The following is a 52,948-nucleotide window of genomic DNA, read 5'->3' on the forward strand; positions in this document are numbered from 1 at the left end:
CGTGTTGGAACGTATTAATCAACTAAAGCAAGAGAAATATACATTGGATGAGATCAAATCCATGATCAGCAAGTGGAACGCAGCCACACCCGAAACCGATGTTTCGGACAGACTGGTCGAGCTTGAGCTTCAAATGCAGCGGCTTGAGCGCGAGGTGAAGGCACTTGAGCCGGTCATTCACGGCCTCAGGCCCCTTCAGGCCAGACGGGCACTGGCTGCGCTGCTTCCGCAGGGAGTTGCCTGCATGGAGGCGATCAAGCTGCTCCTGACGCAGGGACCCCCAATGTAATCACCTTATTAACTACAAGTGGAGGAATGTTATATGATGCCGTTGATGTATCTGCTGGTAATTATCGCTTTTCTATTTTCTTTATGGGCCCAGTTCAGAGTAAAGGGCAACTTCAATAAGTGGGCCAAGGTGGCCAATTCAAGCGGAATGACAGGTTATGATGCCGCCCGGCGCATGCTTGACGCCAACGGCCTCGGCGATGTGCCGATTGAGCCCGTGCGCGGCGCTCTCTCTGACCACTACGACCCTATTCACCGGGTAGTCCGCTTGTCTGAACCTGTATATTATGAGCGTTCGATAGCCGCCATCTCCGTGGCATGCCACGAGGTTGGCCATGCGATTCAGCATAAGGTCCATTATCCAATGCTTGCGCTGCGTCACCGGATGTTCCCCGTGGTCAATATCGCTTCGGGCGTGGCGCCGTTTATGCTGCTGGCTGGCTTTCTGTTCAGCTCCCTTAATCTGATCGGCCTGGGGATCATCTTCTTCTCCGCCGCCGTTGCCTTCCAGCTTGTAACGCTACCCGTAGAATTCAACGCAAGCAACCGGGCGCGCCAGGTTATGGTAGAGCAAGGCTATATCCGCAATGAGGAAGAACGCGGTGTGGCCAAGGTTCTGAATGCAGCCGCCTTGACTTATGTGGCCGCAGCCCTGGTCTCCCTGCTTGAGCTGCTGCGCCTGATTACAATTTTCCTCGGAAACCGTGACTAAGCTCTAAGCTTGCTGAACGGCACACCGTTATTCACAGCAATACCCCGTAGGCTATGAGCCTAACGGGGTATTGCTGTTTCTGTCTTTGAAATAGGTCAGCAGAAAGGTCCGGAAAGACCGGGCCACCAGGGGAAGCTTGCCATCGGCCCGGTGAATGAGCCCGACTGTCCTCGTTATAGAAGGCTCGACGACCCGCACCTGTGCCGGCTGCATCGGATTCGTCTGATAGAGAGCCATCTCCGGCAGCAGGCTTACCCCCATTCCCGCAGCAACCAGCCCGCGTATGGTGTCTGTCTCTCCGCCTTCAAAAGCAATCTGCGGCTTAAAGCCTGCCTGCAGACAGGCCTGCCACACAATGGGCCTTAGCGAATACCCTTGGCTGAACAGGACGAATTTCTCTTCCCGCAGCTGCTCCAGCCGGATAACCTCCTCCCCGGCCAGCGGATGGTTCTGCGGAAGGATGGCGAACAGCTCCTCCGTCATCACAATATCCCCGGCCACATGCTCTGCGTTCTCCGGAAAAGGGGAGATAAATGCCAGATCCACCTCTCCGGAGAGCACATCCTTGATCAAGGAAGGATACGCTCCCTGCTTGAAGCGGAATTTGACATGCGGATAAAACCTGCGGAATTCTGCAACAATCGAAGGGATCAGATGCGTGCCCAGACTGTGCGGGAAGCCGATGCGGATCTCGCCGCGCTCCGGATCAAGAAATTCATGCACCTCTGCCACGGATCGCTCCAGCTCCTTCAGCACGGACTCAACCCTTTTGCAAAAAAGCTGCCCCACAGGCGTCAGCTGCAGATTGCGTCCCTTTTGCATGAACAATTCGACACCAAGCTCCTGCTCCAGCTGATGAATCTGGCGGCTGACTGCGGATTGGGCGACATGCAATTCCTCCGCAGCCCTTGTTACATGTTCCTTTTGGGCAACCTTTAGAAAATATTGCAGCTGTCTGAGCTCCACTTCTACACCCTCTCCTAACGTCGGCTTCTTTTAAAAATGCGAATAATCAGTCCATAGAGGAAAAAACCGGCGACCAGGCCGCTGAGATGAGCCATCCAATTGACATATGGAGTAGCAAAAGACATAATAATCCCCATCGTCAGAAGGCCGTAAAGCGTCTTGCGCGAGCTCTCGTCCATCATTCCCCTCTGAACCAAGGCGATGTACAGGAACGCTCCATAAATGGCGTAGATTGCCCCTGACGCGCCCACAGAGACCGTAGCCACATCCACAACCGAACGGCTGCTGAAGAGAACGGACAGGTAGTTGGCGATGAAGCCGCCAGCCATATAGAGCAGCGCATAGCGCCACCACCCCATCAGCCGCTCAAGCGGGGGAGCAAACACCAGCAGCGCAAAGCAGTTAAAGAATAAATGGGCAAACCCGTTATGCAGAAAGGTTGCCGTCACATAACGCCACATTTCATCCTTTTCCGGACCCGCATTCAGCGTTGCCCCATACTTCAGGAGCGTTTGCAGATTGGTCGAGCCGCCATTGGCAGCCAGCACAATGAACATGAGCAAATTTAACAGAATCAGAATACAGGTCACCGGGTAATAGCGGATATACCCTTTCCATTTTTCATACCTGATGAAAATCATAGCACCATCCCTTATGTATCTTAGTTTTGCCCAGTTGGACATCCAGCTTCTAAAAAGATTATAATTTATTGTGGCAGTAAGAATCCAATCAAGCAATCAAGGAGGAAACAGGAATATGACGCAAGAAAGAACAGGTGTAGCCACATTCAAGGGCAATCCCATTACTCTCATAGGGCCTGAGCTTAAAGCCGGCGACGCCGCCCCTGATTTTGTGGTAAGCAAGAATCTTCTGGAAGAAGCGTCCCTCAGCGATTATGCCGGTAAAATCAAGCTGATCAGCGTTGTGCCTTCTTTGGATACCGGAGTGTGCGATGCGCAGACCCGCCGCTTCAATACGGAAGCTGCAGAACTCGGCGACGAAGTGGTCGTCCTCACCATCAGCACAGACCTGCCGTTCGCCCAAGCCCGCTGGTGCGGCGCTGCCGGCATCGACCGGGTCGTTACGCTGTCCGACCACAAGGAGGCCTCCTTCGGACAAGCCTACGGCGTGCTGATCAAGGAATTCCGCCTGGATATGCGCTCTATCTTCGTCGTGGACAAGAACGATACCCTGGCCTATGTGGAATATCTGGCCGAGATGTCTGAGCATCCGGACTACGAAGCCGCGGTAGCCGCCGTAAAAGAACTTCTGTAGATACTACTGAGGTTAACAAAATCATATACAGCAAGAAGAAACGGGCTTGCCGTGTCCCCTGAAGGAGGAGGCATCCGTTTCGTCCCGCATGATACGCATCATTGGTACTTGAACTTATCTTTTAAAAAAGCGGCAGAAGGTCATCCTTCTCCCGCTTTTTGTTTATTATTATTCGAGATACAGAATATCCGGAACCCCCGAAACCGCATACATTCCCAGAACATAAAAGCTCCGTTTCCGTTATCAGTCAGCCTTATATTTGCCCAGCTTCTTGTCCAGGGACTGGTATAAACGCTGAATGACACGATAATTAGCACCCAGATCGCCAAGCGATCCCCTGGATGCGGAATAGATATCAACGGCGCAGCGCACCGGAGAAGTGTTCAGCACTGACACGGTAATATCGAGCGTGCGGCCGAAGCCGGTTCTTTTTTCCAGTGTAATCTCACCGACCGACTGCACTTCATGAAGCACCTTGAATCCAGGAACCTTCTTCAGCGTTGAGGATACCTCGTCCCACGCCTTGTCTCTTGAAAGATTGTAATAACGAGTCTTTAATGCCGGATCTTTTGCACGGTCGCTTGTCCCGTCATGGCTGCGAAATAAACCGACCAAGGTTCTTTTCAACGACAAAATACTTCCCCCTCTTCAAATCCCAAGTTCATTAATCTAAGTGTAACATTCTTAACCCCGGAACAAAAGGGCATTGCTCACTTTCAGCTGCCCACGCTACACAGAAAAAGGCACCCCGTATCCGCAGCAAAGCGGGAAAACAGGGTACCTTGTCAATAACGGCAGAAAACCCGCCTATGCCGTTCAGCTGCAGTGTCTTCTGAACCTGCTAGAGCAGGTGGGTGACCGCAGAAGACGTTTTTGAATTCCCCAGGTCGTATAGACAGGGCTGTTCAGCTGCGCTTCATGTAGATCTCCCAAGACATTATCATTGGTTCAAAACAACGAGCAACCGTAACGTACATCGCAGGAATTACACTTATTATATTGCGTTTTGACGAAAAAGTAAACCTGTATGCGCTTTAATTAACAATGGAATACCACTTTCCGCCCATAAATCCCGGCTTTTGTGCTTGCTTTTGTTAAATCCGTTTCAAATCTGTATCTGCCTCTTCTTCCTCCGGATCGCCATCCTCCGCTTCTTTCTCTGCAGCTTCCAGGGCGGCCAGTTCCTCCTCCTGCTTCTTCTTCTCCACCTGCTCCTGAAGCTTGTTATAGGTGGCATAAAAGTTAAAAAAGGCCAGCATAGAAACCAGCGTCGGAATACAGAGGGCATAAAGCACCGGATACCGCAGACCTATATAGACAAGAACCGCTGCGCCAATAAGTGTCGAGAACACCCGGATCGGACGCGCGATGGTCAGCAGAATCGAATTGGTCACCACTTCTTTGAAGGTCATTTGGTAATGAACCACAATCGAGAAGAAATTAAACATCGAGACGAACAAAATAATCATCAGCACCAGCATCAGTATACCGACGATTCTGAAGTTGGCCATCTGCGTCATGTATACGGTCACATCCACGTACATAATGACGAACAGCAGGGTGTAGATGATCCCTCCGAGCATGCTCTTCAAGTAATTCTCTTTGTACCCCTGAAAAAAAGTGCGGAACGTGCTGACATCCGTGTTGCCCATAACCCACTTGCGCACTACCGTAAACAGCGCTGCCGTAGCCGGAAATACGGTAAACGGCGCCAAAATACCCAATACCCAGTTGAGTGTGATCTGTTCATTGGGTCCCCCTGCACCTGAACCCAGCATGATCATCTTCGTCACTGCCATGAACAGAAACGGAACCGAACATAACGCCCACAAAATATTGCTGAAGGCGATACGCGATATCCACTCCGTGATGCGGTATAAACCGCCCATTGCTCCCTTAAACTCCAATTCCCTTCCTCCTGTCTGTCTCGCGCATACTGCGTATCTTAACTATACCTTATTTGACCCGGACTTTTCCAGCGCCCAAGTTTACGTTTCTGGGTTAATGTCCATGCAGACTTGGCAAAGTGTCCATATATTAGAAACGTAACCACGGAATCCATCAACTTTTAAAGGAGGTTGACCACATGTCTGCACCTAGCTACTACAACCCTTGGGTTTCTACCGGCACGATTCTCGTACTTTTCATTCTGCTTGTGATCATCACCCGCACCTTTGTCTGATTATTCGTTTCAATGAGAAAAATAAGGCAGATTGGCCCAAGCGGAGCATAGAAATCCTTATATTTGCAAAAAAGAAGACGAGGGCCGCCAAGCGGCTTCTCGTCTTCTTGAGTATCGGCAGATCTGGGTTAAATATCGAAATCCTCGCGCTTAGCGGGACGTGTGCTTGTGCTGCTTGGACGTGCCGATGGTTTGCGGTCTCCGCTGCGTCCAGCACCTGCATCGCGGCCTGCACCGGAATCACGGTTGCCCTTGTAGCCCCCGCCATATCCGCCGCTGCCGCTGCCGCCGTAGCCGCTGCTGTAGCCTCCACGGCTGCTGCTTCCGCCGCTTGCATTGTCGCGGTTACCACGGTATCCGCCGCCGGTTCCGGAGCCTGTGCGGTTTCCGCCATATCCGCTGTTAGGCTTGCGTCCGCTGCGGATATCATTTTTGCCGCCGCGGCGTTTGGCGCGGATCGGATCCTCCGGCGTCAATTCAACCTGGGCATCCTTGTTGTCGCCGGTAAGCAGCTTCATTGCTGCAGACAGGAGCTGTACCGAGTCATATTGCTCAAGCAGTTGAATGGAGATGCCTTTGTATTCGTTCAATTCGGCGCCTTCTTCCACCATAGCCAGCAAACGCTCAGCCGTAATGCGCTGCTTGCCTTCAATGGCCTCAGCCATTGTTGGAAGCGGTTTGCGGGTAATGCGGTGACGGGTAACACGCTCGATCAAATGCAGGTGATCCATCTCGCGCGGCGTTACAAAGGACCAGGCTGTTCCTTCTTTGCCTGCGCGGCCGGTACGGCCGATACGGTGCACATAGCTTTCCGGATCCTGCGGAAGGTCAAAGTTGATTACATGAGTCACGCCGGAAACGTCGAGTCCGCGGGCCGCAACGTCGGTTGCTACCAGCACGTCGATGCTGCCGTCGCGGAATTTGCGCATTACTGCATCGCGCTGGTTCTGGGACAAGTCGCCATGCAGGCCGTCAGCGGAATAACCGCGTTTCTGGAGTCCTTCAGCCAGCTCGTCAACCCGGCGCTTGGTACGGCCGAACACGATTGCCAGATCAGGAGATTCCATATCAATAAGGCGGCTCAGCGCCTCAAATTTCTGGCGTTCAGGAACTTCGATATAAGCTTGGTCGATCAGAGGTGCGCTGATTTGTTTCGGAATAACGGAAACATGCTGCGGGTTCTTCAGGAACTGCTGGGCAAGACGTTGAATGTTAGGAGGCATTGTAGCTGAGAACAGCATCGTTTGACGTTCTTCCGGCACAAGCTTGAGAATGGTCTGGATATCTTCCATGAAGCCCATATCCAGCATTTCATCGGCTTCGTCCAGTACAATCGTCTGTACATCATCAAGGCGGATGGTTTTGCGGTTAATGTGATCCAGGAGACGGCCCGGGGTACCGATGATGATTTGCGGTTTCTTCTTGAGTCCGCGGATTTGGCGGCCGATGTCCTGCCCGCCGTAAATGGCCAGTGAGCGAAGCCCCTTGAAACGGGTCAGTTTGCCGATCTCTTCAGCTACCTGGATAGCAAGCTCACGTGTCGGTGTCATAATGAGCGCAAGAATCTTTTCTTCTTCCCGGGCAATTTTGGAAATGAGGGGAATCCCGAAAGCAGCGGTTTTGCCTGTACCGGTCTGTGCCTGGCCGATAAGGTCTGATCCGGTCAGCGCCAGCGGAATGGCTTGCTCCTGAATGGGTGTGGCTTCCTCAAATCCTAGCTCTGTGATTGCTTGCAGCACTTTTGGCTCCAAGCCGAATTCTGCGAATGTTTTCAAATTATTCATGCTCCTTCTATACAGTGGACATTCCACATGCTTGTCTGTATTCTTAAGTAGCGGTAAACACATTTATAGGCTGTCCAATCATGCCGGATTCTCTGCATGGTTTAGCCCGCATTGGGACCAAAAGCTGTCCTAAGATCAGGCTATTTGAATACGCCTGAACAATTGTATTCCGCACACTAAGCAATGCAAAAATACCATTGTAACGTCCTACTCAAGAATATCCTATACATTATATCACAAACCCAATCAGGAATACCAGTGTATTCCTTTCTTTCATTACTTACATTACGCGTCAGAGGTGAATTTGCTTGTCAAGACTAAAACAAATCGGGAGTTACCTTGCAGTTATCTTCGGTTCAGCGATGATTGCAAGCGGCTTTAACCTGTTTTTAATTCCCCACAGACTGCTGAGCGGCGGGGTTTCCGGGCTCGCCATGCTGGTGGGCTACTTCACGCCGTTCAACATCAGTCTGTTGTATCTGCTGTTCAATGTGCCGTTGCTGGCGGCAGGCTGGTTCCAGCTGGGGCGGCGGTTTATTGTCCTCAGCATTCTGTCGGTAGGGGCGACTACCTGGCTTATGGCGCTGCTTCCCGAAGCGGCAGTCGCATCCGATATGCTGCTGGCGGCTGTTTTCGGGGGAGTGCTTGTCGGCGTCGGCGCCGGAATATCCTTTCGGGTTGGCGGCTCCTCCGGGGGCTTCGATATCCTGGGCTCGATCATCATCCGCTACCGTGATTTCCCTATCGGCAATGTGCTGGTCGGACTGAACGGGCTCGTGATTTTGGCCGCAGCCTATTTTGACAACAACTGGAACCTGGCGCTCGCTTCCATGGTTTCCATTTATGTCTCCGGCAAGGTGGTGGATTTGATCCACGTCAGCCATATTAAGGTTACTGTATATATAGTAACGACGCGGACAGACGAGCTGCTGCAGCAGCTTTTGGGGCTCCAGCGCGGGGTCACCAAGATAAAAACGGAGGGCGCTTATTCTCATGTGGAACGGGACATGCTAATGACAGTGACAACACGTTACGAGCTCGCGGAGCTGAAACGGATCATCAAAACCAGTGATCCGCAGGCATTTGTGAACATCGTTGAAACGGTCGGGGTCATGGGTTCATTCCGCAAAAGGTGAATCCGAAAAAAATGCGCATACTTTAAAATTATGATATATTAGAACCACGCAGGACCTTACAAATTTCATGAAGATTGTGATTTACCCTCTTTTTTCCTGGCACTTCGTTTTCCGATGAAACCTGAATTTCAATTCAGCACTATTCGAAAAAGGAAAGGGTGATTGTTGTGGAAATGGAAACGGTAAAACTGTCAGCAATCGTCATGAGATGGTATCCGGATATGATACCTTTTCTGAAGCAGGATGAATTGAATTCTGTAATCGTTCTGCGTGACGGTCTGAGTATTCTGGAACCGGAAGATGCTATGGATATTATCCATTACAGCATCTGTGAGCATCAGAATCCTGCGTATCTTCAATGAGTCAGGCGCTTGGAACCAGTTTTGATCTTGCCGCTTTGGATTTTGGCCACATGCCGAAATCCTGGCGGCATTTACTTTTTAAAATAGGGAATTTTACTGGCAGCGGAGTCGTTTTTTGCTTGATGCAAAGTTTAAAATCCGTACATCCCGTTTATAAACAACAAGAGCGGTTTTAATGCGGCCAAAGTTACGGGGATTATTACAAGTCTGTTCTTTTTGGGCGCTGCCGTTCCTTTATACTTTAAGGGGAATGTACATAAAGGGAGAGAATAACAAATGAATATCACCTGGGCTCTACTGATGATGGCTTTGGGAAGCGTTGGCGTTCAACATCATGCGAGCGAAGCCGATGTGGCCGCCGCCTTGCAGTCAGCCATGAATCCGCCAATCGCCGCACAGCACTCAGCAAATCCTGACGCTTCACAGAACACTGCGGGAGGGAGTGCAGCAACGCCTTCTCCGGGCGCCGCGCCGGACACCGGGGCTTCACCGGGCGCAAGTGCCGGAGCTGCAGACACTGCCATTCATACCGATCCGCAGCCGGATGCCCCCAAGGTCAAAGGCATTTACGTAACAGCCTACAGCGCCGGCGGGGCACGGATGGAGACCCTGCTCGACCTGCTGGACAAAACCGAGCTGAATTCCATGGTTATTGATATTAAGGATGATGCCGGATACATCACATACAAAACGGATAATGCGGAGCTTCAGCAAATGGGCCATCCTCAGCCGTTCATCGGGGACATCAACAAATTGATGACCCGCCTGAAGGAGCATGAGGTATATCCGATTGCACGGATTGTTGTCTTTAAGGACTCGGTGCTCGCCAAAAAAAATCCGCAGCTTTCCTTCGTGAATACGGACGGATCTGTCTGGACGAACAAGGGCGGAGACAGCTTCGTTAATCCTTATAATCAGGATGTATGGAAATACAATGTGGATATCGCCAAAGAAGCCGCCAAGCTGGGCTTTAAAGAAATCCAGTTCGATTATGTCCGTTTTCCCGAAGGCTTCGAAAAACGTGCGGATACGCTCAAATACACAAAAAGCGACCGGCCCCGCGTAGAGATCATTTCCGATTTTGTTAAATATGCCAAATCGGAGCTGGGTCCGCTCGGTGTCCGTGTGTCCGTGGATATATTCGGCTATGCCGCCTCTGTCCCTGCTGCGGAAGGAATCGGCCAGGATTTTGTAAAGATCTCGAAGAATGTGGATGTCATCAGCCCAATGGTCTATCCAAGCCATTATTCAACCGGTTGGTTTGATGTGAAGGATCCCGACAAGGACCCATACGCCACCATCAAGGGCTCCATGGTGGATACGCACAAGAAGCTTGATCCTTTGGGCAGCTACAAGCCGGTTATCCGGCCGTGGATTCAGGATTTCACTGCAAGCTGGCTCGGAAGCGGACATTATGTCAAATACGGCAAGCAGCAGGTGGAAGACCAAATCCGCGCCCTAAAAGAAGAGAATGTCGATGAATTCCTGCTCTGGAACGCCAACAACCGCTATACTTCAGATGTGGATTACGAAAAATAAGCAAATATGCTTCCAGCAATTATCCGGTTAACAATTCAATAAGCATTGCAAATATGACCCCACTCTGTGGGGTCGTTTTACTGGGGATATGCCCAGGTATTGAAAATAAGAATGATGAGGCTTAATACAATGATACCCACTACTTCCATGAAGCAAAAAGCAGGACAATTCCTGCATATTTTATTCCCCATCCTCATTACGCAGATTGCCTTATCCGCTATTACCTTCTTCGACACCAATATGTCAGGCAAATTCGGAACTGGCGATCTGGCCGGTGTAGCCATTGGAACCAGCCTGTGGATTCCGATTCAAACCGGCCTTAGCGGTATACTGATGGGCATTACTCCCATCGTCTCCCATCTTATGGGCAGCAAAAAAGAAAAGGATGTGGCTTATCAGGTCACTCAGGGCATGTGGCTGTCCCTGCTCATTTCACTGGCGGTCCTGGCATCCGGTACCTTTGCTCTTTCACCCGTCCTTGATTTCATGAATCTGGAGCCGCAGGTGCGTGATATCGCCTTCCGTTTCCTGTGCGCGATCTCGGCCGGAATTATCCCGCTGTTCGGCTATACGGTTGTCCGCAGCTGCATTGATGCGCTGGGGCAGACACGGGTGTCCATGTTCATTACACTTATTGCACTGCCGGTCAATGTGGGGCTCAACTATCTGCTGATTTTTGGCAACTCCGGCTTTCCACGCCTTGGCGGCGTTGGTGCGGGAGTGGCATCGGCCATTACATATTGGGTAATCTTCGCCATCTCGCTGCTCTTCATCTGCCGCTCGGAGCCATTCCGAAGCCTCCGGTTGTTCCGCAGCTTCTACTCCATGTCTCTGCGGAGCTTCAAGGAGCTGCTGAAAATCGGCGTACCCATCGGCTTCTCCATCTTCTTCGAGACGGCGGTCTTCTCGGCAGTGACCCTCCTGATGAGCCGTTTCGATACTGTGACGATTGCAGCCCATCAAGCGGCGATTAATTTCGCTTCCACTCTGTATATGATTCCGCTCAGCATCTGTATGAGCCTTACGATCCTCGTCGGCTTCGAGAGCGGGTCCGGCAGACTGAAGGATGCCCGGCAGTATGGAATGATGGGCATCGGGACAGCTGCGGTCCTCTCTCTGGCTACGGCCTTCGTGCTGCTGTTCGCAGGCACCCATGTTGCCGGCCTGTACTCGGATGAGCCGGAGGTCATTGCACTCATCCAGCACTTTCTGATCTACGCAATTTTCTTCCAGATCTCCGATGCCATTGCAACCCCGACACAGGGAGTGCTGCGGGGCTACAAGGATGTGAATCCGGCATTCATAATCTGCTTTGTCGCCTATTGGGCAATCGGCCTCCCTACAGGCTATCTGCTTGCAACCTATACCGGATTGGGCGCTTACGGCTATTGGGTCGGTCTGATTACAGGTCTGGCCATAGGAGCCATCCTGTTGCTGTACCGCCTTGTCAAAGTGCAACATTCATATGATAGCAGGAACAGCGCTTCTGCTTGATCATAGTCAAGCCGAAAAGACCGCCTAATGCCAGGCGGTCTTTTGACAGCAATCTGTATTTTATTGAGAAAGACGGGAAGCCAGCTCGTAAAGCTCGGTGTCAAAGTCTTTTTTGGTATTTACCACAAGATCGATATCGGTCAGCGTAAGCTCGCCTTTGATAAGGCCGCAAGCTTTGTCGGAATAACCTTCAATCAGGGAACGCACAGCAAAGTCTCCCAAACGGCTGGCCAGGTTGCGGTCTCCGGGAGTTGGGGTTCCGCCCCGCTGAATATGTCCAAGCACTGTGACCCGCGCGTCCAGGGAGGCGTGACGGTCCTTCAGCGCTTGTGCCACATCTTCACCCTTGCCCACGCCTTCAGCGACAATCACAATACTGTGGCGTTTGCCTCTCGCAAAGTTGTCGCGCATCCGGTCGGCTACCTCGTTCAGATCATAAGGCATTTCCGGCACCAGAATCGTTTCGGCTCCGGAAGCAAGACCGGCGTGCAATGCGATGTCTCCGCAGTGGCGGCCCATAACTTCTACGATGGATGAACGCTCATGCGAGGACATGGTATCACGGAGCTTATTGATGGCATCAACTACAACACCTACCGCAGTATCAAAGCCAATGGTGTAGTCGGTAAAGGAAATATCATTATCGATGGTACCCGGCAAAGCCATGGTATTGATGCCCAGCTTGCTGAGTTTGTTGGCTCCCTTGTAAGAACCGTCTCCGCCGACAACTACCAATCCGTCAATCCCCATCTCGTTCAGGATATCCGCACCCTTTTGCTGACCTTCGGGTGTCAGGAACTCCAGACAGCGGGCAGATTGCAGAATGGTGCCTCCGCGCTGGATGATATCACCTACACTGCGCAGATCCATCGGGAAAATGTCGCGGTTCAGCAGTCCCTGGTATCCGCGCTGGATACCAAACACTTCAATGCCAAAATAGATTGCGCTGCGCACAACTGCGCGAACCGCGGCATTCATGCCCTGCGAATCTCCTCCACTGGTTAATACTGCGATTTTTTTTACGTTTGCCATCCTGTTAGTTCCTCCTTAAAATTGTGCGGAGCCCGTTCTTAATCAGATAAATGCCCCACAGCATCTAATACATATGCCTGCGTATCCAGCGGCTGTTCACGAAGAAGAACAATCTTGTCAGTGGACTTCTTCTCATCAGGCGTCTGGATACTGAGCGAACCTCCCGCTGTTCGCTGACTTTCGGATCGGATAAATAAAGTGCCAGCAAGCCCTCGATGACCATACGATGCATTGAGGTCTCGGGAAGGTTCCGGACATCCCTGCGGGCCCACTCCACAATGGAGGCGATCCGGTTCAGCATGGTATCGCTATTGTCATAATAATTGCAGAAATTGAGATCACCGCCGGCCCGGTCTTCATCCTGGTCAATCAGGTAATCCAGCATAATGTGCAACCCGCATAGATGCGGAAAGTACGCCGCCCGGATTGCAGCGGCTGCCGATGTGCTCAGCTTAGGGTCGCATGAAGCCAGAAACAGCATAAACACCCCCAGGGTAGAGCCCGTTGCGGCCGCAAACTCGTTCCACTGCAAATGCGGGGCCCGTTTGCCTTCCACCTCCCACCATTCCTTCAGGGCAGACTCCCTGAGTTCAGGGCGGATGTGCTTGTAAACCTGAAGATCCGTATACAGTACGGCCAGACCATGCACTTCTTCAGCCGCCGCGGCATAACCGGGTAGAAGCGCAGTCATCTCCTGGCATTTGCGGACAAGCCTCTGCAGATATCCGCCGTCGTTCTGCTCACTGCGGAGCGCGTAATAGTTGACAAGCTCGGCCTTGGGATTGATAGCATCCAGCATGGATTGATGCAGCAGCCTGAAATCGTCAGGATCAAGAGAAGTGCTGCGGTCACATAGGTTGTCCAGATAATCACTGATCGTTTGATAGGCAACAATAAGCGGAATCAGTATATGTCGCATCGACAAATTGCCGGCGGCATATATTCCGCCGCCCTGGCAATGAAACTCCTTGGTCTCAATGCTGGCAAGCGCTTGCTTCCGCAGCTCGGGATCGGGAATCCCTTCCGCATCCTGGCGCCAGAAATGGAGACATTCCCGCACTTCCGGCAGCACGTACTTGTAGACCCTGCTCATCAGCCCGATCGGGCCGCGAGGGCTAAGGTAACGGCCTTGCTCAAATTCATTCAATGACAGTGCCTCCACATTGTTGTCTCCTTATCCAAATCATCATTATTATAATATGCAGAGCGTATTTGTACAAACAACAAAATCACTTTCGCAAATCTGTGAAAGGTTCAGAAAACTCCTAAATTCTCCGGACATGCCATCCGGTCTTTATGCTATACTAGAACGCGTTCAATATTAAGTATGGATTACGAAGCCGTATTTCATATCCGGAGGAGTGCAACTTCATGACATCAGGACGGACCGGCGGCCAGTACAGCGATCAAAACTGGCTGCGATCCTTTATGTTTACGCTTTACGGCACCAGTGTGCTGGTTGTCTCTTATTTTCCTTTATTCTACACTTACCTGGGCTTCAGCAGCCCGCAGATCGGACTCCTGTATTCCATCGGACCGCTGATTTCCATTCTGTCCAATCTGTTCTGGAGCGCCGTCAGCGACCGTCTGGGCACCGTCAAAAAAATTATGGCCATTCTCCTGGCAGGACAATTGCTTACCGCTCTCATGCTGGCAAGAGCCACGGATTTCGGGGCGGTTATGCTTATTTTGTCCCTTTTCTATTTCTTCTATTACCCGCTCTTCCCGCTTGCGGACACGATGGCAATCAAGATTGCCCAGCGCCACGGGCGCAACTTCATTACCATCCGTGTGTTCGGCTCCCTTGGATACTCCTTCTTCGCGCTTACGATCGGATATGTGCTGCGGGCTTTGGGCTCCTCCTCCAGTATCGCCGTCTGTATTGTAATCGTAGTAATCGCGCTTGTGATCACCTTCGGACTGAAGGATGTCAAGCGGACGGAAGAGGGCAGGGCAGCCGCTACCGATCCTGCCGGAGTGCCGCTCAGGGAAGCGGGACTGAAACAGATTCTGCTGCAAAAGGAAGTGCTGTGGTTCTTCAGCAGTGTCTTCGTGCTCGCAATCGGCTATCGAATGAATGAAGCCTTCCTTACCCTCAGCCTCAAAGCCATGAATGCAGGGGATGAGATTATCGGCTGGTCGCTGCTCGCCTCGGCCCTGAGCGAAATTCCGATTTTTTTCATCCTCAGCAAATATGGCGACAAGTTCAAGGAGCTGCCGCTGCTCGCTTTTGCCAGCCTCATGTTTGCCGCGCGCTTCCTGTTCATGTCCCTGGCCCGGGAGCCAGGCACCGTAATTGCCATTCAGGCCATGCACAGCATTTCATTCGGCATTTATTACGTGACGGCTGTCCGTTATATCACACGGATTGTTCCCGATCATCTCCGCGCAACCGGCATGGCGATCTTTACCGTTGTGTGGTCCAGTGCAGCAGGCTTGCTCAGCGGCACCTTCGGCGGGCTTATTTATGAAAATGCCGGACGCACTGTATTCTATGTGGTAGCCATGGGCTTCTCCCTGCTGGCCTTCGCCGGCTTTCTGTCCAAGCATCTCATGGATACGGGATTCGGCACCGGACGTTATCCCCGCAGAAAAAGCAACTAGTACTCTGACCGCGTCAAATCTGAGGACTGAAGTTCTATTGGACGGAGTAATGGAGCGTTTGGGGATCATGTAAAACGTTAGAGAACTTCGGTCAAGGTATTAGCGGGAATTAGTACCACTAATCTGCTCAATTTCATGTTACTGCGAGGCTTAGTGGGATTTTGTTTTGTACACTTAATTTGACAAAAAACACCCCATTCAGCTCAAATTGAACGGATTAGTTCTACTTTTTCCCACTAGAGAACAGCTGTCAGCCCAAGACCACAGATTAGTTTTACTTTTTCCACTTCGCTTTGGAGCTTAGCTATGTGCGGCAAGTAAGCTCTACGGGGGAAGCCGGCATACGACTTAGGCAGGAGTAACCGGAATGGGGCGTATTTGAACAATCGATATATCGCACAAGCTGGCATACGCTAGTATCCGGTATCCGGCATCCAGTACCTCGGCCGCGTCAAATCTGTGATGCTGTATGGAGAGAGCAATAAGCGTTTTTAAATCGTGTGAAACCTTAGACTAACTCGGTCAAGGTGCCAGAATAAACAAACGGCTGCCCTCCTGAGACAGGAGCGGCCGTTGCTGCTTGTACCGGGTTAAAATAAAAAAACACAGTTCCCGGGAGAACTGTGTGCTTTGCAGTTGCTGGTTACCACTCTTGCAAGTGTTGCCATTCAAAAATATATGTTGTGACTGACAGATGAACTGTCCAGCCTTTTCTTATAATTTAACTACGTTAGCTGCCTGAGGACCGCGGTTACCGTCAGTGATATCGAATTCTACCGCCTGGCCTTCGTCCAAAGTCTTGAAACCGTCGCCTTGAATCGCTGAGAAGTGAACGAATACATCTTCGCCGCCTTCTACTTGAAGAAAACCGTAACCTTTTTCTGCGTTAAACCATTTTACTGTACCTTTCAAATGAACAACCTCCTAAAAATACCGCCATATATGACGTATGCTTACATTATACCCCAACTATACCTGCAAAGCAATCCATCATTTCCCTCCGGCAGTGATAATATTTGCTTTTCACTTCCCCCGTGCGTTATCATTGAGCCAAAAGCCAAAAATCGCCAGGGTGGTATTGAAAATGATCAAAAAACATGAAATATACAAAACGGACAAATGGAATATGATGACGGTAGAGGTTCAGGGGCGCTATATTGTTCTCCGCGAAATTTCCGATCAATGGGGAGAAGAAACGCATACCTTTATGAGCCGTCCGGCCATGATGCAATGGGTCAACAACCGCTTCAACAAAGAAACTTACAAGGATAATGAAGAAGAGTACAAGAACATCATCGCCGCCTTCAAGCAGGTCTAGCCGGAGATGGATAACGAGAACCTGGTCATCTTTATTATTGTTGTTCTGTGTCTTGGGGCAGTTCTGGTCATGGGCAGGGATAAGGTGCCGCCGCGCCTCAAGCGCGGCTTGGCCCTGACTGCGGTCGTCCTGATTGCCTTGGCTTTTGTCTTCATAATTTATAGCTTGTTGGCATAACTTCTGCGGCTGTTTCTTAAGGACGTGTATTCAAATTCTGAAATGAGGGTTGGAATGCACCGCATAGGATAAATAATCAGGATTTGGCAGGGCATACTAAGACGACCTTAAATTTCAGGAGGCGCGAGTTATGTCCTTTACCGTCAAGTCCCTCCCGCTTCTGCTTGCCTTAAGCCTGCTGCCGGGCGACTTCGCTTCGTCCGCAGGGCCGCAGCCGCAGCAGAATGTGCCTACTACATCCCATCATCCGAGGAGGATTTCTATGGAACAATTATTGAAGAGACGTGAAGTGCCCGCCGAAAACCGCTGGAAGCTGGAGGATATGTTCGCTTCACAGGAACAATGGGATGCCGAATATAAGGAAGTGAAGGGGCTTATCCAGAGCGCCGCCGACTTCCAGGGCAAGCTGGACTCTCCCGAAGCGCTCAAGAAATGCTTCGAGCTGGACGACAAGCTGTCCCTGCTGACCGAACGCCTCTATGTATATGCGCATATGCGCCAGGATGAGGACACGGCCGCCCCTGTCTACCAGGCATTGTCCCAGAAAGCGAAGAAGCTTGGAGTAGAGGCCGGGGAAGCTCTGTCTTTTGTCACACCGGAAATTCTGGCGCTGCCGATTGAGAAGCTGGACCAGTTCATTGCCGATCCTTCCCTGGCCGGCTATACCTTCACCTTAACGGAGATGAAACGCGAGAAGGCGCATGTTCTCTCCAAAGCGGAGGAAGCGCTGCTCGCTCAGGTCGGCACTCTTGCCCAGGCACCGCAAACCGTCTTCAGCATGCTGAACAATGCGGACCTCAAGTTCCCCAAGATCAAGAACGAGGAAGGCAAGGAAGTGGAGCTGACGCACGGCAGCTACATCCAGTTCCTGGAGAGCCCGGACCGCGAAGTGCGCAAGAATGCTTTTAAGGCTGTCTATGAAACTTACGGCAAGCAGAAAAATACGATTGCCGCCACACTGAGCGCGAATGTGAACAAAAATGTCTTTTTCTCGCGTGTGCGCAAGTATCCTTCCGTGCTGGAAATGTCGCTCTATGGAGACAATATCCCCAAAGAGGTCTATACCAATCTGATCGACACCATCCACGAGAGCCTGCCGCTGATGCACCGCTACATGAAGCTGCGCCAGAAGCTGCTCGGCGTTGACGAGCTGCATATGTATGACCTGTTCGCACCGCTGGTGGACGAATACAAGCTGGATATTACCTTTGAAGAAGCCAAGAAGATTACCAAAGAAGGCCTGAAGCCGCTGGGCGAGGACTACTTAAGCGTGCTGCAGGAAGGCTACGACAAAGGCTGGATCGATATTTACGAGAATGAAAATAAACGCACCGGCGCTTACAGCTGGGGAGCCTACGGCACCCATCCTTATGTGCTGCTGAACCATAACGACAATCTGAACAGCATGTTCACGCTGGCGCATGAAATGGGCCACGCCCTGCACTCCTACTATTCGGACAACGCGCTGAAGTACCGGGATGCGCAGTATACGATTTTCCTAGCGGAAGTGGCTTCTACCACCAATGAGGCGCTGCTGATGGATTATCTGCTGAACAAGTCGACGGACCCGAAGGAAAAAATGTACCTGCTCACCTATTATGCCGACCAGTTCCGCACCACTGTATTCCGGCAAACGATGTTCGCCGAATTCGAGAAGATTATCCACCAGCGTGCCGAAGAAGGCGAATCCCTCACCCCTCAGGACCTGTCGGCTATCTACTATGACCTGAATGTCAAGTACTACGGCAAGGATATGGTGGTCGATAAGGAAATCGAGATGGAATGGGCACGGATTCCGCATTTCTACAACAGCTTCTACGTGTACAAATATGCTACCGGCTTCTCGGCGGCAACCAGCTTCGCCAAGCAGATTCTGGAGGACGGCAAACCGGCGGTGGACAAATACCTCGGCTTCCTGAAGAGCGGCGGCAGCGATTATTCGATCAACATTCTCTCCAAAGCAGGCGTTGACATGTCCTCTCCTGCACCGATCCGCGAAGCGATGAGCGTATTTGAAAGCGTGATTGAACAGATGGAACAGTTGACCAAATAAGGCATTAAGCTTAGTATTATTGTAATCCCTTGCCCTTTGCGGGCAGGGGATTTATCTTGTCATCAACATTCAGAGGAGGAAGTTGCATGAAATTGCAATGGTCACTTATATTGGGTCTGATCTTCGCGCTGCTGACAGCCGTGTTCGCAGTCATCAATGTCGATCCAGTTCAGGTTAACTTTTATTTTGATGTAGCCAGCATTCCGCTGATTTTGATCATTCTGGGCTGTGCGCTGATCGGAGGGATTATTGTCGGCTCCTACGGCATTTTCCGCCAATACCGGCTGCAGCGGCAAATCAAAAGCCTTACAGCAGAGCTGAACAAGCTGCGGGACGCGGGGAATTCTCCGGATGCGCCGCTGAACCAGGATAGTCTTGCCGCAAACGGCAATCCACAGCTCTAGTAAAGTTTGAAGCTAAAGATTTATGGAATGGAAAACGGGCTTTTCAAAAGAACAGGAGGACTTGAACCTTGCTAACCATTCAACCTGATGAGGAGTATATTTTATCGATTCTAAAAAAGCTGCTCGACACTCCCAGCCCCAGCGGCTTCACGGCCGGGATCATGAATCTTGTGGCTGAAGAGGCTGCGGCGCTGGGCGTGCCTCTGAGCTGGAATGAAAAAGGCGGGATCATTCTGACCGTTCCCGGACTTGACCCTTCGCGTACAATCGGCATCAGCGCCCATGTGGATACGCTTGGAGCCATGGTCCGCTCGATTAAACCAAACGGCACGCTGCGCCTGACCTCTGTCGGGGGCTTCACCATGAACAGCATTGAGAATGAATATTGCGTCATCCATACCCGCACCGGCTTATCCTACACCGGGACGATCCTGAGCAGCCGCCCCTCGGTCCATGTCTACGCCGATGCCCGTGACTTCAAGCGCTCTGAGGAAAATATGGAGATTCGCATCGATGAGCTGGTCTCCACCAAAGACGAGGTGCTGAAGCTGGGCATCGGGGTCGGCGACTTCATCTCCTTCGATGCCCGGGCGGTCATAACGCCAAGCGGCTACATCAAATCGCGCCATCTGGACGACAAGGCCAGTGTGGCAGCCCTGCTGGGGCTGCTGGAGAGCATCAAACGAGAAGGCTGGAAGCCGCTGCACAACCTCTCCCTGCTGATCTCCAATTATGAAGAGGTCGGCCACGGCGCAGCCTGGATTCCCGGAGAGATCAGCGAAATGATCGCTGTCGACATGGGTGCAATGGGCGATGACCTGAGCTGCAGGGAAACCGATGTCTCCATCTGCGCCAAGGATTCCTCCGGCCCGTATGACTACGCCATGACCGGCCGGCTGATCGAGCTGGCGAACGGGCTGGCAATCCCTTTTGCGGTCGATATCTACCCGCAGTACGGCTCCGATGCTTCCGCCGCCCTGCGGGGCGGGAACAATATCCGCGCCGCGCTGATCGGGCCGGGCGTGCATGCGTCCCACTCCATGGAGCGCACCCATAAGCAGGCTGTGCTGAATACAGCCAAGCTGCTCGCCGCTTATGTGGGCGCGAACTGAGGCTGCCCGCCCTGGCAGGCGCGGAGCAGCCATAGTTAACTTATTTAAATGAGTACAGGTTCAGTTAATGCTCCTGGCTTCGCACCTTTTTTCATGATGTTCCACAAAAAACAACCCGCCCAGGCTTGCAATCCCGGGGCGGGTTGTTTGTATTGCGCAAAGAAAGGGTCCTCTTCAACTCTCTGCTGCTAGTACGTCAGATGGACAATGCTGCTGCTATATTGGTTCTCACTCCACTTTGTATATGCCAGCTCTCTGCCCGATGGACTCCAGGAGGTTGCCAGATTCTCCGCATCTGCCGCGATCCGGGCAGACTTACCGGTTGCCAGATCGTAGAGATAAAGGCCGTCATCCGCTGCACCATCCTCATTGTCCTTCTGACTGTAGGCAATCATCCGCTGATCCGGCGACCATGAAATGCCGCCAAGCTCCGCGCCTTCCGCAATAATTGCTCGATTTCCCCCGTCCGCATCACACAGAATTAACGTTTGACCGGAGTCGTTATATTGCAATACCAGCAGTTGATTTCCTTCCGGCGACGGGAATACACCGTACACATGCTCAAGATCCAGGCTTGCCTTTTCCTTTGCAGACAGATCCAGCACCTGCAAGGCTTCATCGGAACTGGTATTGTAATAAATTTTATCCTTCATTTTTTCAACAATAACCAAGGCTTCCCCCTCTAACCCGGCTACAGCTGCGAGCTCCCCGGAGGTGCTTGCCGTAAAGGCACCTCCGCTGTAAGCCGGTCCAATCACCGTTTCTTCATCGGCCCATTTGGCGCCAAGGGCGCCTGCGATAGGATCACCCAGGATTCCAAAGGAATCCAAAGTTTCCATATCCAGCACGTGATATACGGGATCTCCTAATGAGAATTCGCTGTACAGCAGATGCCTCTTGTCGGATGATAACGCTGCGTCGCCCAAAAACACATCCTTTTGTTCTTTTAACAACTCATATTCCTTGGTATTCAGATGGTATAAATACAGGCTTCTGGGATAGGAGTCCGACAGCTCAGCCAGCGTCATTTTGCCGAATTTCTCATTTTCCCTGGAAATAATGACTGTCTCTTCATCCCTCCAGTCGGAGATGGCCATATTCTCATAGAATCCACAGGTTCAGCACGGCTACCACGCATTTCAACTTATCCCCAGCTTTATACACACCTTATCCACAGAAAAAGAAATTCATAATTTCCTCAACCACAACAAAAAAACAGGCAGGGTCCGGGGATCGGAGCTCTGCCTGCTTGCAATTATAAGTCTGCTTATTCCCACACCTGCTCCAGCTTATCCGCATAGTACAGGATAGCCTTCCGGTAAAACGGCCTCACGCTCCAGGCCCAGCACATCATAAGTACAGGCCAGCCTGATATGCAGCCCGGCATTGGCTTCATCCTCCGCCAGAAGTTCAAACAGCAGGCTTCTCGCCTGCCCGGCTTGCCCCGCGCTGCGCAAGGCAATGGCAGCTTCAATCGATTGTGTCAACAGACCCAGCTCCTTACGTATGGGTATTCTCAGGTTGCGGAAAACAGTAAGTAGAGTGGCGGTAGGGCAGATAACGCTGCTGCCGCAAACAACCCAGTGGGCGCAGACAAGTCGGCACAGATAACAAAGGCAACGAAAGCTAGGCTTTTCCGGCGATCTTCTCCGCCAGCTCATTCAGATACGTCCAGCGTTCCATCAGACGCTCCAGCTCCGCTTCCCCCTGCCGCTGCTTCTCCACCAGCTCCTGCAGCTTCCCGGAGTCCGCGAAGGCCGCTTCCATCTGTGCGCTGATGTCCTCCAGATGCCGCTCGGCCTGCTCGATCGCTTCGTCGATCCCTTCATATTCCCGCTGCTCCTTGAAGGTGAATTTCAGCTTTTCCCTTGCCGGAGGCGCAGCTGATGCCGTCTGCCCCTGTGCAGGAGCAGAGCTGCGCTTGGCTGCGCCATCCTCCCCTCCCGGGACATTCTTTGCCAGCCATTCCTCATATTCGCTATAGTCTCCGACATGCAGCCGGATGCTTCCATTCTCAAAAGCAATCAGCTTGTCCACAGTGCGGTCGAGGAAGAACCGGTCATGGGATACGGTGAATACCACTCCCGGGAACTCGTCCAGATAATCCTCCAGCACGGCAAGCGTACCAATGTCCAGATCATTGGTCGGTTCATCCAGCAGCAGCACATTGGGCGCTCCCATAAGGACACGCAGCAGGTAGAGGCGCCGTTTCTCGCCCCCGGAGAGCTTGGATATCGGAGTCCACTGCATCGCCGGCGGGAAGAGAAACCGCTCCAGCATCTGGCCGGCTGTAATGACGCTGCCGTCAGCAGTGCGGATGACCTCAGATTCTTCCTTGACGTACTCAATAGCCCGCAGGGTATCATCCATATCCTGGTGCTCCTGGGTGAAGTACCCCAGCTTGACGGTAGCGCCAAGCTGAACCTCTCCGCTGTCCGGCTGGAGCTTGCCGGCTATCAGGTTGAGCAGCGTCGATTTGCCGCTGCCGTTCGGTCCCACAATCCCTACCCGGTCCTGCGGCACCGCGATATAGGTCAGATTCTTAATCAGTGTCCGGCCATCAAGCGATTTGGTGAGACCCTGCATTTCGATGATTTTGCGGCCCAGACGTGTTGAAGCCACGGAAATATCCAGTGCGCCCGCAGAAGCGGAGCCCTGGCTCTCCTTCAGCTTCTCGAAGCGGTCGATTCTGGCCTTCTGCTTCGTGGAGCGGGCCTTGGCTCCGCGGCGTATCCAGGCCAGCTCGGTGCGCAGCAGATTCTTGCGCTTCTGCTCCGCCGACGCTTCGCGTTCCTCGCGTTCCGCCTTCAGCTCCAGGAACCGCGAGTAGTTCGCCTCGTAACGGTACAGCTGTCCGCCGTCCAGCTCCAGCATCACACTGGCTACCCGTTCCAGAAAATAACGGTCATGCGTTACCATCAGCAGCGCGCCGCGCCGCTTCTGCAAATATTGCTCCAGCCAGGCCACGGAGTCCGTGTCAATATGGTTGGTCGGCTCATCCAGGATCAGCAGCTCCGAGGGAGTAATCAGCGCTGCCGCCAGCGCAACACGCTTGCGTTGCCCGCCGGACAGCGTCTCCATCCGCGCATCAAACTGCGTAATGCCAAGCTTCGTCAGCACGGTTTTGGCTTCACTCTCCAGCTGCCACGCGCCGGCCGCATCGATCGCTTGCCCGATCTGCACCAGCCGGTTCTCCAAAACAGAATCACCCGGGCTTTGGTCCAGAAGAGCCAGCGTCTCCATGTAGTCCCTCATGGTGGCAAGCTCGGGCTCATCTCCGGCGAAGACCTGCTGCAGCACGGTGTTGTCCGGCTCATACGGCGGATTCTGCGCCAGATACTGCACCCGGACCGCATTGCCAATAGAAATTTGCCCGCCATCGGGCGTCTCCAGCCCGGCGATGATCTTCAAAAAAGTCGATTTCCCCGTACCGTTCACACCGATGACACCAATCTTGTCCCGGTCTTCCATGCCAAAGGATGCATCACGGAACAGTGTTTTTTCCCCATAGCTTTTGGAAAGATGTTCCACGGTCATAATATTCATGCTCTGTCCTCGCTTGCCTTATATTTTGAACCGGACCCGGCTCCTTATGGTCCTGCCGGTAAATCTCCAGGTGACGCATTCATGCTGCCGACGGCTCCCCTGATAAAGAGACCGGCGGCAAATTTCTTCCGTTTGTGCGCTTCCTCCTCCGTGAAGGAGGGATCAAAGAGGATATCCATCTTCAGCCTGTCCAGCATTCCGATGTAGGATTGCGCCATCAGCTCCGGCTCCGACGCCCCGCCTTCCAGCAGCACCTTCACCACTGCCTGCATGTATTCTTCCATAAAAAGCGCCATGTAGGCCACCAGCTCAGGGTTGTTGTTAGGCGCCCGAAAGAAAAGCTTCGTATGCTGCTTGCGCTCATAATAATAGAAAAGATGGTGCGCTGCAATGACAGACAGCTTCTCCGCCAGACTGCCGCAAGCCTGCAGCTTGACTTCAAGCTGCTGAAGGAACCCTTCACAATCCCGCCGCGTAACGGCCATGAACAAATCCTCTTTATTTTTGAAGTACAAGTACACCGTGCCCTTGGCAATGCCTGCACGTTCCGCCACTTCCGACATCTTTGTCTCATAGAAGCCGCCTGAACCAAAGAGCTCATAAGCGGCGTCCAGAATGGCTGTATGCTTGTGAATGGATGCACTGCTCACCGGTTCACCTCCTTCAAGCTTGCGGGTATAGGCTGATACAGGGTATCAAAAACAAGCCGCCTTGCCGGCCTCCGTTACAGCCTGCCGGTCAGCAGGGCGGCAAGGCCGCCCAGTATTGAGCTGACGGCATTGACGGCATCGTTGTTCATCCAGCGCCAGCCCCGCGCGTACACTGTGTCCCGTCCGCAATGCCGCGAGGCCTCCACCTCGCGGCCGCAAACGGTGCAGCGGTTCATACGCTGCACCGTTGCCCCCAGGAGCGAGTCGGTGAACGCGCCGGCAAGCCCCCCCAGAAGTCCGGCGAGCGTCAGCAGCAGGACGGAATGCTCCGGCATGCCGGAGGCTGCCCGCAGCAGCCAGGAGGCGATGCCGATCAGGGCGCCGCCCGCAGCGGCGGCCAGGGTTCCCGGCAGCGAGACGCCTCCGGAGGTGCCGGGCGGCAGGATCTGCCCCGTCAGCACGGAGCGGGGCGGCTTCCTCGCAAGGGTGCCAATCTCCGTTGCCCAGGTGTCCGAGGTCACGGTGGCCATGACGCCGATGAATAAATATCCCCAAAGCTCAATGGGATATAGGGCGTTCAAGAGCACCAGCAGCATGCCAAGCCCGCCGTTGGCGAGGACCTGGCCGGCATCGCGGCGCCCTGTTTTGTCATAAGTGGCCTCCAGCTCTGCCTTGTTCTCATGGTGAAGCCTGGAGAGCAGGCTGGAGGAGATGAAAAACAGCAGCAAAATGCCGAACCAGAAGGCATTCCCTGCTCCGAAATAGACCGTTCCCATCGCAATCGCCGCCAGCATCCCGGAGAAGCTGAGAGACTGCTTCATATAAGCCGCTCCGGCCACAAGCAGGGCGCCGCAGAAGCCGATTGCCCATTGCAGCGCTTCAAGTCCAGTCGGCATAGTCTAACCGATGAGGCAGGTGCCCATTAGGGTATCGCCCCAATACAGCTCGAACGAATCGCCTGAAGCCACCGGGCCTACGCCTGCCGGAGTTCCGGTAAATATAATATCATCTTTGCCCAGCCCGTAGCGGGCGGCAATGAACTCCACGATCTTTTGCAGCGAAAAAATCATATTCTTCACGTTGCCGCGCTGCACCTCCACGCCATTCTTGTGCACGGTGTAATCCGTCGCTTCCAGCTCTTCCGTCTCCGGAAACGCAATATACGGAGTCAGCGGAGCGGCGTTTTTGAAGCCTTTGGCGGCTGTCCAGGGCAGTCCCTTCTTTTGCAGATCATTGTGCACATCACGCAGGGTGAAATCAAGGCCCAGGGCCATTACGTCCACCAGCTCCTGCACGCTCATTCCCGGCACATAATCCCGGGCAACCCGCAGAACAATCTCTCCTTCGTAATGGATCAGTCCGGCATCCTTGGGGAGCTGGATAATCGCCTTGTCGAGGGGAACCGCCGCATGGGAGGGCTTCAGAAAGATCAGCGGCTCCACAGGCACCTTGTTGCCCAGTTCCTCCGCATGTTGCTTATAATTGCGTCCAACACAGTAGATATTATTAACATCGGCACACATTCATTCTTCAGCTCTCTTTCCCGTCAATTTCAAGCTTAAGCTCAGACTTCCAAAAACGTGTCGCCCCATATGTCAGGACGGTTGGTGCAAATCATTATCTCCGAATGCATGGCGGCCAAACGGCGCATTTCCTTGGCTTTGTCCACCGTCCAGGCCATCATCCGTATCCCGCGCTCGGCAAGCTGCTTCGCAAGTCCCGGATTCAACCGCTCATAGCTGATGGATAAAAAAGAACAGTCCAGCTCCTTCAGCCTCCCTGCCGGGTCACCCGCTCTGGAGTCGTAGATCAGCCCGGTGCGAAAACCGGGGTCCAATTCCTTAACGCGCTGCAGGGCTCCGGCATCGAACGAGGTCAGCACCACTTCATCGCGCATGCCCTTCGAGTTGACAAGATCAATGACCGCCTGCTCCAGGCCGGGATACATATCTCCGCTTGTCTTGAGTTCAATATTTAGGCGCAGCGTGCCGGAGGCAAGAGCCAGCACCTCTTCCAGCGCGGGAACACGTTCTCCGCGAAAAGCGCGCCCTTTCCAGCTTCCGGCATCGAGGCGCCTGACATGCTCGTAATCCATATTCTTCACCTTGCCGTGCCCGTTGGTCGTGCGGTCAAGCGAGAAGTCATGAATCACTACGGGCACACCATCCCTGGTGAGCTGAACATCAATCTCCATCCAGCGCACAAAGGGCAGCGCAATCGCCATCCGAACTGCAGCCAGCGTGTTCTCCGGCGCTTTTCCGGAAAAACCGCGATGGGCCACACACATATTTTTCATCGTAAGCACCTCCGGCAGAAGTATGGTTTATGCTTCTCCCTACTTAGTAACCTGAATTACGCTTCCGTCGCTGCCGATCTTCACAAGGCCCGAGGACAGTGATTCTACACGGTGCAGCAAAAGCTGGCCGTCCACTTCATTCATGGGCACCGGCTGAGCCAGCTCGGCATTCATCGGGCTAAGCTTCAGGGAACAATGCCCGCCCGCGCTGCATTCCGCCTGAAAGACAGCGGTCTCCCAGGTAGCCTCAGTACTCGAACGGGTGAAAATAAAATTGCCGGTGCTGTAGGCGATCCATTTGCCCTTATAAGGCTCAATCCCCTGCAGCACATGCGGATGCCCGCCCATAACCAGATCCGCTCCCGCATCAATAAAGCTGTGCCCGAGCGCCTGCTGGACAGAATCGTATTGTTCGGTCCGCTCTTTGCCCCAGTGCACCACAACAGCAACCAGGTCGGCTTTCTTTCTGGCTGCGGCAATTGCTTTTAAGGCTTCCGCACTGTCATAGACCGAGGCGACTCCCGGTTTGCCCGTTCCGGCCTTCCAGCCTGTCTCCGGCATTACCCGGGTAAATCCCAGCAAGGCAATCCGGATGCCCTGACGCTCAAAATACTTCGCGCTGTAAGCTTCGGCAGCGTCAGCGCCGCCGCCTACATAAGGGATATCCCGCTTGCTGAGGTGCTTAAGCGTATCCAGCAGACCTTCTTCGCCTTGATCCAGCATATGATTGTTGGCCAGATTGACGGCATCGACACCGGCGGCCTTTAGAGCATCGAGCGCTTCGGGTTCACCCTTATATACAAATTGCTTATTGGGAGCACCGACCCCGCCGGTAGTAATTGGCGTTTCCAGATTTAGAACGGTCAGATCATCCTTCTTGAACATTCCATTCAGAGCGGCGTAAGAGTAAGCATAGCCCTTTTGCTGCAGGAGCTGTCCGGCCTTGCCCGAAAAAATGACATCCCCGGCAAAATTCAGCTTCACCGTCTTCCCCGTGTTGTCCTCCGGCAGGCCTGATATCAGGCCGCTGCCTGTGTTCTGCGGGGGCGCCGGGTCCTCCGGAGGCTCCACACTCCTCTCAGGCGACGGCGAAGCGCTGACCGCCGGCGGGGATGGTGAAACCTCCATTGCCGGCTCTGCTGAAGGCTCGGGAGTTGAGCTTGGTTCAGGCGACGGAAGAACGGCTGCAGAAGCTTCCGGCACCGTCTCCCCTTGCTCAGGTGCAGGAGAGGTGACTGCCACTGCGGCGGGCGGCGGTTCTCCGGAGGAATCATTGCCGCTGGTAAAAGCATAAGTCAGAAGTGCGGAAATCATTAGAAGCAGACTAACGTTAATCCATGCCCAAACCGTTCTGCGCCGGCGTTTGCTGCTATGCTTGTTGTTCCTTCTGGTACGTGAACGCGGCGGATACATGGCTGCAAGCAATCTCCTTTACCCTAAAATTGTTTCTATTATAGCATAAGTGGCGCCTCACCCTCCAAATAGAGCGGCCGATGAAAAGTGAACATGCAGAAACGGTGAAGCGCCCTTTCTGCACCTCACCGTTCTTTCTATCTAGGTACGGCATCCGTTTCAGCGGGAAAGAGAAGGATAATTTATAGCGTGAAACATATAATCCTGAATTTTGAAAGTAAGTATCCACAAATCATCTAAAAGGCTCTACACGAAGAGATGTCTTGCTAAAAGCAGCTTGCACCCAATGGGTGAAGGAAAAAGAGGGTTTATCCCTTATCTTATCTGGATTGGTTCAATTCACTTTTGAAATCCAGGATAATTTCTTATCTTTGAACCAAACGGCTATGCTGTCCTTCATGTTCAAGGTTGTCCGGGGCCTTTCAGTTCGATTAGCCGGGTGAAGCTATGCTTCCCCAGTCCCTCCGAACTTTGGCCGAGACCTGTCGTAAGCCCAAGTGGAAAAAGTGAACTTAAATTTCTCTTCACCCCCTTTTTCGCAAGCGTTAGTGGGAAAAAGGATACCTAATCCATCCGTTTCGCCCCTTTTCAGGGGAATATGCTGAAATTAAATTACCTTTTTCCCACTATTCCCTCTGCCGCAGGCTTTTCAGCCCAATTAGTTTTACTAATTCCACTTCGCTTCCCTTCCCCGGCGTTAGCACTCCCGGGTAATACTCTCTATTAGCCCCCTAATCCCGTCTTCCTCTCTGCCCAAAACACAGAACCCGCAGGTTCAGCACGATTATCATGAATCTCAACTGCTCCTCAGCTTTATGCCTGCCTGATCCGCAATAAAAGAAATTCATAATTTCCAAAACGGCTTCGCCGTCCTTAATCTTGATAAGGACGGCATCCGTTTCAGCGGGAAAGATAAGGCTAATTTATAGCGTGAAACATATAAACCTGAATTTCGAAAGTAAGTATCCACAAATCCTCTAAAAAGCTCTACACGAAGGGATTTCTTGCTAAAAACAGCTTGCACCCAATGGGTGAAGGAAAAAGAGGGGTTATCCCTTGTCCGATCTGGATGGGTTCAGTTCACTTTCGAAATTCAGGATAATTTCTTATCTTTCAAAAACGGTGAAGCGCCTTTCTGCACCTCACCGTTTATTCTATTTAAGTACAGCTTCGGGTTCCGGCGTCCGCTTGAGAAGCCCGGCGGCACTCTCGGCCGTCAGCTTGGCCTGCTTGATGCAGTCCGGCATGCCGATGCCGTCGTAGCCGGCGCCAAAGGCGTATACCCCGGGCAGCTTCCGGCCGAGCTCGCTGCGCAGTCCGGCAATCCTGGCAGGATGCCCCACCGGATATTGCGGCATGGAGTGCTTCAGCCGGGTAATTTCCGTAAATATCGGCCTTACGGCAATTCCCATGATCTCCTTCAGATCCTTAAGCACCAGCTCAGTCAGCGCTTCATCCGGCAGCTCAACATTTTGTTCATCGCCCGAGCGTCCGACATAGCAGCGCAGGAGCACGCGGTCATCGGGACTGGTGTGCAGCCATTTCGTGGAGGTCCAGGTGCAGGCGGTAATATTGCGCCCTTCCTTGCGCGGAACAAGGAAGCCGGACCCGTCATATTCGGTCACTATATCCTTCTTCGCAAAGGCCATCACCACATTCGCAACCGATACATAGTTGACATCGTCCAGCGGGGACACATCCGCATGGGGCCGAAGCAGGCCCGCTGCGGCAAAATTCTGCACGGTGACATAGACATCATCCGCCGGCAGGCGCTCCCCGTTGTCCAGCACCACTTCATAGCGGGGGGAACCGCCTGATTCCGGAGCCGGGGAAGCAAGGTCCGCCCCACCCCGGATATTTATCGCCGCCGCTCCCGTTCCGGTCCGCTGCTCCACATCATGCAGCTCGTGAATGAGGGCATGGACAATGCTCTGGAGGCCCTTGCGGAAGGTGAGAAAGGCGCTTTTTTGGGTGCCGGTATGCGTTTCGGCCGGCTTCCGTCCCAGCGTCATCCCGCGGATCAGACTGCCGTACCGCCGCTCCGCTTCGCCGAACTGCGGAAAGGTCGCCTGGAGGCTGATCTTGCGCATGTCTCCGGCATAAATACCCGCCAGCAGCGGCTCCGTCATATTCTCCAGCACCTCCGTACCAAGGCGCCGTTCGATCAGCTCACCGAGCGATTCATCCTCTGTGCTGCGCCGGGGAGGGATGATATAATCCAGCATCGCCCGCATCTTGCCGCCAAAGGTGACAAGGCCGCTCTTCAGGAACGGCTTCAGCTCTGTGGGAATGCCCAGCACCAGACCGGCCGGCATGGGATGCAGCTTGCCCCGCTGCAGTATGTACGTCTTCTTCGCATTCGGATTGGTGGTCACCAGCTCATGATCAATTTCCAGTTCCTGCGCCAGCTCGCTCATTACCGTCTTGCGGGCCAGGAACGAGTCGGGCCCCTTCTCAATCACAAAACCGTCGCGGTGCAGCGTTTCAATCTTGCCTCCGAGGCATTTGTCCTTCTCAACCAGAATGATATCCGGCTGTATACCGGCTTCCCTGTAATATTTGCGGGCATAAAAAGCGGCGCTGAGGCCGCTGAGGCCTCCGCCGATAATCACTACTTTGCGGGCCGTGCCGGTCATGACTGTCCCACCTTGAACTGACCGGCCGCAGTGCGCACCACATCGCTGAGCACGGACATATAGGCCGGGTCACTGTTAAGCGAATCAATCCGCATCAGCCGCATATCCAGCTCGGAGGCCAGTGCCTGCGCTTCAATATCCAGGTCATACAGCACCTCCAAATGGTCGGACACGAAGCCGACCGGAGCAACCAGCACATACTTCACCTGCGCCTCGCTAAGGCCGCGGAGCGTTGCCAGAATGTCCGGTCCAAGCCATGGTTCGGCTGTGCGGCCGGCGCTCTGCCAGGTGAACTGCCAGGAGCTGACCCCGGCCTTCCCGGCGACGGCCTCGGAGGTTGCCAGCAGCTGATCACGGTACGGATCACCCATGGACAGAATGCGTTCAGGCAGGCTGTGCGCACTGAACAATACCCGGACCTCGTCACGCACTGCACCGGTTTCCTCAAACAGGTCCAGCTTCGCCGACACTCTGCGGCTGAGCGCATCGATCAGCACCGGATGAAGATGATAGCTCTCGACGAAGGCCATATTGATTCCGCAGGCTTCAGCCTTTTCCCGGGCACGCTTGATATAGGTGCCGACACTCATAGCCGAATAATGCGGGGCAAGCACAATACCCACAGCCTGGGTGATGCCGTCCTTCACCATAGCTTCCACACCGTCTTCAATAAAAGGGCTGGCGTGCTTGAGTCCCTGGTAGCAGACGTACTCCGCCTCTTCGCCGGCAGAACCGCTGTTCAGTGCGGCCTGCAGTCCCTCCACCTGGCGGTCCGTGTTCTCACGGAGCGGAAAAACCCCGCCGACTATGGCCTCATAGCGGTCCTTCAGTTCCTTCAGCTGCTCTGCGGAAGGCGCATGGCCCCGGCGGATATGCGTGTAATAAGCCTCCACTCCCTCCAGACTTTCCGGAGTGCCGTACGACATAACGAGTACACCGATTTTTGTAGTCACGTATTTCATCCCTTTCTGCGGATAATGGACAACGAATGAATTGTAATCAGCAACGCGGCCGGCCCGCTTCCTTCAGCGCCTCACGGGAATAATCATGGATATATTCCGTCAGCTCCCTTAGCGTGTCCAGAGAGGCCTCGGGAAATAATCCGTGCCCCAAATTAAAAATGTAGCCCGGCTCACGGATGCCTTCGTCAATAAGGGACTTGGCCCGTTCCTTCAGCAGCTCCATTGGAGCGGTCAGCAGATAAGGGTCCAGATTGCCCTGCACCGCAAAGCCTCCGCCGGTACGCCGTCTGCCTTCAGCAAGGCTGACGCGCCAGTCCAGCCCGATCACATCGGCTTCAAGCTTCGTCAGGCTTGGCAGCAGCTCTCCAGAGCTGACACCGGGAAAATAGATCTTAGGCACATCAAGATCCGCAAGCCCGGCAAAAATACGGGAAATGGTCGGCAGCACATATTGCTCGAAATCCCGCGGAGCGAGCGCCCCGACCCAGCTGTCGAACAGCTGGAAGGCTTTGCCTCCGCTCGCAGCATGAGCGCGCAAATAGGCAATCACCATATCGCCGAGCTTATCCATCAGCTTAAACCATACCCCGGGCTGGCTGTACATCAGCTCCTTGGTGCGGTGATAGCTCTTGGAGGGCCTGCCTTCAATCAGATAGCTGGCAATGGTAAAGGGGGCTCCTGCGAACGTAATCAGCGGCACCTCCAGCTCCTTGTCCAGAATGGCAATGGTCTTCAGAATGTGGCCGAGGTCGCCCTCCACATCAATGGGCTTCAGCCGGTCCACATCGGCCGCGCTGCGGATCGGATTCTCTATGACGGGACCGATGTTCTTGACGATGTCGAACTTCACCCCGAGGGAAGCAACCGGATTCATAATGTCGGAGTACAGAATGGCCGCATCCACACCCAGCTTGCGCACAGGCATCATGGTGACCTCTGCCGCAAGCTCCGGCTGCCCGCAGATCTCCAGCAGCGAGTAGTTTTCCTTGATTTTACGGTATTCGGGATCGTACCGGCCGGCCTGCCGCATGTACCATACGGGAATGTGCTCCGTGTCTTGCTTCCTGCAGGCGCGGATAAAAGTGTCGTTGTAGGTCATGATAAGATCTCCATTAGTTTTTGTTTGATAGAATATCAGGTAAACGCTTATCCTTTATTATGCTCTTTTTAAAAGTTCGGAACAACCGCCGCATCCCCAAGGGAATGACAATCCCATGACATTACCATGATAAGTATTGCATCGGCCTTCTTAAAAACTATGGTATACTGATAGAATGTCTTTTTTCGAGAACTCTTGACCCTTGAATCCCCAGAAAGGAAGTGGAAGCACTTTGAAGAATTGGGAGACGTGGAAAGTCAACCTCATCGTGCTTTGGTTCGGCCAATTTCTGGTCAATGCCGGAATGACCATGATCACCCCATTCCTGACCTTGTATCTGGCCAAAGACCTGGGCGTGCAGGGCAATGCGCTCGGTTTATGGGCCGGACTTATTTTTGCCGCAAATTTCATGACCTCGTTCCTGTTCCAGCCCTTGTGGGGCAAGCTGGCCGACAAATACGGACGCAAAATTATGCTGCTGCGCTCCAGCTTCGGCATGGCCATTGTCATCGTGCTGATGGGCTTCGCCCAGACCCCTATGCAGCTGCTGCTGCTCCGGCTGCTCAACGGCACCATTTCCGGCTTCAATCCGGCTTCCATTGCGCTTGTCTCGGGCAATACGCCGAAAGCCCGCATGGGCTTTGCCATGGGGCTGATGCAATCCGGCTCCGTAGCCGGAACCATACTCGGCCCGCTGATTGGCGGGGCTATGGCCGACTGGATCGGGTACCGCCCGATCTTTTATATTGTGGGTGCGCTGCTGTTCGCCGCCTCCCTGCTGGCCCTGTTTCTCGTCAAAGAAAAATTCGACCGTGCCGAAGCTGCGCAGGTGCCGCAGGTTTCCGTGCTTGCGGGCTTCAAGGAGCTGGCCAAGGTCCCGCAGCTGCCTGCATTGTTCGGTGTAACCTTCCTGCTGCAGTTTGCCATGATCGCCCCGATGACCCTGCTCCCGCTCTATGTGGAGAAGCTGAACGGCACCGCTGTGGACATCGCTTTTTGGGCCGGGGTGGTCAGCGCCGTTACCGGCATCTCCAACATGCTTGCCTCGCCCCTGCTTGGCAAGATGAGCGACAAGGTCGGCGCTCACCGGATTCTTACCTATGCGCTGATCGGCGCTGCGCTGTTTATCATTCCGCAAGCCTTCGTGACAACCACCTGGCAGCTGATTATCGTCCGTTTTCTGATGGGTGTCTTCATGGGCGGCCTGCTGCCGAGCGTCAATGCCCTGATCCGCTCCTATACGCCGGACGGCAAAGAGAGCCGGGCCTTCGGCTTCAACAGCAGCATGCTGGCTCTCGGCAACATGCTTGGCGCGGTCATCGGCGGTTTTTTATCCGGCTACATCGGCATCGAAGGCCTGTTCCTCATTTCCGGCGGCTTCCTCCTGGTCAATACAGTCTGGGTGCGGCTGAAGCTGTATAAAGGGGCCGCCCCGCGGTTATTCCGCTGATACGCAGGTGCACGGCTCACTTCACAACGGCCAGCGCCAGGCCGTCGTAGGCGGGAAGCAGCGTGCTTGTCAGCCGCCCGTCACCGGCAATCATCTCATTGAAGCGGCGCATGGCCTGTACAGCGGGTCCATTCTTCCCGGCATTCAGCGTGCGTCCGCGCAGAAAAATATTATCTCCGGCGATAATTGCACCAGGCACTGCGAGCCGTATGGCATACTCCAGATAATTCGGATAGTTCTCTTTATCGGCATCAATAAAGAAGAAATCGAAGGTTCTTCCCTCCGCCTCCAGCAGCTTCAGGCTGTCCAGCGCGGGACCGAGCCTGTATTCCACTGCTCCGCCGAATTCGGCCTCTTCCAGGTGCCGCCCGGCCAGCTCGGCATAGTCGGTCTTCAGCTCAAGCGATGTCAGCCGCCCTCCGGAGCTGAGGCCCCGGCAGAGGCAGATGCCGCTGTAGCCGCCGAGAGCGCCGATCTCCAGGATGCGGGTGGAGCCTGACATCGCCACCAGCATCGTCAGCAGCCGTCCATACCCTGGCGCAATGGATACCTCGGGCATGCCGCTGTCCTTTATCGTCCGCTTAACCTTCAGCAGCAGCTCGTCTTCTGTATATAGCTGTTCACTGTATTCTTCCTGATTGGGCATCGGTATTCTCCTTATTTTGGTTTGTACTGTTTACTTGATCCTCATGCGGTACATATGCGGCAGGGCGGGCATTGTGCTGCGCCCCCCATTCCCCTATACTTGATAGGCAAGCCGCATATGGAATCCGTGAAGCACTGCTTCACCTATTGTAAAGGCTGTGTGTATTTATCTACAAGTTAAACGGAGTTGAGCGCATTTGGGCAAATTACAATTGATCGCCACCGCCCCCATGGGGCTGGAGGCTGTCGTAGCACGTGAATTGAACGAACTGGGTTATGAGACTACTGTCGAGAACGGCCGTGTATTATTCAGCGGAGATTATATCGACATTTGCCGCTGCAATTTATGGCTGCGGACCTCTGACCGTATACTTGTGAAAATGGGCCAGTTCCCGGCCAGAACCTTCGATGAACTGTTTGAAGGCGTCAAGGCCATCGACTGGCAGGACTGGATTCCCGAGAATGGAGAGTTCCCCGTAGAGGGACGGTCGCATAAATCCCAGCTTACCAGCGTACCCGCCTCCCAGGGAATTGTCAAGAAAGCCATCGTCGAAAAGCTGAAGCTTTCGTACCGGACCGAATGGTTCCCGGAGAACGGTCCCCGTTATCTGGTGGAAGTGATTCTGTTGAATGATACCGCACTCATCACACTGGACACCACCGGCCCCGCGCTGCATAAACGCGGCTACCGCCGGCAGGCTACGGAAGCGCCGCTGAAGGAAACGATGGCCGCCGCACTGATCCAGCTCAGCCGCTGGAACGGCCACCGGCCGCTGTACGATCCGTGCTGCGGCTCCGGTACGCTGCTGATCGAAGCGGCGATGATCGCCTGGAACATCGCGCCCGGTCTGCGGCGCTCGTTCCCGTCCGAGCATTGGCCGGAGATTCCGCAGCGCCTCTGGGAAGAAGCACGCGAGGAAGCCTTCGACGCCGTGCGCGACGACTACCCGCTGCAGCTGACCGGCAGCGACATTGATCCGGCGGCGATTGAAATCGCCGAAGCCGCTGCCAAGAGCGCCGGCCTTGCCGGGGAGATTACCTTCAAAGCTCTCGCTGCCGCCAAGGCCAGACCGGAGGGCGAATACGGCTGCATTATTACCAATCCGCCTTACGGCGAGCGGATCAGCAACGACAAGGAAGTCGGGCGGCTGACCCGCCAGTTAGGCGAAATGATGCTGTATCTGCCGACCTGGTCCTTTTTCGCCATCAGCCCGCACAAAGAATTCGAGCAGCTCTACGGACGCAAGGCGGACAAGCGGCGCAAGCTCTACAACGGACGGATCGAGTGCCAGTATTATCAATACCTGGGTCCCCTCCCGCCGCGCAATAAGGAATAAAGCCGGCCCAGCGGCTGGGTATATTCGCTGAAAAGAAACGGACATCCCCCTTACCGGGAAATGTCCGTTTCTTTTGTTCCGTGGGTTCCGTGAGTTCAGTCTTAAACGGCACTAACTGTAAAAGATACACTAGCGTTGCATAAAACATAAACTAAATTCCAAAAAGCAGGTCCAATAAATACGGAAAAACCTCTTACATGCATGCATTTATCTTCTTATGCCAGGTTTTTTGCAGCGTTATATTATTTAAACCTGATAGTCAAAAATGTTCTATTCCAGTTGCTTGCAGCGATTCGAAAAATTTCAAGTTCAACTTGTAGAATATATTTACACTGGCGTTGCAGTTGCCCCTCAGATGGCAAACGTAGACGGCAGAGCTTAAGCGCCTGCCCTCTAGAACAAAAACTTGTCCGGATCGGTGCCAATGCGTTCACCGGCATCCAATCCGCTGATTGCAGCCAGCTCTTCCGGCGACAGCTCGAAATCAAAGATTTCGCTGTTTTCCTTAATTCTCGACGGGGTGACCGATTTCGGAATAACCACAATACCGTTCTGCAGCCCCCACCGCAAAATGACCTGGGAAACCGATTTGCCGTGTTGTTGTGCAATGCCTTGCAGCAGCCCGTTGTCCTGAAGTCTGCCCTTCATCAGCGGCGCCCAGGCCTCAATCTGAATCTGGCGGGCGGCGCAGTAGTCATGCAGCTCCTTCTGGATAAAACGCGGATGCAGCTCCACCTGATTCACGGCAGGCACCGTTTCACTGTCCTTGCGCAATTCTTCCAGATGGTGAATCTGGAAATTGCTTACTCCTATAGCCCGCACGCGCCCCTCGGCATACAGCCGTTCCAGTGCGCGCCAGGTGGCCTTATATTTGTCAGTGCCCGGCCAGTGGATCAAATACAGATCAATGACATCCAGCCCCAGCTTCCTGCTGCTGGTTTCGAATGCCCGCAGAGTCTCATCGTAGCCCTGATCCGAATTCCATACCTTTGTCGTTACGAACAGGCTGTCCCGGGCAATGCCGCTTGCGGCAATCGAGCGCCCCACCTCTGTTTCATTGCCGTATACCGCTGCGGTATCAATACTCCGGTAACCCAGCTCCAGCGCAACTGTTACAGCCTTGGCGACCTCTTCGCCCTCTGCTTTGTAGGTGCCCAGTCCAAACCGGGGCATGGCAATCCCGTTATTCAGAATCGTTCCATCGGCAATATGCTTCATTTCGCTTCATTACCTCCTATGTATCTATCTGATTTTGAGAACATTGCCATTATATCATGTGCCTCTGGGCAAACCCAAACCGCCAGGCCGCCAAGCGGAAACGGCTTCGCGTCCTTTTTAAGCGCGGTATCCGTTTCAGCGGGAAACAGAAGGACAACGGACAGCGGGGAGCAGGTACTTTCTTAGTTTTCGAAAAAAGCAAATAACCCCCGCGCCTCTTTCGCGGAGGTATTGCTGTCAACAGCTGTTCCTATCCCTTGGCGACGGGCTGTTTCACAAAAGCCTGGGCTTTGGCGATTACCTCATCCTCAGTCGGGGCGCTGATATACCGCCCATTGATATAGACAAACGGCCGTTTGCCGCAAGGCCCGCAATAGGAGATGCATCCGGTCTTGATCTCGGCGTCGGGCGCCATCTTGAGCAGCTTGGGGAGGATGCTTTTCATCTTAATATGATTGCATTCGTCGCAAATGCGTATATCGTTAGCCATGGAGCAACCCTTCTTTATGTCCGTAAAATACGGGCGAGCAATTAGTGATCGCCATGATTTCCTTTAGACGGATTAGTGATGACAAAGCCTTCTTCCGGGAAGTACAGATAGTCAATCTTCACACCGTCCAGCAGCGGCTGGTTCGGGTCAAGGATCACATCAATATCTTTATCTGTAGATACAACGACATCATTCTCTTTGGGCGTGTCCAGGTCAAGGCCGTAATGGGCATGATCGCCGTGGGCGTGTGTAATGGCTACACGCAGCTTCAGCTCGCTGTTGCCTTCAAGCTCCATCGTTTTCTTTATCACTTTAGCCGCATTGCGGGTAATTTTGACGTTCATCCTCATCCATCTCCCAGACATCTATAGTTTAAATACTCAATAATTTATTTTAAGGAAATCAGCCTGTAAAAGCAACTATATTGGTGAAATAGATCAGGAAGAAGCGCCAAAGCTTCTCTGAACCCTCATTTTCCGGCCTTAAGAGCCGGGTATTTGCGGTCCATCCGCGAGACGAACCAGCCCATCAGCAGCATGGTCACCCCGATATCGTCTATCGGCAGAAACGGCATGAAATCGGGCAGCACCCAGTACAGCAGCACCGGCACCGTGAACAGCAGCTTGTCCGCCACAGCCACATCCCGCGAAATAACATATTGCCAGGAGCCACGGAAAATATGGGACCATCGCTTCAATGAAAGCAGTTTTCTCAGTTTCATGACAGTCCTCCTAAGAATGTACCTCAAACCAAGAAAACGCCTTTATATCAAATTGCGGCTGCGTCATACACCGTTTTATTTACCTTCACTTCCGCCTGCTCCTTAAGCGCTGCGAGCCAGAGATCATACCGTTCATCCTCCAGCAACCGCTCCAACTGCTCCCGAACCTCGTCAAAAGAAGCGGAGCCGCTTTGCCCCGGCATGCGTTTGGCGTATTCTTCCCGCAGCAGCTTCTCCGCAAACGGTCCATCGCGCCCGGCCAGCCACCGCTTCAGATCATTTGCAGTAACAGATGCAAGGTAGCGGTAATAGACCTGTTCGCTGTATTCCCGCGGCCCGTATACCACCCCGCCTTCGGCCAGCCGCCGGCTGCGCTGCCTGTTTTCGGCTTTCCAAGCCGCGAGAAAGGCATCATAGCCGACAGGGCAGTCCAGCCCGGCCTCCTGCGCCGCCAATTCCCGGACCCTGTTCTCCACAAGCTCATCCAGTGTCATCCGCTTCAGCCTCTGCAGCGGAATTTCACCGCCGCAGGGGCTGGTCCAGAAGCCTGCCGCTCCCGTATCGCAGCCATAGGCCTGCTGGTAGTAAGAGAGCGCTGCTGACCGCTGGCCGGGCATCCGGGCCAGGAATTCCTTCAGCGTTACGGGTATTCCGTTCACACTCGCCACTGACGCGGCGCCTGAATCCCCTTGAGCCCCCCATCCTTCAGCCTGTGCAGGTTCAGTCGGGCTGTCTCCCAGAAAGGTATGGCCTCCAAAGACAAAGAGTATGACAACAGCTGCAACGGATATTATGGCGGTACAGGCCTGTATTCGGTTTAGCCGCTGCAGCATCTCATATTCCTCCTGTTTGCCGATAATAACCGCCTTCTGCCGAAGGGCTGCCGGAACATCTTTTCACTTCATTCAGTAACCTTGACATCATCGGCCAGCGCGGCGCTTGAATGCATCCGGAGGCCGATTTTGCCTCCGGCCGGCTGCGTCCCCGCATCGGTCCACTGGAGCACTTGAACGCCGCCGGCATAGGCTGTAATTGTGTTGCCGCTGATTGTCACCTTCAACTGAACCCACTGGCCGGGCGTTACGGTCGTATTCGCACTGCCGACCAGCGTCAGGGTGCCGGCGGTTTTTTTGTACAATTCCGCCTTGTCCCCCGCATCATTCAATCTGAACATATAATAGTTGGAGGCATCCGCATAGCGGAACAGCAGTCCGGCGTTGCCCGAAGCCGTCAGCAGCTTGAGCCTTGCGGAATAAGTGTAGCTGCTCCAGGAGGCATCCCCCGCATAAGCCAGGGCTTCACCTGCCGTAGAGCTCTGGGACAACACCTTCGAGCCGTCGTCCGTCACACTCCAGGCGCCGCCGGAGGTTGTCCAGCCGCTGAAGCTGCTATCCTCGAAATCCTCCAGATACAGCGTGGCCGGCTGTGGAACCGCACCTTGATACTCGAATGCTCCAATGTCCGGAGCGCCGCTATTCAGCGGGTTGCCGAAGAAGTCCTTGCCTCCGCTGTCCGCAACGGCTGTTCCGGCATTGATCAGCGGAGAGGAAGCCGCAAGCTTGTAGCCGTCTGCCGCAGTCCGGCCTGCCGCCGTGCCGGGGCTGACGAACCCGGGATTGCCGATTATTGCGTAGGGATCATTCGGAACGCTTGAGTTGAGTCCGTAGAAGCTGTTGTGGGAATAGGTCATTCTGGGGCTGTTGGTATACTGGCCGCCCGCTCCGTTATAGAAAATATTATTCGTATAGTAAGCCATCCCCGTATTGCTGGCATGGGTAAGCGCCCGGTTCTGGGTTCCCGAACGGTAGAAAACATTGTTGTAGACATACAGATTTCCTCCGCCGCTGGTTAAATGGAATGCCCCGTTGCCGTCCAGGTCGTTCTGGCTGATGTTGTAGCGGAAGATATTGTTATCCGTATTGTTCATGACCAGAAGCGTGCCGCCCTCGTTGTTATGGCTGTAATTGTACTGATATATGCTGTCGCGCACCTCGACGTCGAAATCCCAGGGCTGGCCGTCCCCTTCAAGCTTGCGGGTATCAAACGCCTCATTGTACTGGAACACGGCACCGGTTGTATAATACGCCCACTGGGCCGCGACCACGGCAATCGAATCCAGGTAGCTCACAACCGCCGTATTCACATCGCAGGCTTCGCCTATTGCGCTCGTCGTATTGTATTCGATCAGCGGGGATACGCCTGCTCTGACCAGAATGCCGTCACGGTGTATCTTCTCCACATAATTGCCGCGGATCACCACATTGCGGAACGCATCGAATTTATGCAGCCAGGCGCTGTTCGAAAAAGCGTCGGTCATCGTCTGGATGCCCGTATCGGCCACGTTTATAACGGTGTTGTTCTCGATCAGGATATCATCCCAGGTGCTCTCCGCCGCCGTATTGGTGCCTCTGGCATGAAAATTGATGCCGCCGGTTCTGCGGTCGGTGCCGAAGACATCGTGGATATCCAGATTCTTGATATAAATGTGCCGGAAGCTGCCCGCACCCGTTCCTTCCCCGACAACCAGAACGCCGTTTCTTCTCATATCCGTAGGCTGCTCGCCGCTGGTAATCTCCAGGTTATTGATTTCCCAGTACGAAACATTGCGAAGCCGGACCCCAAAGCCTTCGCCGCCAACAGAGGTATTGCCGAAATGAATCAGCGGCTTCGCCCCTGTGCCGTAACGATCCACAGTAATGGGATTCCCTTCCGATCCGGAGCCATGCACATCCAGATACTCATTGCTCCACACGCCTCCCGCTTTCAGCAAAATGCGGTCACCGGGGCTGAAGGTGACCGTATTCACCTTCGCCAGCGTCTTCCAGGCCGCTCCTTCACTCGTGCCAGGGGAACTGTCGCTGCCAAGGGCGGAATCAACGTAATAAGTGGTTCCCGCGGCCTCTGCAACAGGACCCGCAGCCGCGGCAATCAGGCTGAACAGCAGGAATCCGATGATCCCCAGCAAAGTCATTCTATGCAGTCTTACTTTTCTTTTCATAACCGGTCACTCCCCAATATTATTAATTAAAGCGTTTACATTAAATTCTGCCGCCGGCCCCGCCTGATAGCCGGAGCGGAGCGTTGTATGCGGCGATGCCGACATGATGATTTTTTTCATTCGTCAGGCTCTCCGCCTTCCGTTCGCTGCGCTTTATACCCGCTGGGACTTTTGCCGCTGTATTTCTTGAATACCTTGGAAAAATAAGCACGGTCGGAGAAGCCGAGGGTGTAAGCCACATTCTCCACCGTTTCGTTCGGGCGTCCCAGCATGGTGATTGCCATATTCATTTTGTACTGGTTGACGTAATCGGTGAAATTGACGCCGGCCAGCTTTTTGAAATATCTGGAGAAATAGCTGGCATTCAGGTGCAGATGCTCCGCCATATCGATCGAAGTCACCATCCGGTCGACATGCTCCTCCAGGAAGCTGTCCACCGCCTGCAGCCGGAGGTCCTTCTCCTCGGCGACGACCGGCGCAAGCGTGTGCTGCCTCCACAGATTCCGCAGCTCCCGCTTGGTCAAACGGGCTGCCTCATCGATATGGACCGTCTGCTCCAGCTGGGTGAAGAATTCCTCCTCTGCCTGTGCGCCCGCTTCAAAGGCCATCTGGCGGACAAAATGGCCGCAGATTTCCTTCACGAGACGCGGCAGCAGCTTATCCTCAGAAACCTGGTGAATCCATTGATTGACAGCCAGATCAATCCAGGCGGCATTGTATTCCTCCAGCGCCAGAGACAGCATGCTCCGCGCCTTATCCCCCTTCCATTCCGTTGTCTGCCGGAAAGCGGAACGGGATTCCAGCGCGGCAACCGGCACCGCAGCATGATAGAAATTGGCATCGCGGGATTCCGCAAGCGCCCGGTACAAAGCGTCAAACTGCCGGACTGATGCCGCAGCCCCGGAATAGAAGCCCCGCACAGTGATCTTCAGATACTGCTCCGCTTTTTGGCGTACGGATTCCATGAAATCAGCCAGCCCATGCTCCGGATGCTCCGGGCCTGCAACATTCCAGACCAGAAAAATATCGGCGTCTTTGGTCATAATCGGTGTAATGGAGCCTTGTCCGGCGGACAATTCCAGCGCAATGTTATTTACGGCAAAGTGAATCAGCGGCAGATCCTTGTAACGGTAACGCTCGGTTGCCGAAGCGGCATCGATATGCAGAAACCCCTGACGGAAATAGGGCAGCTTCCAGAAAATCCCCAAACGCTCTCCAAAAAGCAAGGTATTCTCCCGATCCTCCGCACCGGACAGCAGCTGTTTCAGAAAGCTCTGCTTCAGCACTTCCTTATTGCGCTCAATCGCCTGCCGGAACGAGTACCTCTCCAGCAATTCCTCATGGCTGCGGAAACGGCTGATTGCCTTGCTCAGAGTGGCCTTCAGCTGTTCAGGGGACAGCTCATCCTTAATGAGATAGTCATCGGCCTCCAGCTGGATGGCCCGCTTGGAATAATGGAAATCCTCAAAGCAGGTCAAAAAGACAAGGCGCACCTCCGGCTTCGTAATGCGGAACGCCTCCGCCAGCTCCAGCCCGTCCATGCCCGGCAATCCAATATCGATGATTACGAGGTCCGGCAATGCCGTATGGAACCGCTCCAAAGCCTCCTCGCTGCCTGAAGCTGTAGCCACGAGCTGAAGCTCCAGCCCAAGCGGCCCCAGTAAATACTCCACGTACTCCAGCATAGGGACATCATCATCTATCAGCATCAGGGTCATCATGGGGAACTGCCTCCTTGTCATTCGTCACCGGGATGTGCAGCGTAAAAGTCATGCCGCCGCCAGCACGCGCCTCCGCTGTCAGACGCGCCCTGTAGCCGTACAGCACCTGCAGCCGGCGTGCCGTGTTAATCAGTCCTACTCCCTTTTCGGGCCACAGCGTCTCATCCTCCGTCCCGAGCAGCCTGCGGTTCAGGCGCTGAAGCTTGTCCTCCGGCATGCCCCGGCCATTATCGCTGATTCTGATCACCAGCAGATTGCTGTCAAAAGACGCCTCCAGCAAAATGGACGGAGCTGCGGGACGGGAGGAGAAGCCGTGGCTGATCGCGTTCTCCACAACGGGCTGCAGCAGAAGTCTTGGCAGCATGACCGCATCGGTGCCTTTGTCAAGCACACACTCAAATTGAATGTCCAGCCGGTTGCGGATTTGCATCACCTGCACGTAGCTCCCCAGCACCTTGCACTCCTCAGCCAGATCGAGCGGTTTGTCGACATGAATATATACCCGGAGCAGCTTCATCAGCGCATCGATCATCGAGCCGTGGACCTGGTCTCCCCCAAGCAGCAGATCAACTTTAATCGAATTCAGCGTATTCAGCAGAAAATGCGGCCTGATCTGTGCAGCCAACGCCTGAAGCTCCAGCAGCCCCTTCTCTTCCTGTTCGCTTTCCACCTGGTGCAGCAGCCCGTTGATATCGTCCAGCATCTGGTTGAATGCGGCGGAGAGAACCGCTACCTCGTCTTTGCCTTTTACCGGAATCCTGACATCCCGCTTTCCTCCGACGTACTGCTTGACGCTTGCGCGAAGCAGGCTGATCGGTTTATTGACATGCCCTGCCCAGAGCATGGAAAGAATCAAAAAGGCCAGAAAAAACAATCCAACCACTGAAAGCGATACCAAAAATTCCCGGTTGATATGACTTTCAATGAAACGGCGCGGCGTCTGGCCGGAAAGCACCCAGCCTGCCGTGGGAATGGAGACCTTGCTCACCAGCATGCCGCCCGCAGCCGAAGCTTCATTCCCGCCCTTAAGGGCAATAATCTCACCTGTACGGTCGGTCAGCGAAAAGACGATATCAGGATTGCCGGTGTCCAGCAGACTGTGAAAATAAGCTTTGGGAATCCCGATGAACAGCGTCGCCAGCTTCTCATGATTGCGCGGGTCGATAATAAAACGGGAGGCATAATAATATTCCGGGGCAAATTGGGCTTCGCCGGACGGAAACCACTGCAGTGCCGTCGTTTCATTCTCGTCAAGCCTGCCGCTTTCCCTCAGAAACTGCTCCGTAAGCGCCGAGAAGACAGGTGCCGATCCATCGCCCATGATAATTTTCTGCTCACGGTTGACGATTATCATCTTCAGATTGGCATCCATGGACTGCACCGCCAAAATATCCGCCATGGACTTCAGCCGGGAATAATGGGCATAGGTTTCGAAATCGGCAAAGCTTTCGGCATCTTTCAGATACCGGAAGCTTTGCAAAATATCAGGATTGTAGCTTTGCGCGAAGTAGACCGAAGCAAAGGAGATGCTGTCAATGGTCTTGCCGATCTGATTCGCAATGACAGTAAGCGTCTCCTCATTGGAGCGGGCAAGCTTATCGCTTACATTTTGCTTCACAGAAGAATACGACCAGAAGGTTACCGCGATAAAAGGCAGCAGAATAAGAATTAAGAACGAAAACTGCAGTTTGCGGTGAAAAGAAAATCGGCTTAGCCATTCCATGAGGAGATCATCCTTGTCTTTTAGATTCCATGATTACTCCTGCATTATAATCCCTTGCCGCCGCAAATTGCCTGGCATTATTTGCTACTTGTTAGCCTCGACGACTTTTTTCACTTCCTCCGTCATCCCGGCCTTCACTTCATCAAAGCTCAGGTTATCAAGCATATAGCTGGAGAAGCCGTTTTCGACAATTGTTTTCAGCTCGGAGCCGTAAGGCACGCTGAAGGCATCCGGCATTTTGTTGCGCGGATCAAAGAGCGTATTTGCCAAGGATTCGGTATCAATCAGATCCCCGTTTTCCTTGAAGAATTCGTTAATCAGCGCAGCGCCGTCGGCACCTTTGTAGGCAGGGATTTCTTGCGTATAACTGGAAGCCTCTTTCGACATCCATCTTACGAAATCGTACGCCGCTTGCTTATGCTCCGATTTCGCACCGATCGCCATGCCGCCGCCGGCAATATTGGTCATGCCCATTTCACTCGAATCCACAGAACGGGGTACCGGTGCATAGACCATTTGAAAGTCGTGCGGGAATTTCTCCAGATTCAGACCGGCTCTTACCGCATAGCTTGGCACGGCCAGCATACTTGCGTTCCCGGCAAAGAATTGCTGCAGCACATGGTAATTTGAAGCCAGCACATCCGCATACGGTTCCACGCTTTTGTCTTCCTGTTCCATCACCCGGCGAAGTTCGAAGAAATACTTGAAGGACGGATCATCGAAGATCGGGTTCAGCTCGGCATCGAGCTGCGGATTCGAACGTTCGGTATACGCGATGATGTTGGCGTATTCGCCCCAGGTGTGGAAGTAGGTTCCGTAATGTCCGTCCATCGTCAGCTTTTTGGCATATTCGCGGAAGTCATCCCAAGTCCAGCCCATCTCAGGGAGCTGCAGACCCGCCTTCTCCAGATGCTCGCGATTAAATATTGTGAACCATTGGGTCGAGCTGACCAGGAGGCCGTAGATATTGCCGTCCAGCTTGATCAGCTTGCTGTATTCATCTTCAGGCTTCAAATTTTCCTGCTCAAAAAACGAGTTAAGCGGTTCCACGACTCCGCGCGAAGCACGTTCGAGCAGTTCTTCTTCGTTACCGGTCGCGAATACGTCGACCACTTCGCCGCTCCCGATCAGAATGTCCAGCTTCTTCATAAAATCCGTGCTGTCGCTGTTCTGCACAAGGGAGACATACTCCACTTCCACCTTGTCCTGAGACTCATTGTACGCCTGAACGGCCTGATAGATCGGTTCATCCGGCTTGCTCGCCTTGAAGGTATAGAATTTGATCTTCTCCTTGCCTGCGGGCTGCTCCGTCTGCTCGGCGGCTGCCGGCGCGTTCGTCGCAGCTGCATTGTTGCCGTTGTTGCTTCCGCATGCGGTAATGGAGAGGATCATTAACAGACAGATCAGCAATAATGATGTTTTCTTCAAAATCAATTCCCCCTTGTAATAGTTGCTGCAGGCTCATTATACTATCACATCTCCGCCCTTACCGTGTACAGAATTGCGGTAAAGGCGTAGATATTTTTGACATTGGCCTGAGCCTGGCCCGGCGCCGGCCAAATGCGCTCAGCCCTTGACCCCGCCGATGGAGATCCCCTCAATGACCTGCTTCTGCAGTGCCAGGAACAGCACCAGCAGAGGGATGACAGCCGCGACGGCGGCCATCATCATGACCGAAATGCGCGTGCCGAATTCTTCCTGGAAGAACTGCATGCCGAGCGGAATTGTATACAGCTTCGTCGAGTTCAGCATGATCAGCGGGCCCTGGTAGTCGTTCCAGGTCCAGATGAATTTAATAATCCCCACCGTTGCCAGAATCGGCCGGCTGAGCGGAAGCACGACGCTCCGGAAAATGCGGAAGAATCCGGCGCCGTCCAGCTCGGCCGCTTCCAGCAGATCGTTATGAATGCCTGCCATGAACTGCCGCAGCAGGAAGGCGAAATAGCTGGAGAACATGCCCATCAGAATCAGGGAGCCGTGGGAGTCGTACAGCCCGAGTTCCTTGATCATAATATAACGGGGCACAAGCGTCGCCTGCTCCGGGATCATCATGAACGCAAGCATCAGGCTGAACACAATCCCCTTGCCCTTGAAGTTCAGCTTGGACAAGGCGTAACCGGCCATCGAAGAGATAATGATGGTAGCCAGCGTTGAAATCAAGGCGATCTTGATCGAGTTCATGTAGAATAAGCCGAAGGAAACGTCGCCCATCCATACCGCTTTAAAATTGTTGGCCAGATTCCATTCCTTCGGAATCCATTGAATCGGAAATGTCCAGACATCCAGTTCCGTTTTTGCGGAGGCGGACAGCATCCAGATCAGCGGCAGCAGGAAAAAGACGGACAGCACGGCGAAGAGAACGGTCAAAATCAGATTGCTTGCCTTTATTTTTTTGAGTAACATCGCATGGGTTCCTTTCACTTGGGACTAATAATGAACTTTCCGGCTCTGCGTAATCCACGTAATAGAAGTTACAAGCATAATAATGAGGAACAGCACCCAGGACATCGCTGAGGCATACCCCATTTTAAAGCGCTCGAACCCTGCCTCATAAATCTGATACACAATAACCGTACTGGAATAGTTGGGACCGCCGTTCGTCAGGAACTTGATCATGTCAAACACTTTGAAGGAAGAAATCGTGCTGGTAATCGCCAGGAAAAAGGTAGTCGGCCCAAGGAGCGGCACGGTAATCCGCCGAAACTGCTGCATGCCGGTGGCTCCGTCGATCGTCGCAGCTTCATACAGTTCTTCCGGGATATTCGTCATTCCCGCCAGAAAAATAATCATCTGGTAGCCAAGGATCTGCCAAATATAAATGACCATAATCGCAATCAGCGAAAAGCTTGTGTCGACCAGCCAACGCGGCGGCTCAGACATTCCGAGCTGCATCAGCATCTGGTTCAGCGGACCTTTGGAAGGGTGGTAAAGCGCCTGCCACACCGCCGCAATCGCTACCGTCGAACAAATATAAGGAATAAAGAACGCCACTTTAAAGAACGTCTTGCCGTACAGCTTCTTATGAATCAAAGCGGAAAGGATGATGCCCAGCACCATGGTCAGCGGCACTGTGCCAACCGTAAACAGCACATTATTTTTCAGCGCCAGTATAAAATGATTATCCTTAAACAGATTAACGAAGTTGTCCAGCCCGATAAAATGGATGGCCGACAGTCCGCCGACCAGATTCCATTCCGTCAAGCTCAGAAAAAGGCTGAACAGCAGCGGGAACACGGAAAGGATAATCATGCCGATTACCTCAGGCGCGATAAAAATCCACCCGGCCCATTGCTCCCGTCTTTTACGCGTCCAGTATATTTTCTTCGGTGATGAAACCGTCTTCTGCGCAATGGCTTGCTCACTACTCACCGGAAACCACCTCCACAGCCTCTGCTCCGATATCCGGCAGGTAGGCGCCTTCTTCCTTCAGCCGTTTGCGCAGAGCGGCAACGTCCACGGCGTGAACATCGTTGTCCGTCTGACCTGCAGCCAGCGCCGCCGCCAGTCCCGCCGCTTCCCCCATTGCCAGGCAAACCGGCATCACACGGACGCTTCCCAGCACCCGGCGGTCGCACGAAATGCTGCGCCCGGCCACCAGCACATTGCGCAGGCCCTTCGGCGTCAGGCAGCGGTATGGAATTCCGTGCGATTCGCCCGGACCATAGAGCGTTATGGACAGGCTGGAGCCTGCTCCGCTTTGCTGCTCCGTCTTCGTGCCGTGGATATCGAGGAAATAGCTGTTGCGGCAGATCTCATCCCTGAAGCTTTTACGTTCAATGTAATCCTCCGCCGTCAGCACGTAGTCGCCGATAATCCGCCGCGATTCGCGGGTTCCGATCAGCGTGCCCGTACTCATCACGAATGCGTTGCCGAAAGCGGCGGGCTGAACAGCCGCCAGCATGTCCCGGTACGCAGCCGCCATCTTGCGGCCCTGGATCATCGCGCTCGAAACGGTGAACGTATCCGTATTGTCCACGCCCCACAGATGCCCGGCATTGAAGCCTACGGCGCGCGGAGCGACCAGATTATTGCACAGGTGAGTGTCCGGAATTTCCGGATATGCCCCCGATTGAAATACTTCATGTATTGGGCTTGCCGGGTTGCCTGCGTACAAATTCTGCCCGTTCAAATAGGCGTAGTCATCGACATTGCCGAGAATGAAGCAATGCGTCGCCGGCTGCAGCTCGCCGGTTGCTTCATCCCCTTTCTGGTATTCCGCCCCCGCCCATGCGGCGACATCGCCGTCGCCGGTGCAATCGACATAGACCTTGGCCCGGAAGGCCTGCAGCCCGCCCTTGTTCAGCACAACAATCGCCGTGACATTGCCTTCCTCATCTCTTTCCACATCCGCCAGCGCTGTCAAAAACAAAACACTGGCACCCGCTTCCGTTACCAGGTCGTCATATACCCGCTTCAGCTTCTCGGGATCGATCGGAACCCAGTCCAGCTCATCCGCATTGACATGCGGCATCTGCTCTTTCAGTGTCTCGAACACTCTGGCCGCGAGTCCCCGGTAGATTATTTGCTGCTTGTCGGAGAAGGGGCACCAGGCGGGAACCAGACCCGAGGTCCCCATTCCGCCCAGGCTTCCGGTCGCTTCAATCAGCAGCGTGCGCGCGCCTTCCCGGGCCGCCGCAGCCGCTGCGGTACAACCCGCCGGACCGCCTCCTACCACGATAACATCGAAAGAGGAATTCAACGGTATTTCCTTGCTTCTCAACATAAAACTATTCATGTCAGCCTCTCTTTCCCGGCAGCCCAACCTTGCCTCACTCAACCTGCCGTTCTTCTATGAAACCTATTGTAGCAAGAGGCTTTTGGAATTACGGTATAGCCTTCCTACTCCTTAATGTGCATTATTTTGACCTGAAGGCGGGGAGACGGCCCTAAATGATTGGGAGCATTGCGAATAAAGCCGCTGCGGGTTCGGAGGGTTCTTGTGATCAGGCGATCGGGCAAGATAACCCCACAAAGCGGGGACTTGGCTTCGATGATGACTCAGGTACTTTGCGGGGACCCCAAAACATATAAATTCTTATCTTTCAAGTGGAAACGGCTAAGCCGTCCTTATAAGGAACGGGGGCGGGTTCAGCGAGAAATAGAAGGATCATTTAGTGTGCCAAGCGTATAAACTATATTCCAAAAAGGCCAACCGATATCCCGGTTGGCCTGAGACGGGGAGCAGCATACTGTCTTTCAGCAAAATCCAGTTGGCCCCATGTTACACTGCGGATCAAGGCTGCCGTTCATTGGCAGCAGCGAATTTCAAAGATGCGGGCATGATCCAGACCATTGGTGCCGTCGATATCAATCCGCAGCTTAACGACATGCTCAAGGTTCACCTGACGGGCGATTTGCCGCTGATAGTTGTCACGGATGCGTATCACTTGACGGATTGGAGCATCCGGCCCGGCAAAATAGGCCGTTACCCGGAAGTCTTTAACAGTCTCCGGCTGGGCTCCCCATTCCATCATTTGAAATACTTCCTCCGAATGGGTCAGGGTCAATCTGCGGTGCATGCCCGTATCGAACACGATTGCGAGCTCACGGACCGGCACCGGAGCAGTCCATTCCAGTTCAATCCATGGTGCCGGGTCACCCGGCTGCGACATCCAGCGGTGCGTTCCGGGAACGGCCAGCTCCGGTCTGGCGCCGCCCGGCCCGTGCATCGCACGTGTATAGCCATCCGTTAGATTGGCCGCAGGGCCGTCGGGCTGTTCCGAAGAAGACCGGACAATGGCGGATAACGCGTCCTTGGCAGGAGCGATGCCGGGCAAATAGGCGTCCTGCTCCAAGAGCCGGTGCTGAAATTGCCGAATGAGCTGTGTATCGGGCAATACTTCATCCAGCGTCCGGCCAGACCGGACGGCAAGCGCAGCCACAGTCCCCGCCCCCTGCCCCATGGCGGCGCATGTTCCCATTACCCGCGTGCTGGAGAAGGCGATATGCGTTGCCGAAATATTGCGTCCGGCGAACATCAGATTCTGCACATTGGCGCTGACCAGCGCCCTGAGCGGAATGCCGTATACATACCGGGAAAACGGCTGATGGGCGGAATTCAGGTCCTTGGCATCTATCCCTTGAGGCGGATGCGTGTCCATCGGCCAGCCTTCATACGCAATGACGTCCTCAAAGTGAGCCGCCTGGTCCAAGTCCGCCTGCGTCAGCAGATATTTCCCCACAAACCGGCGCGATTCCCTTTTTCCCGGAACAAATCCGAACCAGTCGAGCGCCCAGTTCTCCGATTCGGGATGGTTGCCGCTGTTCTTGATATGATCCCAGACGCCGAGCATAATCGCCAGCAGTTCATCGCGGATCGTCTCATTGTCCGCAAACGTGTCCAGCATACCGCCGAACTCGACCCACCAATAGCCGTACTCCCAGGTGCTATGGCTGCGGAATTTCAAATCCTCTTCGGAGAATTTCCGGGCCCACGGAGGCGGTATGAATCCCATAGGCCGGCCCATGTCGCGTGTAGTGAACAGCAGGGACGAGCCCTGCCGGTAGGGATCGGGATGCCCGCCCGCCAGCGTCTCTCCATGCTCGCTTGAAGCTTCCCGGCCGGTCTTTTACAGCGCTCCCGCCTCTTTGCCCAGCCGCCCGTCTCCGGTGCAATTCATATAGATCATTGCACTTATCCGAAAACGGTGCTCCGTGCTCTCGCGGACAGCCAGGACGGAGCCTATACGCCCCCCTCCATCTCCGCTTCAACCACTGCAGTATTCAGCAGCAATGTGACATTCGCTTCCGCTCTGCATTTCTCATACAGGATCAGATCGAACATGGAGGCGCTCCGCTGGGGATTCCGCACGGCGTTTTCCAGCAGGATTTCTTCAAGGATGCCGCCTTACCTTGCCTCTGTTTCAAGTTCTTTTCCCCGCTTCGAGTTGGCCGCCCCCACAATATGCATCCGTATTTCCGAAGAAGCATTGCCCCCAAGCACCGGCCGGTCTTGGCACAGAACAACCTTCGCTCCATTCCGGGCAGCCGCAAGCGCTGCCGACACCCCCGAGATTCCTCCCCCGGCCACCAAAATATCCGTTTCAATTCCTGCTATGTTGTATATATCCGTCTTCGTCTTCAACGTTATTGCCCCCTTTCTGCAATCAAAGCCCAGAGCACAATTCTCCTGTGAAGCCTATTGCAGCAAGAGAATTTATGAAGTACGGTATAGCTTTCATACGCCTTGATGTGCATTATTTTGACCCTTTATGCATCATCCTGAAACAAGCAGAAACGGCTTCGCCATCCTTATAAGGACGGTATCCGTTTCAGCGAGAAAGATAAGGCCAATTTATGGCGCGAGATATATAAATTCTTTTCTTTCAAGTGGAAACGGCTTCGCCGTCCTTAACCGGGCAGCGCAGCTGTTTGCATTTCAGGTGTAAGGCTGGCTGCTGGAGCCAGGCGGGAAGCCAAGTTATGATGAACGAAAGGCAGCCCCTGTTCGCACACCGTAGGTTAAAATGGAAGTGGAAACCATTTCAGAGCTACATGCGAAAGGAGCTGTTACTATGAAGAATACCATAAAATACGTCGGTTTGGATGTGTCTAAAGAAAAAATTGCGGTGGCAATCGCAGACGAGGGCCGAGAACCTGCCCGTT

50 protein-coding genes and 1 other RNA gene (1 of these 51 running past the window's edge) are annotated in these 52,948 nt (G+C 53.7%); 16 read left to right on the forward strand and 35 right to left on the reverse strand.

The features are described from left to right. Both HYD27_RS17615 and HYD27_RS17620 read left to right on the forward strand, forming a co-directional pair. Positions 1-289 carry the 3' portion of a MerR family transcriptional regulator gene (locus tag HYD27_RS17615; protein WP_219217293.1) on the forward strand. Its footprint begins 143 nt before the window's first position, so only the last 289 of its 432 coding nucleotides appear in the window; its start codon lies off the left edge, out of view; it ends in the stop codon at positions 287-289. Positions 290-322: 33 nt separating this feature from the next. Beyond that, positions 323-1,000 (forward strand): zinc metallopeptidase, encoded by a 678-nt coding sequence (locus HYD27_RS17620; protein WP_375373925.1) that lies wholly within the window; start codon positions 323-325, stop codon positions 998-1,000. A 51-nt stretch (positions 1,001-1,051) separates the two neighbouring features. Here the strand turns inward: HYD27_RS17620 and gltC are convergent, their stop codons facing one another. Together gltC and HYD27_RS17630 are read right to left on the reverse strand one after the other, a co-directional pair. Beyond that, positions 1,052-1,966: a glutamate biosynthesis transcriptional regulator GltC gene (gltC, locus tag HYD27_RS17625; RefSeq protein WP_219217296.1), complete on the reverse strand. Its 915-nt coding sequence runs from the start codon at positions 1,964-1,966 to the stop codon at positions 1,052-1,054. A 14-nt stretch (positions 1,967-1,980) separates the two neighbouring features. Continuing rightward, the gene (locus tag HYD27_RS17630; RefSeq protein WP_219217299.1) at positions 1,981-2,607 is read right to left on the reverse strand and encodes a rhomboid family intramembrane serine protease; all 627 of its coding nucleotides are present in this window, start codon (positions 2,605-2,607) and stop codon (positions 1,981-1,983) included. 115 nt (positions 2,608-2,722) lie between these two features. Here HYD27_RS17630 and tpx point away from each other — a divergent pair, with 115 nt between their 5' ends. Next, entirely contained in the window at positions 2,723-3,241 is a 519-nt protein-coding gene (gene tpx, locus HYD27_RS17635) for a thiol peroxidase (protein ID WP_219217300.1), read from the forward strand. Between the two features lie 243 nt (positions 3,242-3,484). Here tpx and HYD27_RS17640 read toward each other — a convergent pair whose 3' ends face one another. The 3 genes from HYD27_RS17640 to HYD27_RS17650 form a co-directional block, all read right to left on the reverse strand. Then, complete coding sequence (locus tag HYD27_RS17640; RefSeq protein WP_219217302.1) at positions 3,485-3,874, reverse strand: DUF1499 domain-containing protein; 390 nt, start codon at positions 3,872-3,874, stop codon at positions 3,485-3,487. A gap of 163 nt (positions 3,875-4,037) precedes the next feature. Next, positions 4,038-4,229: non-coding RNA, 6S RNA (gene ssrS / locus HYD27_RS17645), on the reverse strand. Positions 4,230-4,335: 106 nt separating this feature from the next. Then, a complete protein-coding gene (locus HYD27_RS17650) occupies positions 4,336-5,148 on the reverse strand; it encodes a YesL family protein (RefSeq protein ID WP_219217304.1) in 813 nt (270 codons plus the stop codon). Between the two features lie 179 nt (positions 5,149-5,327). Between HYD27_RS17650 and HYD27_RS17655 the strand changes: the two genes are divergently transcribed. Further along, positions 5,328-5,423 (forward strand): YjcZ family sporulation protein, encoded by a 96-nt coding sequence (locus HYD27_RS17655; protein WP_219217306.1) that lies wholly within the window; start codon positions 5,328-5,330, stop codon positions 5,421-5,423. Positions 5,424-5,551: 128 nt separating this feature from the next. Here HYD27_RS17655 and cshA read toward each other — a convergent pair whose 3' ends face one another. Beyond that, positions 5,552-7,198, reverse strand: a complete 1,647-nt coding sequence (cshA, locus tag HYD27_RS17660; protein WP_219217308.1) for a degradosome RNA helicase CshA — start codon at positions 7,196-7,198, stop codon at positions 5,552-5,554. Positions 7,199-7,515: 317 nt separating this feature from the next. Between cshA and HYD27_RS17665 the strand changes: the two genes are divergently transcribed. From HYD27_RS17665 to HYD27_RS17680, 4 genes are all read left to right on the forward strand, one after another. After that, a complete protein-coding gene (locus HYD27_RS17665; protein ID WP_219217310.1) occupies positions 7,516-8,343 on the forward strand; it encodes a YitT family protein in 828 nt (275 codons plus the stop codon). 173 nt (positions 8,344-8,516) lie between these two features. Then, on the forward strand, positions 8,517-8,705 hold the full coding sequence (locus HYD27_RS17670; protein ID WP_219217312.1) for a hypothetical protein: 189 nt from the start codon (positions 8,517-8,519) through the stop codon (positions 8,703-8,705). A gap of 276 nt (positions 8,706-8,981) precedes the next feature. Continuing rightward, positions 8,982-10,244: a putative glycoside hydrolase gene (locus HYD27_RS17675; RefSeq protein ID WP_228745200.1), complete on the forward strand. Its 1,263-nt coding sequence runs from the start codon at positions 8,982-8,984 to the stop codon at positions 10,242-10,244. Between the two features lie 129 nt (positions 10,245-10,373). Next, entirely contained in the window at positions 10,374-11,738 is a 1,365-nt protein-coding gene (locus tag HYD27_RS17680; protein ID WP_219217314.1) for an MATE family efflux transporter, read from the forward strand. A gap of 60 nt (positions 11,739-11,798) precedes the next feature. Here HYD27_RS17680 and pfkA read toward each other — a convergent pair whose 3' ends face one another. Together pfkA and HYD27_RS17690 are read right to left on the reverse strand one after the other, a co-directional pair. Further along, positions 11,799-12,770, reverse strand: a complete 972-nt coding sequence (pfkA, locus tag HYD27_RS17685; RefSeq protein ID WP_219217316.1) for a 6-phosphofructokinase — start codon at positions 12,768-12,770, stop codon at positions 11,799-11,801. A gap of 64 nt (positions 12,771-12,834) precedes the next feature. Beyond that, the gene (locus HYD27_RS17690) at positions 12,835-13,917 is read right to left on the reverse strand and encodes a tetraprenyl-beta-curcumene synthase family protein (RefSeq protein ID WP_219217391.1); all 1,083 of its coding nucleotides are present in this window, start codon (positions 13,915-13,917) and stop codon (positions 12,835-12,837) included. A 224-nt stretch (positions 13,918-14,141) separates the two neighbouring features. Between HYD27_RS17690 and HYD27_RS17695 the strand changes: the two genes are divergently transcribed. Further along, on the forward strand, positions 14,142-15,374 hold the full coding sequence (locus HYD27_RS17695; RefSeq protein WP_219217318.1) for an MFS transporter: 1,233 nt from the start codon (positions 14,142-14,144) through the stop codon (positions 15,372-15,374). Between the two features lie 714 nt (positions 15,375-16,088). On the opposite strand, the gene HYD27_RS17700 is transcribed toward HYD27_RS17695, so the two are convergent. Further along, complete coding sequence (locus HYD27_RS17700) at positions 16,089-16,286, reverse strand: cold shock domain-containing protein (RefSeq protein ID WP_019911834.1); 198 nt, start codon at positions 16,284-16,286, stop codon at positions 16,089-16,091. Between the two features lie 172 nt (positions 16,287-16,458). Between HYD27_RS17700 and HYD27_RS17705 the strand changes: the two genes are divergently transcribed. The 5 genes from HYD27_RS17705 (at position 16,459) to HYD27_RS17725 (ending at position 20,438) form a co-directional block, all read left to right on the forward strand. Then, positions 16,459-16,692 (forward strand): hypothetical protein, encoded by a 234-nt coding sequence (locus HYD27_RS17705; protein ID WP_219217320.1) that lies wholly within the window; start codon positions 16,459-16,461, stop codon positions 16,690-16,692. 6 nt (positions 16,693-16,698) lie between these two features. After that, positions 16,699-16,869 (forward strand): hypothetical protein, encoded by a 171-nt coding sequence (locus HYD27_RS17710; RefSeq protein ID WP_219217322.1) that lies wholly within the window; start codon positions 16,699-16,701, stop codon positions 16,867-16,869. A gap of 262 nt (positions 16,870-17,131) precedes the next feature. Continuing rightward, positions 17,132-18,922, forward strand: a complete 1,791-nt coding sequence (gene pepF, locus HYD27_RS17715) for an oligoendopeptidase F (protein WP_219217394.1) — start codon at positions 17,132-17,134, stop codon at positions 18,920-18,922. Positions 18,923-19,008: 86 nt separating this feature from the next. Continuing rightward, positions 19,009-19,326, forward strand: a complete 318-nt coding sequence (locus HYD27_RS17720; RefSeq protein ID WP_219217324.1) for a LapA family protein — start codon at positions 19,009-19,011, stop codon at positions 19,324-19,326. A gap of 68 nt (positions 19,327-19,394) precedes the next feature. Beyond that, positions 19,395-20,438, forward strand: a complete 1,044-nt coding sequence (locus tag HYD27_RS17725) for a M42 family metallopeptidase (RefSeq protein ID WP_219217326.1) — start codon at positions 19,395-19,397, stop codon at positions 20,436-20,438. Positions 20,439-20,626: 188 nt separating this feature from the next. On the opposite strand, the gene HYD27_RS17730 is transcribed toward HYD27_RS17725, so the two are convergent. The 11 genes from HYD27_RS17730 to hemE all read right to left on the reverse strand — a co-directional run bounded on the left by HYD27_RS17730 (position 20,627) and on the right by hemE (position 33,040). Next, positions 20,627-21,535: a hypothetical protein gene (locus tag HYD27_RS17730; protein ID WP_219217328.1), complete on the reverse strand. Its 909-nt coding sequence runs from the start codon at positions 21,533-21,535 to the stop codon at positions 20,627-20,629. A 192-nt stretch (positions 21,536-21,727) separates the two neighbouring features. Next, a complete protein-coding gene (locus HYD27_RS17735) occupies positions 21,728-21,925 on the reverse strand; it encodes a hypothetical protein (protein WP_219217329.1) in 198 nt (65 codons plus the stop codon). 139 nt (positions 21,926-22,064) lie between these two features. Next, positions 22,065-23,984: an ABC-F family ATP-binding cassette domain-containing protein gene (locus HYD27_RS17740; RefSeq protein WP_219217331.1), complete on the reverse strand. Its 1,920-nt coding sequence runs from the start codon at positions 23,982-23,984 to the stop codon at positions 22,065-22,067. A gap of 44 nt (positions 23,985-24,028) precedes the next feature. Then, entirely contained in the window at positions 24,029-24,634 is a 606-nt protein-coding gene (locus HYD27_RS17745; protein ID WP_219217332.1) for a TetR/AcrR family transcriptional regulator, read from the reverse strand. Between the two features lie 74 nt (positions 24,635-24,708). Further along, positions 24,709-25,509: a DUF92 domain-containing protein gene (locus HYD27_RS17750; RefSeq protein WP_375373926.1), complete on the reverse strand. Its 801-nt coding sequence runs from the start codon at positions 25,507-25,509 to the stop codon at positions 24,709-24,711. 24 nt (positions 25,510-25,533) lie between these two features. Continuing rightward, positions 25,534-26,157, reverse strand: coding sequence for a fumarylacetoacetate hydrolase family protein (locus HYD27_RS17755; protein WP_219217336.1), 624 nt, complete (start codon positions 26,155-26,157; stop codon positions 25,534-25,536). 41 nt (positions 26,158-26,198) lie between these two features. Further along, complete coding sequence (locus HYD27_RS17760; RefSeq protein WP_219217338.1) at positions 26,199-26,930, reverse strand: glycerophosphodiester phosphodiesterase; 732 nt, start codon at positions 26,928-26,930, stop codon at positions 26,199-26,201. Positions 26,931-26,969: 39 nt separating this feature from the next. Further along, on the reverse strand, positions 26,970-28,343 hold the full coding sequence (locus HYD27_RS17765; protein WP_219217340.1) for a CapA family protein: 1,374 nt from the start codon (positions 28,341-28,343) through the stop codon (positions 26,970-26,972). A 1,154-nt stretch (positions 28,344-29,497) separates the two neighbouring features. Continuing rightward, positions 29,498-30,979 (reverse strand): protoporphyrinogen oxidase, encoded by a 1,482-nt coding sequence (hemG, locus tag HYD27_RS17770; protein ID WP_219217342.1) that lies wholly within the window; start codon positions 30,977-30,979, stop codon positions 29,498-29,500. Next, positions 30,976-31,932, reverse strand: coding sequence for a ferrochelatase (hemH, locus tag HYD27_RS17775; protein WP_219217345.1), 957 nt, complete (start codon positions 31,930-31,932; stop codon positions 30,976-30,978). The genes hemG and hemH overlap by 4 nt, the downstream gene beginning before the upstream one ends. A gap of 46 nt (positions 31,933-31,978) precedes the next feature. Continuing rightward, positions 31,979-33,040, reverse strand: a complete 1,062-nt coding sequence (hemE, locus tag HYD27_RS17780; RefSeq protein ID WP_219217347.1) for a uroporphyrinogen decarboxylase — start codon at positions 33,038-33,040, stop codon at positions 31,979-31,981. Positions 33,041-33,272: 232 nt separating this feature from the next. Between hemE and HYD27_RS17785 the strand changes: the two genes are divergently transcribed. After that, the gene (locus HYD27_RS17785; protein ID WP_219217350.1) at positions 33,273-34,490 is read left to right on the forward strand and encodes an MFS transporter; all 1,218 of its coding nucleotides are present in this window, start codon (positions 33,273-33,275) and stop codon (positions 34,488-34,490) included. A 16-nt stretch (positions 34,491-34,506) separates the two neighbouring features. Here the strand turns inward: HYD27_RS17785 and HYD27_RS17790 are convergent, their stop codons facing one another. Beyond that, the gene (locus tag HYD27_RS17790) at positions 34,507-35,136 is read right to left on the reverse strand and encodes an O-methyltransferase (protein WP_219217351.1); all 630 of its coding nucleotides are present in this window, start codon (positions 35,134-35,136) and stop codon (positions 34,507-34,509) included. A 196-nt stretch (positions 35,137-35,332) separates the two neighbouring features. On the opposite strand from HYD27_RS17790, the gene HYD27_RS17795 reads away from it, so the two are divergent. Then, on the forward strand, positions 35,333-36,472 hold the full coding sequence (locus HYD27_RS17795) for a THUMP domain-containing class I SAM-dependent RNA methyltransferase (RefSeq protein WP_219217353.1): 1,140 nt from the start codon (positions 35,333-35,335) through the stop codon (positions 36,470-36,472). Positions 36,473-36,865: 393 nt separating this feature from the next. On the opposite strand, the gene HYD27_RS17800 is transcribed toward HYD27_RS17795, so the two are convergent. From HYD27_RS17800 to HYD27_RS17870, 14 genes are all read right to left on the reverse strand, one after another. Further along, positions 36,866-37,690, reverse strand: a complete 825-nt coding sequence (locus HYD27_RS17800; protein WP_219217355.1) for an aldo/keto reductase — start codon at positions 37,688-37,690, stop codon at positions 36,866-36,868. A gap of 250 nt (positions 37,691-37,940) precedes the next feature. Then, on the reverse strand, positions 37,941-38,180 hold the full coding sequence (locus tag HYD27_RS17805; protein WP_219217357.1) for a YuzB family protein: 240 nt from the start codon (positions 38,178-38,180) through the stop codon (positions 37,941-37,943). A 41-nt stretch (positions 38,181-38,221) separates the two neighbouring features. After that, positions 38,222-38,524: a HesB/IscA family protein gene (locus HYD27_RS17810; RefSeq protein WP_219217359.1), complete on the reverse strand. Its 303-nt coding sequence runs from the start codon at positions 38,522-38,524 to the stop codon at positions 38,222-38,224. A 125-nt stretch (positions 38,525-38,649) separates the two neighbouring features. Further along, positions 38,650-38,901: a hypothetical protein gene (locus HYD27_RS17815; RefSeq protein WP_219217361.1), complete on the reverse strand. Its 252-nt coding sequence runs from the start codon at positions 38,899-38,901 to the stop codon at positions 38,650-38,652. A gap of 47 nt (positions 38,902-38,948) precedes the next feature. Next, positions 38,949-39,734 (reverse strand): SurA N-terminal domain-containing protein, encoded by a 786-nt coding sequence (locus tag HYD27_RS17820; protein ID WP_219217363.1) that lies wholly within the window; start codon positions 39,732-39,734, stop codon positions 38,949-38,951. 68 nt (positions 39,735-39,802) lie between these two features. Then, positions 39,803-41,899 carry a 3-keto-alpha-glucoside-1,2-lyase-like domain-containing protein gene (locus HYD27_RS17825; RefSeq protein WP_219217366.1) on the reverse strand — a complete coding sequence of 699 codons (2,097 nt, stop codon included), beginning with the start codon at positions 41,897-41,899 and terminating at the stop codon, positions 39,803-39,805. A 116-nt stretch (positions 41,900-42,015) separates the two neighbouring features. Beyond that, complete coding sequence (locus HYD27_RS17830; protein ID WP_219217367.1) at positions 42,016-43,620, reverse strand: response regulator transcription factor; 1,605 nt, start codon at positions 43,618-43,620, stop codon at positions 42,016-42,018. Beyond that, positions 43,595-45,343 carry a sensor histidine kinase gene (locus tag HYD27_RS17835; RefSeq protein ID WP_219217369.1) on the reverse strand — a complete coding sequence of 583 codons (1,749 nt, stop codon included), beginning with the start codon at positions 45,341-45,343 and terminating at the stop codon, positions 43,595-43,597. Before HYD27_RS17835 ends, HYD27_RS17830 begins: the two co-directional genes overlap by 26 nt. An 84-nt stretch (positions 45,344-45,427) precedes the next feature. Continuing rightward, the gene (locus tag HYD27_RS17840; RefSeq protein WP_219217371.1) at positions 45,428-46,771 is read right to left on the reverse strand and encodes an ABC transporter substrate-binding protein; all 1,344 of its coding nucleotides are present in this window, start codon (positions 46,769-46,771) and stop codon (positions 45,428-45,430) included. Between the two features lie 138 nt (positions 46,772-46,909). Beyond that, positions 46,910-47,746, reverse strand: a complete 837-nt coding sequence (locus HYD27_RS17845) for a carbohydrate ABC transporter permease (RefSeq protein WP_219217372.1) — start codon at positions 47,744-47,746, stop codon at positions 46,910-46,912. A 24-nt stretch (positions 47,747-47,770) separates the two neighbouring features. After that, entirely contained in the window at positions 47,771-48,712 is a 942-nt protein-coding gene (locus HYD27_RS17850; protein WP_309242087.1) for a carbohydrate ABC transporter permease, read from the reverse strand. Then, a complete protein-coding gene (locus HYD27_RS17855) occupies positions 48,705-50,078 on the reverse strand; it encodes an FAD-dependent oxidoreductase (protein ID WP_219217374.1) in 1,374 nt (457 codons plus the stop codon). The genes HYD27_RS17850 and HYD27_RS17855 overlap by 8 nt, the downstream gene beginning before the upstream one ends. 511 nt (positions 50,079-50,589) lie before the next feature. Further along, positions 50,590-51,798 (reverse strand): FAD-dependent oxidoreductase, encoded by a 1,209-nt coding sequence (locus tag HYD27_RS17860; protein ID WP_219217376.1) that lies wholly within the window; start codon positions 51,796-51,798, stop codon positions 50,590-50,592. 392 nt (positions 51,799-52,190) lie between these two features. Continuing rightward, the gene (locus HYD27_RS17870; RefSeq protein WP_219217380.1) at positions 52,191-52,427 is read right to left on the reverse strand and encodes an FAD-dependent oxidoreductase; all 237 of its coding nucleotides are present in this window, start codon (positions 52,425-52,427) and stop codon (positions 52,191-52,193) included. Between the last annotated feature and the right edge of the window lie 521 nt (positions 52,428-52,948).

The organism is Paenibacillus sp. S150, from assembly GCF_019352175.1.
Classification (GTDB): domain Bacteria; phylum Bacillota; class Bacilli; order Paenibacillales; family Paenibacillaceae; genus Paenibacillus_AQ.

What these genes read in the sequence shown, in the direction of transcription:
- HYD27_RS17825 (WP_219217366.1), bottom strand. Translation starts at nt 41,899, where the DNA reads ATGAAAAGAAAAGTAAGACTGCATAGAATGACTTTGCTGGGGATCATC.
- HYD27_RS17730 (WP_219217328.1), bottom strand. Translation starts at nt 21,535, where the DNA reads ATGGCCATCTCCGACTGGAGGGATGAAGAGACAGTCATTATTTCCAGG.
- HYD27_RS17675 (WP_228745200.1), top strand. Translation starts at nt 8,982, where the DNA reads ATGAATATCACCTGGGCTCTACTGATGATGGCTTTGGGAAGCGTTGGC.
- HYD27_RS17790 (WP_219217351.1), bottom strand. Translation starts at nt 35,136, where the DNA reads ATGCCCAATCAGGAAGAATACAGTGAACAGCTATATACAGAAGACGAG.
- HYD27_RS17845 (WP_219217372.1), bottom strand. Translation starts at nt 47,746, where the DNA reads ATGTTACTCAAAAAAATAAAGGCAAGCAATCTGATTTTGACCGTTCTC.
- pfkA (WP_219217316.1), bottom strand. Translation starts at nt 12,770, where the DNA reads ATGGCAAACGTAAAAAAAATCGCAGTATTAACCAGTGGAGGAGATTCG.
- HYD27_RS17755 (WP_219217336.1), bottom strand. Translation starts at nt 26,157, where the DNA reads ATGTGTGCCGATGTTAATAATATCTACTGTGTTGGACGCAATTATAAG.
- HYD27_RS17830 (WP_219217367.1), bottom strand. Translation starts at nt 43,620, where the DNA reads ATGATGACCCTGATGCTGATAGATGATGATGTCCCTATGCTGGAGTAC.
- HYD27_RS17740 (WP_219217331.1), bottom strand. Translation starts at nt 23,984, where the DNA reads ATGAATATTATGACCGTGGAACATCTTTCCAAAAGCTATGGGGAAAAA.
- HYD27_RS17815 (WP_219217361.1), bottom strand. Translation starts at nt 38,901, where the DNA reads ATGAAACTGAGAAAACTGCTTTCATTGAAGCGATGGTCCCATATTTTC.
- pepF (WP_219217394.1), top strand. Translation starts at nt 17,132, where the DNA reads ATGGAACAATTATTGAAGAGACGTGAAGTGCCCGCCGAAAACCGCTGG.
- HYD27_RS17800 (WP_219217355.1), bottom strand. Translation starts at nt 37,690, where the DNA reads ATGAAGCATATTGCCGATGGAACGATTCTGAATAACGGGATTGCCATG.
- HYD27_RS17695 (WP_219217318.1), top strand. Translation starts at nt 14,142, where the DNA reads ATGACATCAGGACGGACCGGCGGCCAGTACAGCGATCAAAACTGGCTG.
- HYD27_RS17705 (WP_219217320.1), top strand. Translation starts at nt 16,459, where the DNA reads ATGATCAAAAAACATGAAATATACAAAACGGACAAATGGAATATGATG.
- HYD27_RS17855 (WP_219217374.1), bottom strand. Translation starts at nt 50,078, where the DNA reads ATGAATAGTTTTATGTTGAGAAGCAAGGAAATACCGTTGAATTCCTCT.
- HYD27_RS17765 (WP_219217340.1), bottom strand. Translation starts at nt 28,343, where the DNA reads ATGTATCCGCCGCGTTCACGTACCAGAAGGAACAACAAGCATAGCAGC.
- HYD27_RS17710 (WP_219217322.1), top strand. Translation starts at nt 16,699, where the DNA reads ATGGATAACGAGAACCTGGTCATCTTTATTATTGTTGTTCTGTGTCTT.
- HYD27_RS17820 (WP_219217363.1), bottom strand. Translation starts at nt 39,734, where the DNA reads ATGCTGCAGCGGCTAAACCGAATACAGGCCTGTACCGCCATAATATCC.
- HYD27_RS17835 (WP_219217369.1), bottom strand. Translation starts at nt 45,343, where the DNA reads ATGGAATGGCTAAGCCGATTTTCTTTTCACCGCAAACTGCAGTTTTCG.
- HYD27_RS17860 (WP_219217376.1), bottom strand. Translation starts at nt 51,798, where the DNA reads ATGGGATTCATACCGCCTCCGTGGGCCCGGAAATTCTCCGAAGAGGAT.
- hemG (WP_219217342.1), bottom strand. Translation starts at nt 30,979, where the DNA reads ATGACCGGCACGGCCCGCAAAGTAGTGATTATCGGCGGAGGCCTCAGC.
- tpx (WP_219217300.1), top strand. Translation starts at nt 2,723, where the DNA reads ATGACGCAAGAAAGAACAGGTGTAGCCACATTCAAGGGCAATCCCATT.
- HYD27_RS17720 (WP_219217324.1), top strand. Translation starts at nt 19,009, where the DNA reads ATGAAATTGCAATGGTCACTTATATTGGGTCTGATCTTCGCGCTGCTG.
- hemE (WP_219217347.1), bottom strand. Translation starts at nt 33,040, where the DNA reads ATGACCTACAACGACACTTTTATCCGCGCCTGCAGGAAGCAAGACACG.
- HYD27_RS17760 (WP_219217338.1), bottom strand. Translation starts at nt 26,930, where the DNA reads ATGAAAAATATGTGTGTGGCCCATCGCGGTTTTTCCGGAAAAGCGCCG.
- HYD27_RS17805 (WP_219217357.1), bottom strand. Translation starts at nt 38,180, where the DNA reads ATGGCTAACGATATACGCATTTGCGACGAATGCAATCATATTAAGATG.
- HYD27_RS17670 (WP_219217312.1), top strand. Translation starts at nt 8,517, where the DNA reads ATGGAAACGGTAAAACTGTCAGCAATCGTCATGAGATGGTATCCGGAT.
- HYD27_RS17620 (WP_375373925.1), top strand. Translation starts at nt 323, where the DNA reads ATGATGCCGTTGATGTATCTGCTGGTAATTATCGCTTTTCTATTTTCT.
- HYD27_RS17630 (WP_219217299.1), bottom strand. Translation starts at nt 2,607, where the DNA reads ATGATTTTCATCAGGTATGAAAAATGGAAAGGGTATATCCGCTATTAC.
- HYD27_RS17680 (WP_219217314.1), top strand. Translation starts at nt 10,374, where the DNA reads ATGATACCCACTACTTCCATGAAGCAAAAAGCAGGACAATTCCTGCAT.
- HYD27_RS17810 (WP_219217359.1), bottom strand. Translation starts at nt 38,524, where the DNA reads ATGAACGTCAAAATTACCCGCAATGCGGCTAAAGTGATAAAGAAAACG.
- HYD27_RS17655 (WP_219217306.1), top strand. Translation starts at nt 5,328, where the DNA reads ATGTCTGCACCTAGCTACTACAACCCTTGGGTTTCTACCGGCACGATT.